This window comes from Streptomyces sp. NPDC029296 (genome assembly GCF_055569255.1).
The window spans coordinates 126,338-179,556 of the sequence record NZ_JBVHXT010000013.1 but is presented as its reverse complement, the minus strand read 5'-3'; the positions used below and the strand labels follow the sequence as shown (position 1 = coordinate 179,556).

Annotated in this window: 52 protein-coding genes (1 of these 52 cut by a window edge); 19 read left to right on the top strand and 33 right to left on the bottom strand. The window is 75.7% G+C overall.

Annotated elements, in window-relative coordinates:
• Window positions 1-98: 98 nt before the first annotated feature.
• The 4 genes from ACZ4W9_RS14345 to ACZ4W9_RS14330 all read right to left on the bottom strand — a co-directional run bounded on the left by ACZ4W9_RS14345 (window position 99) and on the right by ACZ4W9_RS14330 (window position 4,394).
• Window positions 99-1,529 carry a 3-hydroxybutyrate oligomer hydrolase family protein gene (locus tag ACZ4W9_RS14345; protein WP_467935542.1) on the bottom strand — a complete coding sequence of 477 codons (1,431 nt, stop codon included), beginning with the start codon at window positions 1,527-1,529 and terminating at the stop codon, window positions 99-101.
• Window positions 1,530-1,668: 139 nt separating this feature from the next.
• Window positions 1,669-2,937: an extracellular catalytic domain type 1 short-chain-length polyhydroxyalkanoate depolymerase gene (locus ACZ4W9_RS14340; protein WP_467935541.1), complete on the bottom strand. Its 1,269-nt coding sequence runs from the start codon at window positions 2,935-2,937 to the stop codon at window positions 1,669-1,671.
• Window positions 2,938-3,111: 174 nt separating this feature from the next.
• Complete coding sequence (locus ACZ4W9_RS14335) at window positions 3,112-4,035, bottom strand: universal stress protein (RefSeq protein WP_467935540.1); 924 nt, start codon at window positions 4,033-4,035, stop codon at window positions 3,112-3,114.
• A gap of 116 nt (window positions 4,036-4,151) precedes the next feature.
• The gene (locus ACZ4W9_RS14330; protein WP_030783943.1) at window positions 4,152-4,394 is read right to left on the bottom strand and encodes a DUF397 domain-containing protein; all 243 of its coding nucleotides are present in this window, start codon (window positions 4,392-4,394) and stop codon (window positions 4,152-4,154) included.
• Window positions 4,395-4,917: 523 nt separating this feature from the next.
• On the opposite strand from ACZ4W9_RS14330, the gene paaK reads away from it, so the two are divergent.
• Entirely contained in the window at window positions 4,918-6,222 is a 1,305-nt protein-coding gene (paaK, locus tag ACZ4W9_RS14325) for a phenylacetate--CoA ligase PaaK (protein ID WP_467935538.1), read from the top strand.
• A gap of 37 nt (window positions 6,223-6,259) precedes the next feature.
• Here paaK and ACZ4W9_RS14320 read toward each other — a convergent pair whose 3' ends face one another.
• A complete protein-coding gene (locus ACZ4W9_RS14320; RefSeq protein WP_467935537.1) occupies window positions 6,260-7,492 on the bottom strand; it encodes an MFS transporter in 1,233 nt (410 codons plus the stop codon).
• Between the two features lie 80 nt (window positions 7,493-7,572).
• On the opposite strand from ACZ4W9_RS14320, the gene ACZ4W9_RS14315 reads away from it, so the two are divergent.
• Window positions 7,573-8,136: a CGNR zinc finger domain-containing protein gene (locus tag ACZ4W9_RS14315; protein ID WP_467935536.1), complete on the top strand. Its 564-nt coding sequence runs from the start codon at window positions 7,573-7,575 to the stop codon at window positions 8,134-8,136.
• Window positions 8,137-8,191: 55 nt separating this feature from the next.
• Window positions 8,192-8,524, top strand: a complete 333-nt coding sequence (locus ACZ4W9_RS14310; protein ID WP_467935534.1) for an ArsR/SmtB family transcription factor — start codon at window positions 8,192-8,194, stop codon at window positions 8,522-8,524.
• Window positions 8,525-8,550: 26 nt separating this feature from the next.
• On the opposite strand, the gene ACZ4W9_RS14305 is transcribed toward ACZ4W9_RS14310, so the two are convergent.
• Window positions 8,551-10,047, bottom strand: coding sequence for an acyl-CoA synthetase (locus ACZ4W9_RS14305; protein WP_467935533.1), 1,497 nt, complete (start codon window positions 10,045-10,047; stop codon window positions 8,551-8,553).
• A gap of 241 nt (window positions 10,048-10,288) precedes the next feature.
• On the opposite strand from ACZ4W9_RS14305, the gene ACZ4W9_RS14300 reads away from it, so the two are divergent.
• Window positions 10,289-12,079: a serine hydrolase domain-containing protein gene (locus ACZ4W9_RS14300; protein ID WP_467935532.1), complete on the top strand. Its 1,791-nt coding sequence runs from the start codon at window positions 10,289-10,291 to the stop codon at window positions 12,077-12,079.
• On the opposite strand, the gene ACZ4W9_RS14295 is transcribed toward ACZ4W9_RS14300, so the two are convergent.
• The 3 genes from ACZ4W9_RS14295 to ACZ4W9_RS14285 all read right to left on the bottom strand — a co-directional run bounded on the left by ACZ4W9_RS14295 (window position 12,045) and on the right by ACZ4W9_RS14285 (window position 15,161).
• On the bottom strand, window positions 12,045-13,661 hold the full coding sequence (locus ACZ4W9_RS14295) for a phytoene desaturase family protein (RefSeq protein ID WP_467935530.1): 1,617 nt from the start codon (window positions 13,659-13,661) through the stop codon (window positions 12,045-12,047). The genes ACZ4W9_RS14300 and ACZ4W9_RS14295 overlap by 35 nt on opposite strands.
• 67 nt (window positions 13,662-13,728) lie before the next feature.
• Window positions 13,729-14,574: an oxygenase MpaB family protein gene (locus tag ACZ4W9_RS14290; protein WP_467935529.1), complete on the bottom strand. Its 846-nt coding sequence runs from the start codon at window positions 14,572-14,574 to the stop codon at window positions 13,729-13,731.
• A 215-nt stretch (window positions 14,575-14,789) separates the two neighbouring features.
• The gene (locus ACZ4W9_RS14285) at window positions 14,790-15,161 is read right to left on the bottom strand and encodes a four-helix bundle copper-binding protein (protein ID WP_467935528.1); all 372 of its coding nucleotides are present in this window, start codon (window positions 15,159-15,161) and stop codon (window positions 14,790-14,792) included.
• Between the two features lie 152 nt (window positions 15,162-15,313).
• Here ACZ4W9_RS14285 and ACZ4W9_RS14280 point away from each other — a divergent pair, with 152 nt between their 5' ends.
• Window positions 15,314-15,679 (top strand): DUF6479 family protein, encoded by a 366-nt coding sequence (locus tag ACZ4W9_RS14280; protein WP_467935526.1) that lies wholly within the window; start codon window positions 15,314-15,316, stop codon window positions 15,677-15,679.
• Between the two features lie 145 nt (window positions 15,680-15,824).
• Here ACZ4W9_RS14280 and ACZ4W9_RS14275 read toward each other — a convergent pair whose 3' ends face one another.
• From ACZ4W9_RS14275 to ACZ4W9_RS14210, 14 genes are all read right to left on the bottom strand, one after another.
• Window positions 15,825-16,016 carry a hypothetical protein gene (locus tag ACZ4W9_RS14275; RefSeq protein WP_467935525.1) on the bottom strand — a complete coding sequence of 64 codons (192 nt, stop codon included), beginning with the start codon at window positions 16,014-16,016 and terminating at the stop codon, window positions 15,825-15,827.
• 84 nt (window positions 16,017-16,100) lie between these two features.
• Window positions 16,101-17,351 carry an ANTAR domain-containing protein gene (locus ACZ4W9_RS14270; protein ID WP_467935524.1) on the bottom strand — a complete coding sequence of 417 codons (1,251 nt, stop codon included), beginning with the start codon at window positions 17,349-17,351 and terminating at the stop codon, window positions 16,101-16,103.
• A 244-nt stretch (window positions 17,352-17,595) separates the two neighbouring features.
• On the bottom strand, window positions 17,596-18,507 hold the full coding sequence (locus ACZ4W9_RS14265) for a glycosyltransferase family 2 protein (protein ID WP_467935523.1): 912 nt from the start codon (window positions 18,505-18,507) through the stop codon (window positions 17,596-17,598).
• Window positions 18,504-19,445: a glycosyltransferase family 2 protein gene (locus ACZ4W9_RS14260; protein WP_467935521.1), complete on the bottom strand. Its 942-nt coding sequence runs from the start codon at window positions 19,443-19,445 to the stop codon at window positions 18,504-18,506. The genes ACZ4W9_RS14265 and ACZ4W9_RS14260 overlap by 4 nt, the downstream gene beginning before the upstream one ends.
• A complete protein-coding gene (locus tag ACZ4W9_RS14255) occupies window positions 19,435-20,424 on the bottom strand; it encodes a glycosyltransferase family 9 protein (protein ID WP_467935520.1) in 990 nt (329 codons plus the stop codon). The genes ACZ4W9_RS14260 and ACZ4W9_RS14255 overlap by 11 nt, the downstream gene beginning before the upstream one ends.
• A gap of 202 nt (window positions 20,425-20,626) precedes the next feature.
• Window positions 20,627-22,054: a PfkB family carbohydrate kinase gene (locus tag ACZ4W9_RS14250; protein ID WP_467935519.1), complete on the bottom strand. Its 1,428-nt coding sequence runs from the start codon at window positions 22,052-22,054 to the stop codon at window positions 20,627-20,629.
• The gene (locus ACZ4W9_RS14245) at window positions 22,051-22,767 is read right to left on the bottom strand and encodes a D-sedoheptulose-7-phosphate isomerase (protein WP_467935518.1); all 717 of its coding nucleotides are present in this window, start codon (window positions 22,765-22,767) and stop codon (window positions 22,051-22,053) included. Before ACZ4W9_RS14245 ends, ACZ4W9_RS14250 begins: the two co-directional genes overlap by 4 nt.
• Window positions 22,764-23,996 carry a glycosyltransferase gene (locus tag ACZ4W9_RS14240; RefSeq protein WP_467935516.1) on the bottom strand — a complete coding sequence of 411 codons (1,233 nt, stop codon included), beginning with the start codon at window positions 23,994-23,996 and terminating at the stop codon, window positions 22,764-22,766. The genes ACZ4W9_RS14245 and ACZ4W9_RS14240 overlap by 4 nt, the downstream gene beginning before the upstream one ends.
• The gene (locus tag ACZ4W9_RS14235; RefSeq protein ID WP_467935515.1) at window positions 23,993-24,955 is read right to left on the bottom strand and encodes a glycosyltransferase; all 963 of its coding nucleotides are present in this window, start codon (window positions 24,953-24,955) and stop codon (window positions 23,993-23,995) included. The genes ACZ4W9_RS14240 and ACZ4W9_RS14235 overlap by 4 nt, the downstream gene beginning before the upstream one ends.
• Window positions 24,952-25,962: a glycosyltransferase family 9 protein gene (locus ACZ4W9_RS14230; RefSeq protein ID WP_467935514.1), complete on the bottom strand. Its 1,011-nt coding sequence runs from the start codon at window positions 25,960-25,962 to the stop codon at window positions 24,952-24,954. The genes ACZ4W9_RS14235 and ACZ4W9_RS14230 overlap by 4 nt, the downstream gene beginning before the upstream one ends.
• Entirely contained in the window at window positions 25,959-26,501 is a 543-nt protein-coding gene (locus ACZ4W9_RS14225; RefSeq protein WP_467935513.1) for a D-glycero-alpha-D-manno-heptose-1,7-bisphosphate 7-phosphatase, read from the bottom strand. The genes ACZ4W9_RS14230 and ACZ4W9_RS14225 overlap by 4 nt, the downstream gene beginning before the upstream one ends.
• The gene (locus tag ACZ4W9_RS14220) at window positions 26,498-27,496 is read right to left on the bottom strand and encodes a glycosyltransferase family 2 protein (protein WP_467935511.1); all 999 of its coding nucleotides are present in this window, start codon (window positions 27,494-27,496) and stop codon (window positions 26,498-26,500) included. Before ACZ4W9_RS14220 ends, ACZ4W9_RS14225 begins: the two co-directional genes overlap by 4 nt.
• Window positions 27,493-29,127, bottom strand: a complete 1,635-nt coding sequence (locus ACZ4W9_RS14215; protein ID WP_467935510.1) for a carbamoyltransferase family protein — start codon at window positions 29,125-29,127, stop codon at window positions 27,493-27,495. The genes ACZ4W9_RS14220 and ACZ4W9_RS14215 overlap by 4 nt, the downstream gene beginning before the upstream one ends.
• Before the next feature lie 29 nt (window positions 29,128-29,156).
• Window positions 29,157-30,164, bottom strand: a complete 1,008-nt coding sequence (locus ACZ4W9_RS14210) for an NAD-dependent epimerase/dehydratase family protein (RefSeq protein ID WP_467935508.1) — start codon at window positions 30,162-30,164, stop codon at window positions 29,157-29,159.
• A 351-nt stretch (window positions 30,165-30,515) separates the two neighbouring features.
• Between ACZ4W9_RS14210 and ACZ4W9_RS14205 the strand changes: the two genes are divergently transcribed.
• Together ACZ4W9_RS14205 and ACZ4W9_RS14200 are read left to right on the top strand one after the other, a co-directional pair.
• Window positions 30,516-31,430 (top strand): polysaccharide pyruvyl transferase family protein, encoded by a 915-nt coding sequence (locus tag ACZ4W9_RS14205; protein WP_467935507.1) that lies wholly within the window; start codon window positions 30,516-30,518, stop codon window positions 31,428-31,430.
• 78 nt (window positions 31,431-31,508) lie between these two features.
• Window positions 31,509-32,072 (top strand): hemerythrin domain-containing protein, encoded by a 564-nt coding sequence (locus ACZ4W9_RS14200; protein WP_467935506.1) that lies wholly within the window; start codon window positions 31,509-31,511, stop codon window positions 32,070-32,072.
• A gap of 66 nt (window positions 32,073-32,138) precedes the next feature.
• Here ACZ4W9_RS14200 and ACZ4W9_RS14195 read toward each other — a convergent pair whose 3' ends face one another.
• Both ACZ4W9_RS14195 and ACZ4W9_RS14190 read right to left on the bottom strand, forming a co-directional pair.
• The gene (locus ACZ4W9_RS14195) at window positions 32,139-32,483 is read right to left on the bottom strand and encodes a DUF3040 domain-containing protein (RefSeq protein WP_467935504.1); all 345 of its coding nucleotides are present in this window, start codon (window positions 32,481-32,483) and stop codon (window positions 32,139-32,141) included.
• A gap of 324 nt (window positions 32,484-32,807) precedes the next feature.
• Window positions 32,808-33,260: a phospholipase gene (locus ACZ4W9_RS14190; protein WP_467935503.1), complete on the bottom strand. Its 453-nt coding sequence runs from the start codon at window positions 33,258-33,260 to the stop codon at window positions 32,808-32,810.
• A 325-nt stretch (window positions 33,261-33,585) separates the two neighbouring features.
• On the opposite strand from ACZ4W9_RS14190, the gene dhaK reads away from it, so the two are divergent.
• The 3 genes from dhaK to ACZ4W9_RS14175 all read left to right on the top strand — a co-directional run bounded on the left by dhaK (window position 33,586) and on the right by ACZ4W9_RS14175 (window position 35,657).
• A complete protein-coding gene (gene dhaK / locus ACZ4W9_RS14185; RefSeq protein WP_467935502.1) occupies window positions 33,586-34,578 on the top strand; it encodes a dihydroxyacetone kinase subunit DhaK in 993 nt (330 codons plus the stop codon).
• 67 nt (window positions 34,579-34,645) lie between these two features.
• Window positions 34,646-35,254 (top strand): dihydroxyacetone kinase subunit DhaL, encoded by a 609-nt coding sequence (dhaL, locus tag ACZ4W9_RS14180; protein WP_467935500.1) that lies wholly within the window; start codon window positions 34,646-34,648, stop codon window positions 35,252-35,254.
• Window positions 35,247-35,657, top strand: a complete 411-nt coding sequence (locus ACZ4W9_RS14175) for a PTS-dependent dihydroxyacetone kinase phosphotransferase subunit DhaM (protein WP_467935499.1) — start codon at window positions 35,247-35,249, stop codon at window positions 35,655-35,657. Before dhaL ends, ACZ4W9_RS14175 begins: the two co-directional genes overlap by 8 nt.
• Before the next feature lie 253 nt (window positions 35,658-35,910).
• On the opposite strand, the gene ACZ4W9_RS14170 is transcribed toward ACZ4W9_RS14175, so the two are convergent.
• Window positions 35,911-36,789: a glycoside hydrolase family 75 protein gene (locus ACZ4W9_RS14170; RefSeq protein ID WP_467935498.1), complete on the bottom strand. Its 879-nt coding sequence runs from the start codon at window positions 36,787-36,789 to the stop codon at window positions 35,911-35,913.
• A gap of 456 nt (window positions 36,790-37,245) precedes the next feature.
• On the opposite strand from ACZ4W9_RS14170, the gene ACZ4W9_RS14165 reads away from it, so the two are divergent.
• A complete protein-coding gene (locus tag ACZ4W9_RS14165; RefSeq protein ID WP_467935497.1) occupies window positions 37,246-38,217 on the top strand; it encodes a fibronectin type III domain-containing protein in 972 nt (323 codons plus the stop codon).
• Between the two features lie 230 nt (window positions 38,218-38,447).
• On the top strand, window positions 38,448-39,020 hold the full coding sequence (locus ACZ4W9_RS14160; protein WP_467935495.1) for a hypothetical protein: 573 nt from the start codon (window positions 38,448-38,450) through the stop codon (window positions 39,018-39,020).
• 335 nt (window positions 39,021-39,355) lie between these two features.
• Here the strand turns inward: ACZ4W9_RS14160 and ACZ4W9_RS14155 are convergent, their stop codons facing one another.
• Window positions 39,356-39,934 (bottom strand): PadR family transcriptional regulator, encoded by a 579-nt coding sequence (locus ACZ4W9_RS14155; RefSeq protein WP_467935494.1) that lies wholly within the window; start codon window positions 39,932-39,934, stop codon window positions 39,356-39,358.
• 31 nt (window positions 39,935-39,965) lie between these two features.
• On the bottom strand, window positions 39,966-41,981 hold the full coding sequence (locus tag ACZ4W9_RS14150) for an oxidoreductase (RefSeq protein ID WP_467935493.1): 2,016 nt from the start codon (window positions 41,979-41,981) through the stop codon (window positions 39,966-39,968).
• Window positions 41,982-42,127: 146 nt separating this feature from the next.
• Between ACZ4W9_RS14150 and ACZ4W9_RS14145 the strand changes: the two genes are divergently transcribed.
• Entirely contained in the window at window positions 42,128-42,544 is a 417-nt protein-coding gene (locus ACZ4W9_RS14145; protein ID WP_467935491.1) for a tautomerase family protein, read from the top strand.
• A 1-nt stretch (window position 42,545) separates the two neighbouring features.
• On the opposite strand, the gene ACZ4W9_RS14140 is transcribed toward ACZ4W9_RS14145, so the two are convergent.
• Window positions 42,546-42,917, bottom strand: a complete 372-nt coding sequence (locus tag ACZ4W9_RS14140) for a hypothetical protein (RefSeq protein WP_467935490.1) — start codon at window positions 42,915-42,917, stop codon at window positions 42,546-42,548.
• 120 nt (window positions 42,918-43,037) lie between these two features.
• A complete protein-coding gene (locus ACZ4W9_RS14135; RefSeq protein ID WP_467935489.1) occupies window positions 43,038-43,919 on the bottom strand; it encodes a hypothetical protein in 882 nt (293 codons plus the stop codon).
• A gap of 320 nt (window positions 43,920-44,239) precedes the next feature.
• On the opposite strand from ACZ4W9_RS14135, the gene ACZ4W9_RS14130 reads away from it, so the two are divergent.
• Window positions 44,240-46,318 (top strand): SpoIIE family protein phosphatase, encoded by a 2,079-nt coding sequence (locus ACZ4W9_RS14130; RefSeq protein ID WP_467935487.1) that lies wholly within the window; start codon window positions 44,240-44,242, stop codon window positions 46,316-46,318.
• A gap of 42 nt (window positions 46,319-46,360) precedes the next feature.
• Here the strand turns inward: ACZ4W9_RS14130 and ACZ4W9_RS14125 are convergent, their stop codons facing one another.
• On the bottom strand, window positions 46,361-47,197 hold the full coding sequence (locus tag ACZ4W9_RS14125) for a putative protein N(5)-glutamine methyltransferase (RefSeq protein ID WP_467935486.1): 837 nt from the start codon (window positions 47,195-47,197) through the stop codon (window positions 46,361-46,363).
• A 210-nt stretch (window positions 47,198-47,407) separates the two neighbouring features.
• A complete protein-coding gene (locus ACZ4W9_RS14120; RefSeq protein ID WP_467935485.1) occupies window positions 47,408-48,526 on the bottom strand; it encodes an ABC-2 transporter permease in 1,119 nt (372 codons plus the stop codon).
• 126 nt (window positions 48,527-48,652) lie between these two features.
• Between ACZ4W9_RS14120 and ACZ4W9_RS14115 the strand changes: the two genes are divergently transcribed.
• Window positions 48,653-49,051, top strand: coding sequence for a MarR family winged helix-turn-helix transcriptional regulator (locus tag ACZ4W9_RS14115; protein WP_245172695.1), 399 nt, complete (start codon window positions 48,653-48,655; stop codon window positions 49,049-49,051).
• Window positions 49,052-49,252: 201 nt separating this feature from the next.
• Here ACZ4W9_RS14115 and ACZ4W9_RS14110 read toward each other — a convergent pair whose 3' ends face one another.
• A complete protein-coding gene (locus ACZ4W9_RS14110) occupies window positions 49,253-50,017 on the bottom strand; it encodes a GNAT family N-acetyltransferase (protein ID WP_467935483.1) in 765 nt (254 codons plus the stop codon).
• Between the two features lie 226 nt (window positions 50,018-50,243).
• On the opposite strand from ACZ4W9_RS14110, the gene ACZ4W9_RS14105 reads away from it, so the two are divergent.
• From ACZ4W9_RS14105 to ACZ4W9_RS14090, 4 genes are all read left to right on the top strand, one after another.
• Window positions 50,244-50,849 carry a sulfite oxidase-like oxidoreductase gene (locus ACZ4W9_RS14105; RefSeq protein ID WP_467935482.1) on the top strand — a complete coding sequence of 202 codons (606 nt, stop codon included), beginning with the start codon at window positions 50,244-50,246 and terminating at the stop codon, window positions 50,847-50,849.
• On the top strand, window positions 50,842-51,597 hold the full coding sequence (locus ACZ4W9_RS14100) for a ferredoxin reductase (RefSeq protein WP_467935481.1): 756 nt from the start codon (window positions 50,842-50,844) through the stop codon (window positions 51,595-51,597). The genes ACZ4W9_RS14105 and ACZ4W9_RS14100 overlap by 8 nt, the downstream gene beginning before the upstream one ends.
• A 291-nt stretch (window positions 51,598-51,888) precedes the next feature.
• On the top strand, window positions 51,889-52,473 hold the full coding sequence (locus ACZ4W9_RS14095; protein ID WP_467935480.1) for an Rv1733c family protein: 585 nt from the start codon (window positions 51,889-51,891) through the stop codon (window positions 52,471-52,473).
• Window positions 52,474-52,665: 192 nt separating this feature from the next.
• Window positions 52,666-53,219: the 5' portion of an acetylxylan esterase gene (locus tag ACZ4W9_RS14090; RefSeq protein WP_467935479.1), read on the top strand. It continues 415 nt past the right edge of the window; the window shows 554 of its 969 coding nt (coding positions 1-554); its start codon is at window positions 52,666-52,668; the stop codon falls past the right edge of the window.

The following is a 53,219-nucleotide window of genomic DNA, read 5'->3' as shown; positions in this document are numbered from 1 at the left end:
ACGTCGCAATCCACACCGAACCCGGAAGGCCCTCACCCGTTCAAGACCTCTCAGCCGAGACCTGGCTCACCTGTCCACAACCTCCCCGGACAGAACAGCTAGCGCAGGGGGCAGTTGCCGAGCAGGGTGGCGGGGTCCGCTCCGGCCGGGCGGGCGACCGTGCGGCCGGCGGGCGGGCGGCCCGTTCCGGCGAGCCAGCGTTCCAGGGCGGTGAAGGCGGCGCGGTGGCAGGGCACCATCGGGCGGAGCCGGCCGGGGAAGGCGTCGACGAGGGAGTCGGTGTGGGTGCCGCCCTCGATGCGGTAGTAGCGCAGCAGCGCGCCGCGGCCGGCCTCGTGGACCATGCGGGCGTAGACGTCGGAGTCCTGGCTGATCGGCAGCAGGACGTCGAGGGTGCCCTGGAGGGTGATCAGGGGCTTGCCGATGCGGCCGGTGAGGGCGATGCGGCCGACCGCGCGGTGGACGGCGGCGGGCCGGCCGGCGTAGTCGTAGTCGGCGTCGCAGGCGGGGGCGCCGGAGGCGCAGTAGGGGGTGCCCGCCTCGGTGGCGCCGTCGTAGCCGGGGTCGAGTTCCTCGCGGTAGAGGCGCTGGGTGAGGTCCCAGTAGACCTGGTGGTGGTACGGCCACAGGAACTCGGAGCCGGCCGGGAACCCGGCCCGGTGCAGGGCGGCCGTGGCCTCGGCGGCCCGGGGACCGCCGGCGGCGACGTCGGGGTAGTGGCGCAGGGCGGCCGGCAGGAAGGTGAGCGGATGGGGGCCGTCGGCGCGCCAGAGGGTGCCTTCCCAGTCGACGCCGCCGTCGTACAGCTCCGGGTGGTTCTCCAGCTGCCAGCGCACCAGGTAGCCGCCGTTGGACAGGCCGGTGGCGAGGGTGCGGGCGGGGGACCGGTGGTAGCGCTGGGTGACGACGGCGCGGGCGGCGCGGGTGAGCTGGGTGAGGCGGGTGTTCCATTCGGCGACGGCGTCGCCGGGCCGGCGGCCGTCGCGGAAGAAGGCCGTGCCGGTGTTGCCCTTGTCGGTGGCGGCGTAGGCGTAGCCGCGGGCGAGGACCCAGTCGGCGACGGCCCGGTCGTTCGCGTACTGCTCGCGGTTGCCGGGGGTGCCCGCGACGACCAGGCCGCCGTTCCAGTGGTCGGGCAGCCGGATCACGAACTGGGAGTCGTGGTGCCAGCCGTGGTTGGTGTTGGTGGTGGAGGTGTCCGGGAAGTAGCCGTCGGTCTGGAGGCCGGGGACGCCGGTGGGCGTGGGCAGGTCCTTGGGGGTGAGGCCGGCGTAGTCGGCGGGGTCGGTGTGGCCGGAGGCGACGGTCCCGGCGGTGGTCAGCTCGTCCAGGCAGTCGGTCCGCTGGCGGGCGGCGCCGGGGACGTGCACCAGGGCGCCTCCGGCGCAGTGGGCGTTCGGGCTGCCGGGACGGGCGGGCGCCGCGCCGGCCGGGGTCACCGGGCCGGCCAGGAGCGCGCAGACGGCGGCGAGCGACAGGGCGCCGAGCGGCACGCGCCGGGCGCGGTGTGGTGTTCGGTGCGGAAGCATACGGCTCCTCCGGCGGGTTGGGGACGCGCTGGAGGCTAGGGGCGGTGTGGGCGCCGCGACATGTGTGGGACCGCCATGATGACGGCCCGTTCGCCGGTGCCGGCCACCATGGCGGTGGGGGGCGGACGCTGACGTGTGGTCAGGGGCAGCCGGTGTCGGCGAGGGTGAAGTAGCCCGCGGGTGATTCCTTCAGGGTGTGGGTGACGAACGTGTTGTACAGGCCCATGTTCTGGCCGGAGCCGACGGCGTGGGTGTAGCCGCCGGAGGTGGTGGCCCGTCCCGCCTGGACGTGGGCGTAGTTGCTCGCCGTCCAGCAGGCGGCGGTGCCGGGGTCGCCCGGGTCCGGGTCGCCGGGATCGGGGTCGCCCGGTTCGGTGGTGTCCAGACCGAAGAAGCGGGCGATCCAGCGGCTGGAGCAGATGGAGTCGAGGAAGTAGGGGGCGCCGGTGCCGCCGCACTGCTCGCCGCCGGTGCCGGGGTCGACCGGGGTGCCGTGGCCGATGCCGGGGACCCGGTCGACCTCGACGGCCACGGTGCCGTCAGCGGCCAGGTACTGGTCCTGCCGGGTGGCGTCCGGTCCGATGGCCGTGGTCCGGGTGGGCGTCTGGGGCAGTCCGTGCAGGGCCGTCCACTGGTCACGCAGCTCGGTGGCGTTGCGCGGTACGACGGTGGTGTCCCGGTCGCCGTACCAGATGGCCGTGCGCGGCCAGGGCCCGGTGTGGGAGGGGTGGGCGTCGCGCACCCGCTGGGCCCAGTCGGCGGGGCTCCGGTCGACGCCGGGGTTCATGCAGGTGTAGGGGCTGCTGTCCTTGGCGCAGTCGTAGGGCAGGCCGGCGACGATCGCGCCCGCGGCGAAGACGTCGGGGTAGGCGGCGAGCATGACGGCGGTCATGGCGCCGCCGGCGGACAGGCCGGTGACGTGGACGCGGCCCGGGTCGGCGCCGTAGGCGGTGACGGCGTGGCTCACCATCTGCCGGACGGACAGCGCCTCGCCCTGGCCGCGCCGGTTGTCGCCGGACTGGAACCAGTTGAAGCACTTGTTCACGTTGTTGGCGGTGCCGGTCTCGGCGAGCACCAGCAGGAAGCCGTCCTGGTCGGCGAGGCGGGGCAGTCCGGAGTTGTCGGCGTAGACCTGGGCGTTCTGGGTGCAGCCGTGCAGGGCCACCACCACGGGCGGGTGGGCCGGCAGGGTGGCGGGCCGGTACACGTACATGGTGAGGGCGCCGGGGTTGGAGCCGAAGTCGCCCACCCTGGTGAGCGTGGCGGCGGCGCCGGCCCGGGGCGCGGGGGCGGCGAGCACGGTGCCGAGGACGACGGCGAGGACGGCGAGCAGGCGGGGCAGGAAGCGGGGCAGCAGACGGGCGCGGGGGCGCGCCGCGGGGGGCCCGGGCTGCGGGGGCAGGGGCATGGCGGCTCCTTCGGTGGACACACGCCCCGGCCGGTCCCGGGCGCGGGTCGCGCCGGGAGCGGCGGGGGTGGCGGAACCCTAGGTGCGGGTGTGTCCGGGCACCATGGCGTCGCGCCCCACAGCCGGCGGGGCCGCAGTCCGCACCGGGGGGATTGCCGAGCGCGGTGCGCTCTGCTAAGGCGCCGTTTCCCGGTCTTCCTCCGGGCGCGGGGCCGGTGGGACGACCGCGACGGGGCTGGCCGCGTGCAGGAGCACGGCCTGGGTGACCGAGCCCATCATGCGGGCCGGGGCGAGCAGCCGCCGGCGGTGCCGGCCGACGACGACCAGTTCGGCGTCCTTGGAGGCGGCGACCAGGTGGCCGGCCGCGTCGCCGGGCAACGCCTCGGCGTCGGCGCGGACTTCGGGGTGCCGTTCGCGGTGCGGGGCGAGGAAGCCGTCGGCGAGGGCGAGGGTCTCGTGCGCCACGGCCGCCTCGTCGACCAGGGGCGGCACCGGCTGGCCGGGCGCGGACCAGGTCTGCACGGGCCACGGGTAGGCGGCGATCGCCTGGAGCCGGGCGCCGCGCAGGGCGGCCTCGGCGAAGGCGAAGGCGAGGATGCGGTCGTCGGGACTGTCGGCGTGCAGTCCGACGACCACCCGGGGCCCGGGTTCGGCGGGTCCCTGGCCGTGCACCTCGCGGCCGGGTGGGGGCACGACGACCACGGGGCACCGGGCGTCGCGGGCGGCGGCGAGCCCGTTGGAGCCGAGCAGCAGGCTGGCGAAGCCGCCGCGCCCCCGGGAGCCGAGCACCAACAGCTGCGCGTCGTCGCCCAGTTCGGGCAGGACGGCGCCGGGTACGCCCTCCAGCGCGACGTACTCCACGGCCGGCTGCCCGGCGTGGTCCCCGAGGCGGGTGCGCACCTCGTCGAGCACCGCGTCGTCCTCGGTGTCGGGCGGCCCGGCGACCAGGACGCCGGCCTGGCCCCAGGCGGCGTACTGCCGTACGTGCACCACGCGCAGCGGTGCCGCGCGGCGGCGGGCCGCGTCCAGGGCCCAGTCCAGGGCACGCAGGCTGTCCTCGGAACCGTCGACCGCGGCGATGACCGGCGCAGCGTTCATCCTTCTCACCTCCGGAACACGATCTTCCCCGTGCAGGGGCCAGCCTGGCTCAGGCCCGGCCCCCGGTGGGGCGCTGCCGGTCGCGTGTCCGGAAATCCGGGCGGAACACCCCCGGTTCAGGTGAGATCGAACTCGCCTTCGCGCGCGCCGGAGACGAAGGCGCCCCATTCGGCGGGGGTGAAGATCAGGGACGGGCTCTCCGGCCGGTCGCTGTTGCGCATCGCGATGAAGCCCTCGACGAAGGCGATCTGGACATCGCCCAGCCCTCGGCTGCTGGACTGCCACTCGGCCTTGCTGAGGTCCAGCTCCGGCTTGTCCCAGCCCGCGAGCGGCTTGTGCTGGGTGGTGCTCTCGGCCACGTCCGTGCTCCTCCCGGTTCGTCGTCCGCGGGTCAGCCTAGCGACCGGTCGCCACGGCGGACAGGGCACACGGGGGCGATCTTCGCGGCGGCCCGGCGGGGACGTACCCGGCCGGGCCGTCGGGAGGCGGGGGGTCTGCGCCCGCGAGCCACATGGTGACCGAGCGCCGGGAGAACGGCCTCGGCGGAGCGGAGTGCCGCAGGCGCCGCTGGGGCCGGCGCGGGGCACGCGGCCGGACATGTGGTTCGCCGGGCCCCCCACACCGCGTCGGCCTCGGTCTGGTTTTCGAAGGCGAGGGTGCGGACCGTGCGGTGGACACGGGCGGAGACGACCGCGGCGGAGCCTGCGGTGCGCACCGGCAACACGCCCGGGGCGGGCCGCCCCGTGTCCGTGGTCCGTTCGGGGCCGGGAAAATTCCGCGGGCCTCTTGCCCGGAGCCCAGGTGGCCTGAATTACTTGCCGCAGCAGTAACGACCGAATGATCGGTCGTCCGGAATATGTGGCTGGCTAGGGAGACGTCCCCATGACGGATGTGACGGATCTGCTGGACGCGGGCGAACGGCTCGGGGCCGAGGAGCTGCGGGCCCTCCAGTTGGAGCGGCTGCGTGCCTCGCTGCGGCACGCGTACGAGCACGTGCCGTTCCACCGCGAGTCCTTCGACCGGGCCGGTGTCCATCCGGAGGACTGCCGTACGCTCGCCGACCTGGCCCGTTTCCCCTTCACGACCAAGGCCGACCTGCGGGCGAACCATCCGTACGGCATGTTCGCCGTCCCCCGGGACAGGATCCGCCGCCTGCACGCCTCCAGCGGCACCACGGGCCTGCCCACGGTGGTCGGCTACACGGACGGCGACCTTTCCCTGTGGGCCGACCTGGTGGCCCGTTCGATCCGGGCGGCCGGCGGCCGGCCCGGCGACGTCGTCCACGTGGCGTACGGCTACGGACTGTTCACCGGGGGTCTGGGCGCCCACTACGGCGCCGAGCGCCTCGGCTGTACGGTCGTCCCCGCGTCCGGCGGCATGACGGCCCGGCAGGTGCGGCTGATCCTGGACCTGGAACCGTCCGTCATCATGGTGACCCCGTCCTACATGCTCACCCTGCTGGACGAGTTCGAACGGCAGGGCGTGGACCCGCGGAGCACGTCGCTGCGGGTGGGCGTCTTCGGGGCCGAGCCCTGGACCGAGCGGATGCGGCGGGAGATCGAGGAGCGGTGCGCGATCGACGCCGTCGACATCTACGGGCTGTCCGAGGTGATCGGCCCGGGCGTCGCGCAGGAGTGCGCGGAGACCAAGGACGGCCTCCACGTGTGGGAGGACCACTTCTACCCGGAGATCGTGGACCCGGTCACGGGCGAGGTGCTGCCGGAGGGCGAGCGGGGCGAGCTGGTGTTCACCTCGCTGACCAAGGAGGCCATGCCGGTCGTCCGGTACCGGACGCGGGACCTGACCCGGCTGCTGCCGGGCACGGCCCGGGTGTTCCGGCGGATGGAGCGGGTCACCGGGCGCAGCGACGACATGGTGATCCTGCGCGGGGTGAACCTCTTCCCGACCCAGATCGAGGAGATCGTGCTGCGTACGCCCGGGGTGGCGCCGCACTTCCAGCTGCGCCTGACCCGTCGGGGCCGCCTCGACGCCCTGACGGTCCGGGCCGAGGCCCGCCCGGACGCGTCGGCGCGGGTGCGGGAGGCGGCGGCCCGGGCCATCGTCGCGGCGGTCAGGGACGGCATCGGGGTGTCGGTGGACGTGGAGATCGTGGAGCCGGAGTCGCTGGAGCGGTCGGTGGGCAAGATCCGCCGGATCGTGGACCTGCGTCCGCGGGGCGAGGAGTAGGGCGGGAACGGCGGGGGCGGTCCTCCCGGACCCCGCCTCACCGCACCTCGCCCGGCACCACCGCGCCCTCGGCCTGCCCGGCCGCCACTCGGGACCTGGTCAGGTGCCGGGTCAGCGCGAGCGCGGCCAGCAGGGCCACCAGTGCCGTCACCGCCGGCCAGCCCAGCCCGTCGTACGCCCGCACTCCGAGCCAGGACCCGGCGCTGCCGCCGAGGAAGGCGCACGTCATGTAGGCGGTGTTGATCCGGGCCCGGGCGTCCGGGCGGAGGGCGAAGTTGCGGGCCTGGTTGGCGACCTGGCCGCCCTGCACGGCCACGTCGAGGAGCAGCATGCCGCCGGCCAGCGCCACCAGCCCGGCGGTGCCGCCCGTGCCGCCGAGGACCAGCACCCCCGCCGAGCCGATCGCCCCGAGCAGACACCACAGGCTCACCGCGTCCGGTCCCCGGCGGTCCGCCGCGCGCCCGGCGATGGGGGTGCAGAACATGCTCGCGGCACCCACGAGTCCGAGCACGCCCACGGTCTGGGCACCCATGCCGTAGGCCGGTCCGGTCACCAGGAGGGTGAGCGCGGTCCAGGCGGCGCTGAAGCCGGCGAAGACGGTCGCCTGGTAGAGGCAGGAGCGCCGCAGGTCGCCTTCCTCGCGCAGCAGGCGCAGCGGGGCGGATATCAGCGCGGGATACGGCTGCCGGGACGTGGGCGCGGTGTCCGGTACCACCCGGGCGAGGAACAGCGCGAGGGTGAGGATGAGGGCGGCGGCGACGAGGTAGGGGGCGCGCCAGCCCAGCCACTCGCCGAGGGTGCCGCCGAAGGTGCGGGCCAGCAGTATGCCGCCGATGAGCCCGCTGAGCAGGGTCCCGGTGACGGCACCGCGCCGTTCGGCGGGCACGAGCCCGGCGGTCATCGGGATGATGATCTGCGGGACGACCGTGGTGATGCCGGTGGCGGCGCTCGCGACGACGAGGACGGGCAGGGCCGGCGCGGCGGCGGCGGCGAGCAGCCCCGCCGCGGTCAGCGCGAGCAGGGTGACGATCAGCCGGCGGTGCGGCAGCCGGTCGCCGAGCGGGACCAGCAGGAAGATGCCGGCCGCGTAGCCGAACTGGGCCGCGGTCACGACGAGGGCCGCCTCGCCCGCCGAGACGTGCAGGTCGGCGGCGATCAGCGCGCTGATGGCCTGGGGGAAGTAGATGGTGGCGACGCTCACTCCGCAGGCGAGCGCCAGCGCGAGGATCACCCGGCGGGGCGGGGCGGACGGTGCGGGGGACGCGGACACGCGGACACCTCTCCAGGAACCGGTTTGAACGGTTCCCGCACGGTACCAGTCAAACCGGTTCACCTGTGTAGGGTGAAGGGGTGCCGACGACCATCCGCTTCCGCCAGGGTTCGGGACGCCTGTGTCTGGACTTCGCCCGGACCCTGCGCTTCAGGGGTACGGCCGAGGCCGTGGAGGAGTTGCCCGACGCCGGGGCGCTGGCGGCCTGGGTGCGGCAGTGCGGCCCCTGCCCCGCCGAGGCCGGCGACGCGACGCCCGCCCTGGTGCGCACGGCCCAGGAACTGCGCGAGGCGGTCCACCGGCTGGTCGGTGCCGCCCGTACCGGCGGGATGCCGGACGCGGACACGCGCGGCCTCGTCAACGAGGCCGCCGCCCACCCCGTGCCCGTCCCCGCGCTCACCGCCTCGGGCGGGCTGGCCTGGCACGCCGGGGACCCGGTGCGCGCCACGCTCGCCCTCGTCGCCCGGGACGCGCTGGACCTGGTCGCCTCCCCGGCCGTGGACCGGGTGCGCGACTGCGCGGGGGCCGCCTGCGGGGCGCTGTTCCTCGACACCTCGCGGCCGGGCACCCGGCGCTGGTGCTCGATGGACACCTGCGGCAACCGGGCGAAGAAGGCGGCGCTGCGCCGCCGGTCCGGCGGCTGACCAGGGTCTCGGCGGCGCACCCCGGTCAGCCGGACGCGCCCTATACTCCGACATCATGACGGACACCGCCGCCACCCCGGACCCCGATCTGGTCACCGCGCTGCGGGCGCTGTCCAACCCGATGCGGCTGCAGATGCTGCGCTGGCTGCGCGACCCCGAGCGGCACTTCCCGAGGGACGCGGCCCTCGCCGGCCCGGGCCGGGCCGGTGTGTCCGTGAGTCACATACAGGCGAAGGCGGGCCTGGCCCAGTCCACCGTGTCCGCCTATATGGCCGAACTCCAGCGCGCGGGCCTGGTCCGGGCGACCCGCGTGGGCAAGTGGACCCACTACCAGCGCGACGAGCACCACATCGCCGCCCTCGTCGCGAAGCTGGGGCAGAGCCTGTAAGGGCTTTGGACCGGCCGTCGGAGCGGTCAGTCCGCGAAGCGGTAGCGGAGTTCGCGCTTGAGGATCTTTCCGCTGGCGTTGCGCGGCAGCTCCGGGACGAACAGCACCCGCTTGGGGGCCTTGAACGGGGCGATCCTGTCCTTCACATGGGCGATCAGCTGATCCTCCGTCACCTCGGCGCGCGGGACGACGACCGCGGTGACGGCCTCGATCCACCGGTCGTCGGGCAGGCCGATCACGGCGGCCTCGGCGACGGCCTCGTGGGAGTAGAGCGCGTCCTCCACCTGGCGCGAGGCCACCAGTACGCCACCGGAGTTGATGACGTCCTTCACCCGGTCCACGATGGTCAGGTAGCCCTCCGCGTCCCGCACCGCGAGGTCGCCGGAGTGGAACCAGCCGCCGCGGAACGCCTCGGCGGTCTCCTCGGGCCGCTCCCAGTAGCCCTCGCACAACTGCGGGGAGCGGTAGACGATCTCGCCGGGGACCCCGGCGGGGACGTCGGCGCCGTCGGCGTCGACCACCCGGGCCTCGACGAACAGGACGGGACGTCCGCAGGAGTCCGGCCGCGCGTCGTGCTCGTCCGGGCCGAGGACCGTGGCCAGCGGGCCGATCTCGCTCTGGCCGAAGCAGTTGTAGAAGGCGAGCCCGGGCAGGCGCTCGCGCAGGCGGCGCAGCACCGGCACCGGCATGACCGACGCGCCATAGTAGGCCTTGCGCAGCCCGGACAGGTCACGGGTAGCGAAGTCCGGGCGGCCCGCCAGGGCGATCCAGACGGTCGGCGGGGCGAACAGACTGTCCACGCGGCCGGTCTCGACCAGGTCGAACAGGAGGTCCCCGGCGGGCGCGTCGAGGATGAGGTTCGTCGCGCCGACCGCCAGGTACGGCAGCAGGAACACGTGCGTCTGCGCCGAGTGGTACAGCGGCAGCGCGTGCGCCGGCCGGTCGCCGGCACGGAGGTCGAGGGCGGTGACGGCGCTCAGGTAGGCGTGCACCAGGGCCCGGTGGGTCATCATCGCGCCCTTGGGCAGGGCGGTCGTCCCGGAGGTGTACAGCAGCTGCGCCAGGTCCTCCGAGCCGGGTTCGGGGCCGTCGTACGGCGGGGTCCCGGACAGCCGGGCGAGCAGCGAGTCGCCGGTGTCGCGCAGCGGCAGCGTCCGCGTCCCGGCCGGCAGCCGCCCGGCGAGGCCGGGGTCGGCGAGGACGAGGGCGCTGCCGGACTGGCCGAGGAGGTAGGCCAGGTCGTCGCCGGTGAGGTGGTGGTTGACCGGCACATGGACCAGGCCGGCGCGGGCGCAGGCGAGGAAGGCGATCAGATAGGCGTCGGAGTTGTGGCCGTAGGCGGCGATCCGGTCGCCGGGGGTGGTGCCCTCGGCGAGCAGCAGCGAGGCCGCGCGGGAGACGGCGTCGTCCAGTTCCCCGTACGTCCACGCCCGGTCGCCGTACTCGACGGCGACCCGTGCCGGGGTGCGCCGGGCGCTGCGCCGCAGCATCCCGTCCACGGTGCCGCCCTGTCCCTGCGTCATGCCTCAGGATCCTCGGCATGTCACCCGGGGCGGGTCAAGTGTCCGGACGCGTGGCCCGGGGGCGGCTTGGCCACGGACTCGGCCTCGAGGAGGACGGATGCCCCTTTCCGAACCTTTTCTGATGAGTCATCAGAATTTTGGGAGGCTGCCGCGCCCCGTTGACACGCCCCCGGCCCGACAGGAAGGTTTCACGGTGCGGGGCGGGTCCGGAAAGATTCTTTCAGGCGGGAGGCCGCGGGCGATGACGGACGACCTGGCAGGCGGAGCACCGGGCGGGCCGAGCCGGCGGCGGCTGGTCGCGGGCTCCCTGGCGGCGGGCGGCGCGCTGGCCCTCGGCGCGTTCCCGGCGGGGCCGGCCGCCGCCGCGCCCGCCTCCCCCGGCCGCCGCGCCACCCTGCGGCACGGTTCCGCCGAACGCGCCGGGCTGCTCCCCGCGCACCTGCGGCGGCTCGTCGCGGACGCCGAGGCGTTCCTCGGCCCCTCCCCCCGCCGGCCCTGGTACGCGGGTGCCGTCCTGCTCGCCGGGCGCGGCACCACGGTGGCCCTGCACGAGCCGATCGGCATGGCGGTGCGCTACTCGGGCTACGACGAGAAGACCGACACGGGCGTCGAGTTGCCGCCCGGCCGGCAGCTGCCGACGACCCGGGACACGGTGTTCGACCTGGCCTCGCTCTCCAAGCTGTTCACCTCGCTCCTCGCCGTGCAGCAGATCGAGCGGGGCACCCTGCGCCTGGAGGGCACGGTCGCCTCGTACCTGCCGGACTTCGGCCGCGCGGGCAAGGCGGAGGTGACGGTCCGTCAGCTCCTGACGCACACCTCCGGTCTGCGGGCGTGGCTGCCGCTGTACACGGCGCCGACGCGCGAGGCGAAGCTCCGGCTCCTCTGGGACGAGGCCCCCGTCAGCCCGCCCGGCGCCGCCTACCTGTACTCGGACCTGAACCTGATCACGCTGGGCCTCGTCCTGGAGACGGTCACCGGCCGCCCGCTGGACGCGCTGCTGCGCGAGGAGATCACCGGCCCGCTCGGCATGGACGGCACCCGCTACCGCCCGCCCGCCTCCTGGAAGCCGCGGATCGCGGCCACCGAGGACGCCCGTACGCCCTGGTCGGGGCTGGACCGCGGGCTGGTGTGGGGCGAGGTGCACGACGAGAACGCGTACAGCCTGGGCGGTGTCGCCGGTCACGCCGGGGTGTTCTCCCGCGCCTGGGACCTCGCGGTGCTCGGCCGGACACTGCTCGACGGCGGACGCTACGGCCGGACGCGGATCCTGCGGCCGGAGTCGGTGGACCTGATGTTCACCGACTTCAACACGGCCTTCCCCGGCAACGCGCACGGCCTCGGCTTCGAGCTGTACCAGCACTGGTACATGGGGGCGACGGCCACCCCGCGCACGGCCGGCCACACCGGCTTCACCGGCACCTCGCTGGTGCTCGACCCCTCGACCGACTCGTTCCTCGTCGTGCTCGGCAACTCCGTGCACCCCGTGCGCACCTGGCGCTCCGGTTCCGCTCCCCGGGTGGCGGCCGGCGACCGGCTCGCCCGCGCGGTGCCGGTCCGCCCGGCGCGGGGCCGTTCGGCCTGGTTCGCGGGCATGGCGAACGCCACGGCCGCGACGCTCACCCTCCCGGCACTGGACACCTCCCCGGGCGCGGCCCGGCTGCGCTGCGCCCTGTGGTGGGACACCGAGCCTGGCGCCGATCAGCTGGTGCTGGAGTCCACCACGGACGGCGGCGCCACCTGGCGGCCGGTGCCCTTCACCACCGTCCGGCCCGGCGCCGGCCCCGAGGACCACCCGGCGGGCGCGGTGTCCGGCTGGTCGGGCCGGGTCTGGCACCGGGTGGCCGCCGAGCTGCCGGCCGGCCCGCGCCTGGTGCTGCGCTGGCGGTACACCACCGGCCCGCGGTACGTCGGCCGGGGCGCGTACGTGGACGCGCTGCGCGTGGAGGCGGGCGGGGCGGTGCTGTTCGAGGGGGCGCGCCCGGCGGACGCGGCGCGGCTCACGGCGGTGGGCTGGCGGGAGTCGGCCGACTGACCGGGCCGGGGCGCGGGGACGGGTCCGCTTCCAGTACCGCCATCGCCGCGTTGTGGCCCGGCACCCCGCTCACCCCGCCGCCGCGCACCGCTCCCGCCCCGCACAGCAGGACGTTCGCGTGCCGGGTCTCCACTCCCCAACGGCCCTGCCCCGGTTCGGCGCAGGGCCAGGACAGGGGCCGGTGGAAGATGTGGCCGCCGGGCAGCCGCAGGTCCCGTTCCAGGTCGAGCGGGGTCTTCGCCTCGATGCAGGGGCGGCCGTCGGCGTCGGTGGCCAGGCAGTCGGCGAGCGGCTCGGCGAGGTGGGCGTCGAGCTGGGCGAGGGTGGCGGTGAGCAGTTCCTCGCGGGTGGCGTCGTTGTCCCGGTCGAAGAGCCGGGCGGGGGTGTGCAGGCCGAACAGGGTGAGCGTGTGGTGGCCGCGTTCGGCGGGGCCGGGGCCGAGGATGGTGGGGTCGGTCAGGGAGTGGCAGTAGATCTCCGAGGGCGGGGCGGCGGGGAGCCGGCCGGCGGCGGCCTCGGCGTGGGCGGTGGCCAGTTGCCGGTAGCCCTCGGCGATGTGGAAGGTGCCGGCGAACGCCTCGCGGGGGTCGGTGCCGGGGTCGCGCAGCCGGGGCAGCCGGGTGAGCAGCATGTTCACCTTGAGCTGGGCGCCCTCGGCGGGCTCGGGCGCAGGGTCGCCGGTGAGGGCGGCCAGTTCGTGCGGGGAGGCGCCCACCAGGACGTGCCGGGCGGCGGCGGTGCCGACGCCGTCGGCCGTGCGGTAGGCGACCTCGGCGGTGTGTCCGTCGGTGTCGATCCGGACCGCCTCGTGTCCGGTGGCGATGCGCGCGCCCGCCGAGCGGGCCGCCGCGGCCAGCGCGTCGGTCAGCGCGCCCATCCCGCCGACGGGCACCCCCCAGGCGCCGGTGCCGCCGCCGATGACGTGGTAGAGGAAGCAGCGGTTCTGGACCAGGGTGGGGTCGTGGGCGTCGGCGAAGGTGCCGATGAGCGCGTCGGTGAGGACGATGCCGCGCACCAGGTCGTCGGCGAACGTCTCCTCGATGGCGACGCCGACCGGCTCCTCGAACAGGGCCCGCCAGGCGGCCTCGTCGTCGATGCGGCGGCGCAGGTCGTCGCGGGCGGGCAGCGGTTCGGTGAGGGTGGGGAAGACACGCCGGGCGACGTGGCCCGTCATGCCGTAGAAGCGCCGCCAGGCCGTGTACTCGCGCTCGCCGCCGGTCAGCCGGGCGAACGCCTCCCGGGTACGCCGCTCGCCCCCGCCGACCAGGAGTCCCGTGGGCCGGCCGGCCCTCTCCACCGGGGTGTACGAGGAGATGGTGCGCGGGCGCACGCGGAAGTCCAGCCCGAGGTCGCGCACGATCTTCCCGGGCAGCAGGCCGACCAGGTAGGAGTAGCGGGACAGGCGCGCGTCGACGCCGGTGAACGGGCGGGTGGAGACGGCGGCGCCGCCGGTGTGGTCCAGCCGTTCCAGCACCAGCACGGAGCGGCCGGCGCGGGCCAGGTAGGCGGCGGCGACCAGGCCGTTGTGGCCACCGCCGACGATCACGGCGTCGTACGCGCGGGTCGGCTCGTTCGCGGACATGGTCCTTCGTAGCACGCGCTGATCCACGGCGGCCAGAGCCGGGGGCGGCCCGGCAGCCGGGAGCGGATCACGGCCGGATCCTCCGCGGTGCCGGACGCGCGCCGGGACCGAGGCGGGCCGTGGCGCGCAGGATGTGCTTCGGCGGGAGCTGCCAGCGCACCCGCGCGGGGATCGCGCGCAGGACGGCGCCCGTGGCGCGCAGTCGCCGGGTGACGTGTGCGGGCGCGGGCGCCGGTCTGCCGTACAGCTCGTGGGCGTACGCGGGCAGGGAGGCGTACGCCAGGCCCGCCACCCACCGCCAGAGCACCTCGCGCGCCGGTACGAGCAGCGGGTGGACCGGCGGGCGGCGCAGGAAGTCGTCCACCTCGCGGGCCTCGGGGCCGGCGGCGAGCCGCGGCCGCACCGTCTCGAAGTAGGCGGCCAGCTCGGCGCGGCTCGCCGGCACGGTGTCCGGGTCGAGCCCCACCAGCCGGGCGCCGGCCCGGTGTTCCGCCACGTACCGGTCGGCCTGGGCGTCGGTGAGCGGGAAGCCCGAGCGGCGCAGGACGTGCAGATAGGAGTCGATCTCCGCGCAGTGCACCCACAGCAGCAGCGCGGGCTCGTCGAGGCCGTAGCGTTCGCCGGTGTCCGGGTCGGCCGCCGTCAGCCGGGCGTGGATGCCGCGCACCCGCGCCCCGGCCCGTTCGGCGGCCTCGGTGGTGCCGTACGTCGTCGTGCCCACGAAGTCCGCGGTCCGCCGCAGTCGGCCCCAGGCGTCCCGCCGGAAGTCGGAGTTCTGCGTCACCCCCCGCACCGCCCGCGGATGCAGCGCCTGGAGGTACAGCGCCCGCACCCCCGCGATCCACATCATGGGATCACCGTGCGCCTGCCAGGTCACCGAGTCGGGCGTGAAGAGCCCGGGGTCCGCCGCCATGCCCGAAGGCTAACCCCGCGCCCTTCGGCATCCCCGGGCCGGGCCGGGGGGTCATCGCGCGTGGGATCCCGTGGTGGGCGCCGCCGAGGGCCGAGACGACCGCCGAGCGGTAGCCGCGTTCCGGTTCGCCGTGCAGGACGCCGGGACGCGTTCCGGGAAGGGTGAGCCCCGGGCGCGGCCGGGTTCCCGTCCGGCCCGGCCGGCGGGGTGCGTGCTCAGGCCAGCAGTTCCAGGAAGTGCGCGCATGCCTCGGCACAGGCCCGGCAGGTGGCCGCGGCCGACTCGGCGCCGGGATGCTCGTCGAAGGCACGGGCGCACTCCAGGCAGACCGAGCGGCACCAGTCCACCCGGGCCCGGATGCCCTCCTCGTCCTGCTGGTTCTCCTCGCCCAGCACCCTGCACGTGGCGTCGCACGCCTCGGCGCACATGATGCCCAGCCGGCGCACGCGCTCCTGGTGCTCGGTGCCGTCCGGGTCGACCAGGCTCGCCCGCACCGCACACGCCCGGGCGCACTCCGTGCACGCCTGGGCACAGGTGAAACGGTCCTCCAGGAACCGGTAGAGCTGCTGAGAAGTCGGCGTTGTCACACCGGGCGGGTAGCCGGGGCGGGCGGCCGCAAACCACCGCCCCCGGCGTGCGCGGGAGACGTCCGGATACACCTCCCGCGCCGCCCTCACCCTCCACCCCTCTGCCTTCAATGTCCGGATTCGTATGCCTATGGGAGGGGTATTCCTGTTCTATGAACACCGCATCGATGCAGCTGGCCGCGGCGAGCGGCCTGATGAGCCTCGTACTGTTCCTGGTGGCCGTGGCGGTCCTCGCACTGCTCGGCGGCGGCTTCTGGATGACCTCCCGCGTCCGCTACCGCGAGTCCCCGCGCCCGAGCCCGGAGGAGCAGCCCAAGATGCCGCCGGGCGGGCCGGTGCACGAGGTCCGGCAGAACCGGGAGTCCGCGGAGATACCGCGGATCGCGAAGGGCGAACGCCCGCTCACGCCGTACGACCTGACCAACATGGACAGCCGGCCGAGCGCGTCGAAGGACCGGCCGCGCTGGAGCAAGGGCTCCAGCGGCTCCTTCGGCGGGGGTGGGCTCGGCGCCCACTGAGCGAGGCCCCGCCCACCACGCCCCCCGTCGGCATCGGCCCGCGCCGGACCACCCGGCGCGGGCCGTGTCATGCATGCCCGAGCCCTGTCGAACGGCCCTCGGCGGGCCGTTCGACAGGGCTCGGAGCGAAGCGGCAGGGGTGCGGTCAGGGGTGGTCCGGCTGCTGCGCCGGAGGCACCCCGCCGCCCTCTCCCCCGCCCTTGCCGCCCTTGTCCGAGCCGTGCGGGCGGGCGCCGCCGGGCTCGCCCCGCTGGCGGGCCTTCAGCTCGCCGCTGTCCTGCGGGGTGCCGCCCCCCTTGTCACTGCGCCGCTGTTCGGGCTGCTGCGGATTGGACATGCGCCGGACTCCCTCCGGATGGTGCGGGTGCGTGCGGGCCCCGGGTTCCCAGCACCGCGCGGGTGACGCACACGGCGGCCCGGTTCACGGCGTGCCGTGCGTCAGTGCCCGGTGGAGGTGTTCCAGCGCGTCCAGGAGGACCGAGCGGTGGTACCAGCTCAGCCAGGCCGAGGTGTCGGCGGCCAGCAGGGCGAGCGCCTCGGCCTGCGCGGCGGTGGGCCGGTGGCCGGCGTCCGCCCAGTGCAGGCCGATCACGCCGGTGCAGGAACCGGCCGAGGAGAGCACCGGGACGCTGTGCAGCGCCCGGGCGCCGCCGGCCAGCAGGGCGCACCGGCAGTCCTCGGAGAGCAGCGCGTCCGCCGCGACGTCGGGGACGCTCACCTGGCGGCCCCGGGTGCGGGCCGCCGCGTCGGCGGTGCCCTCGCCCCGGCCGCGCGCCAGGTGGTCGAGGACCGGCTCCGCGCAGCCGTGGTGGGTCTCCGGCGCCAGGGCGTTCACCGCCGGGTCCACCAGCTGCACGTGTCCGGCGGGCGCGCGGGCGATGGCCAGCGCCTCGTACAGGACGGCGTCGATCATCTGCCGGCGGTAGCGGGGGTCCCGGCCGCCGCGGGCCAGCATCCGCAGCTGCGGCACGGGCAGGGGGCGGCGGCCGGGGAACCACACCTCGCCGTTCGGGGCGCGGGCCACCACCACGGCGGACACCAGGACCCGCAGCGGCACGTTGAAACGCTGCGAGGCCTCCCGCAGCGCCCGGAAGGCGGCGCCGGAGTCCGGCAGGCCGTAGCGGACCATGAGCACGCCCTGCGCCATGCCGATCACCGGGGCGGTGCGCACCCGGGCGCGCAGCGCGCGGACCTCCCGGTGCAGGTCCTCGTACGAGGGCCGGACCGGGTCGGCCAGCTGCGACCGCCAGGCGGGCGGTTCCTCCACCCGGGCGGCGGCGCGGGCCAGCTCGCGCAGCGCCTCGTCCAGGGTGGCGTAGAGCCGCACGCCGGTCAGCCGGGCCAGGTGCACCGCCTCGCGCACCCCGGGGCGGGCACGGACGATGATCAGGTCCGGCCGGCCGGTGCGGGTCCGGGTGGTCTCGCTCAGCGTGCGCAGCACGGCGGCGCCGCCGAGCTGGACGTGGGCCATGTCCAGGACGGGGCGCAGTCCGGCACGGTCGGCCTGTTCCAGATGGCCGCGCAGTTCCTCCGACCAGACCTCGGCGCCGTGCGCGTCCAGGCTGCCCGACATGCGCAGCAGCAGGGCGCCCTCGGCGGGGAGCCCCTCGACGACGGAGGACTCGATGACGAGGGGGGCCGGTGCGGCCGGCCGGCCGGAGGAAGGTTTCATCGCATCACCCAGACAGGACGTCACAGAGGTCTCGCCCGGCCTCTTCCCGGCCCCGGCATCACTTCGCACGGTAGGCCCCGGCGACCGGGCCCGCCATCCACCGCGCCGGGCGGGGGACGCGTGCCGCACGGCCGCCGGCCGAGGCCGCCGGGGCCTTGGCGTGCGGCCTCCGGGCCGCGCCGGGCGCCGTGGAAGCCGCGCGCACGGCCGCGGCCGGGGTTTCCCGGAGGCGGCCCGGGGCCGGTCAGCCGACGTACCGCCGTGCGGGTGAGTCCCGGCGGGCGCGTTCGAGCGTGGCGATCCGGTGCTCCAGGTCCGGCGGAACGGGGTCGCGCTGGCGCAGCACCCATGGCAGCCCGGCGGTGGCGTGGGCGAAGGCGCGGACGGAGGCGGCGTCCCGGGGCACGGTGCGGATCAGGTGGCCGGTGCGGCGCAGCGCCGGCAGCAGGGGGCGGCGCAGCCAGGTGAACCACAGGGTGTTGCGCAGGCCGAGGACGCGGCGGGCCGTGCTGTCGCGCAGCGTGGAGGCGTGGTGGTGGACGGTGAGTTCCCCGGCGTAGGCCAGCCACCAGCCGCGGCGCTGGAGGTCGCAGGCGAGCAGCTCCTCCTCGCCGCCGAGCCACAGGCCGGGGTGGAAGCCGCCGGCGGCCCGGAACGCCTCGGTGCGCAGCACGGTGGCGGCGGCGAGGAAGGAGCCGAGCGCGGGGCCGGGCAGCCAGTCGGGGCCGGGCAGCGGGGAGTCGCGCAGTTCGGGTACGACCGGGTCCTCGGTGCCGCCGGGCTCGACGAGGATCCGGGCGGTGACGGCGGCCAGCCGCGGCCGGGGGTCCAGCAGGTCCGCGGCCCGGCGCAGGCTGCCGGGCTCCCACCAGGTGTCGTCGTCGCAGAAGGCGACGTAGGGCGTGCGCACGCGCCGGACGGCCAGGTTGCGGCCGATGGCGCCGAGGTTGCGGCCGGGGCGCAGCAGCGTCATTTCGGGGAAGTCGCGGGCGACCGCTTCGGCGGTGCCGTCGGTGGAGGCGTTGTCGGTGACGATCACGGGCGGCCGTTCGGGCAGCCGGCGCAGCAGTCCGAGGGTGCGCAGCAGTTCCTCGCGACGGTTGTGGGTGATCACGACGACGGTCGTACGGCCGTCGGGGCCGGTCCGGGCGGTCATGGCGCGCCGCCTTCGCCGGGGGGTCCGGCCGCTTCCCGGTCGAGCAGGCGGGCGGCGTGCTCGACGTGCGGGGGCAGGGGCCGGCGGCGGGCGAGCGCGGCCGGGAACCGGGCGACGGCCTCCTTCAGGGCGCGGGGGGCGCCGGGCCGGCCGGTCGCGGCGGCCAGGGCGAGGCCGGTGCCGGCGCGCAGGGCGACGGGCCAGGGGCGGCGCAGGCAGGCGGTGAGGACGTGGTTGCGGCGGACGAGGGCGGAGCGACCGGCGCGGGTGTGGTCGCCGGGGTGGTGGCGGGCGCGCAGGGCGGGTTCGTAGGCGATGCCCCAGCCGGCGGCGGCCAGGTCGTAGGCGAGCAGGGTCTCCTCGCCGCCGAAGAAGAGCAGCGGGTGGTAGCCGCCGACGCCAAGGAAAGCCTCCTTGCGGACGACGCAGGCGCAGCCGAGGAAGCCGAGCACCGGGCGGCCGGGCAGGTCCGGTTCGGACGGCAGGGGGGAGGCGGCGAGGACGGCGTTGAGGGGGTCCTCGGCGGCCTCGTCGCCGACGAGGGTGCGGGCGGCCAGCAGGCCGAGCCGCGGGTGCCGGTCGAGGAGGTCGGCGGCGCGGGCCAGGCTGCCGGGCTCCCACCAGGAGTCGTCGTCGCTGAAGGCGACGTAGGGGGTGCGGGCGTGGCGTGCGGCCAGGTTGCGGCCGAGGGCGCCGGTGTTGCCGGCCGGGCGCAGCAGGCGGGCGATGGCCGGGTGGCCGGCGACGGCCCGGCGGGTGGTGTCGTCACGGGAGTTGTCGACGACCACGACGGGCGGCCGTTCGGGCAGCGCGGCCAGGACGTCGAGGGTGCGCAGCAGGCTGGCGGCGCGGTCGCGGGTGATGACGGCGACGGTGATCCGCGGGTCGCCGGGGGCGGTGGGCGGCCGGGGGCGGGCGGGGGCGTGCTCAGTGGGCATGTGCCACCTCCGGTCCGGTGGGCCGGCGCCGGCCGCGGGCGTCCCGCAGGAGGGTCAGGCAGGCCGCGGCGACCTCGCCGGTGCCGATGCGCAGCAGGCGGGCGTCGGGGGCGTGGCCGTGCGGGTCGCCGGGCGGGCCGGGTTTCCACAGGGCCAGGTGGTCCGGGCCCGGGGGCGGCCCCCACAGGCGGGGGGAGACGGGGCCGAACAGGGTGACGGAGCGGGTGCCGTGGGCGACCGCGAGGTGGGCCAGGCCGGTGTCGCCGCTGAGCAGCAGGGACGCCCCGGCGACGAGGGCGGACAGCCGGGCGGGCGGCAGGCCGCCGGTGAGCACGTCGGTGCCGGGCCGGCCGCTGCGTTCGGCGATCTCGCGGACCAGGGATTCCTCGCCGGGGCCGCCGGTGAGGACCACGCGGTGGCCGGCGGCGCGCAGGCACCGTACGACGGCGGCGAAGCGCTCCGGCGGCCAGCGGCGGGAGCCGGAGGCCGCGCCGGGGTGCACGACGACCGCGCCGGGGGCCGGGGAGGGGGTGGCGGGCCGGGGCAGCCGCAGGTCGCGGGGGTCGGCGGGGATGCCGTAGCCGCGCAGGAAGGCGCACCAGCGGTCGCGTTCGTTGACGTGGGCGGGCCAGGGCGGGCCGTCCGGGCAGGCGTGAGCGAGCAGCCGGCGCGGGCGCAGGGCGGCCAGGGCGTCGCGGCTCTCGGGTCCGCTGCCGTGCAGGTCCACGGCCACCTCGGGGGGCGGTCCCGGCCAGTGGCCGAGGTCGGGCACCGCCCGGCCGGGCGCCTCGGCGGGGAACACGGTGTCGACCGCCCCGGTGGCCAGGGCGAGTTCGGTGAGGCCCGGTGGCTGGGCGAGGACGACCTGGTGCCCGGGGAAGGCCCGCCGGATCCCGCGCAACGCGGGCACGCCGGCCAGCAGGTCGCCCAGTCCCAGCGCACGCAGGACCAGGACACGCGGGGTCTGCTCAGTGGTCACCGGGTGGGTCCTCCGGGGTGGGTGGGGATGTCGGGGGCGGGGCCGGGCGGCGGGGGCCGGGCCGGCTCGTACACATCCGGATAACCGGGAAGCCGGGACCGCATGCGCCGGGTGGCCCGGGAGCGGTTCGGCCGCCGCGGGGGCACGGGGCGTGCGGGGCGGCCGTGGGCCCGTGGCGGGGCCGAGGGCGGTGGTGCGGGGGTCATGTGCCCTCTCCCGTCGTGGGGGTCAGGGCCGCCCGGCGGGCGAGGACGGTGGTGGAGCGGCCGTCGAGGTAGGGCAGCAGCAGGACCTGCCCGCCCCAGCTCTCCACCAGGGGCTGTTCGGGCAGCCGGGTCCGCGCGTAGTCGCCGCCCTTGGCCCAGATGTGCGGGCGCAGCTCGCCGAGGATGCGTTCGGGGGTGTCCTCGTCGAAGACGGCGACGGCGTCCACGCACTCCAGGGCGCGCAGCACCCGTACCCGGTCGGCGGCCGGCACGAGGGGGCGGCCGTCGCCCTTGCGCCGGCGGACGGAGTCGTCGGAGTTGAGGCAGACGATCAGGCAGTCGCCGGCCCGGCGGGCGGCCTGGAGCAGGGCGACGTGCCCGGCGTGCAGCAGGTCGAAGCAGCCGCCCGCGGCGACGACGGTGCCGCCCGCGGCGCGGACCCGGGCGGCGGTGCGCACGGCGTCGGCGGTGGTGTCGCCGTCGGCCGGGGTCTCCCGCGTGTCCGCCTCCGCCCGGTCCGGGGTGGCGACCGCGCGGGCGCCGCCCTCGGCGACGTAGCGGGTGGCGGCGTGGACGGCCGCCTGGACGGCGGCCTCGGTGAGGGCGCCGTCGGCGAGCAGGCCGGCCGCGGCGGCGGCGAACCGGTCGCCGGCGCCGCAGGGGTCGCCGGTGGCGGCGGCCGGGGTCGGCACCAGCAGCGGGGTCTCGCCGTGGGAGAGCAGGGCGCCGCGCTCCCCGAGGGTCACCGCGACGGCCTGGGCCCGCCAGGCCCGGACCAGGACGCGGGCGTCCCCGGCGGCGGTGCGCAGCCCCGCCGCCTCGCCGGCCGCCGCCTCGTCGTCCCCGGCGGCCCGCCGGGCGAAGGCGCGGGCCTCCTGGGCGGAGGGGGTGGCGAGGCGGACGCCGGGCACGGGGGGCCGGCCGCGCACGTGGGGGTCCCAGACGAGGGGGGCCGCGGTGTGGGCGAGCGCGTCCCGCAGGACGTCGGCGGTGCCGCGGCCGTAGTCGGCGACGAGGACTCCCCCGGCCTCCGCGACCGCCGTCACCGCCTGCCCGGTGGCCTCGCGGGCGCGGCCCTCGCCGTCGTCCAGGCGCAGCAGCGGCCGGTCCCCGGCCAGGACGCGGGTCTTGCTGGCGAGGGTGCCGTCCAGGGGCACCTCGACCAGGCGGACCCGGCCCTTCAGCAGTTCGCGCAGGGTGTCGCTGGCGGGGTCGGTGCCGAGCGCGGTGACCAGCGTGACGGGGCGGCCGTCGGCCGCCGCGAGGCAGGCGGCGAGGGCCGCGCCGCCGGGACGGGAGTTGCGCCGGGTGCCGTGCACGACGGGCACCGGGGCGTCCGGGGCCAGCCGTTCGGCCCGGCCGCACAGGTCGTGGTCGAGCAGGGCGTCGCCGACGACGACCAGGGGGGTGCGCGGGTCGCTCATGCCTGCCCCTTCCGCGGGGCGACGGGCGTGCCGGGCGGGGTCCGGCCGACGGTACGGGCCCGGCCGACGAGCCGCCCCACGACCCCCGGTCTGCCGTCGGCGCCCGGTCTGCCGTCGGCGCCCGTGTCCGCGCGCCCGGACTCCCCGCGCTCGACCGCCCGGTCGAAGGTCTCGCAGAGCATGTGCACCGCGACCAGGTGGAGTTCCTGGACGGTGGCGGTGCACGGGGCGTCGACGCACAGGGCGTCGTCCGCGCCGAGTCGCAGCGGGTTGGGAGACCGTCCGGTCAGCGCCCACACGGTCATGCCGAGCCGGTGCGCGCGGTCGGCGGCGGACAGCAGGTTGGCGCTGGCGCCGCTGGTGGACAGCAGCAGGAGCACGTCGCCGGGGCGGCCGTGGGCGGCTGTCTGGCGGGCGAACACCTCCTGGACGCCGTAGTCGTTGGCGATCGCCGTGGTGGAGGAGGTGTCGGCGTGCAGGGCGAGGGCGGAGAACGGCGGGCGGTCCTCGCGGTAGCGGCCGACGAGTTCGGCGGTGAGGTGCTGGGCCTGGGCGGCGCTGCCGCCGTTGCCGGCGACGAGCAGCCGGGCCCCGGAGCCGAGCCGCCGGGCGAGTTCGGTGCCCCAGCGCTCCAGGAGCGGGGCGTGGTCGCGGAACGCCTCCAGGGCCTTGGCGAGGTCGTCGCAGTGCGTGGTGCCGGTGGCGGTGTTCATCGGACGACTCCCGAGAGCGAGCGGGTCGGGGACACGGCTCCGTACACCTGGGCCACGCCGTCGGCCACCCGGTCCCAGGTGTAGTGGGCGAGGACCCGGGCGCGGCCGGCGGTGCCGTACCGGGCGAGCCGGCCGGGGTCGGCGAGCAGGGCGCGCAGGGCCGCGCCGAGGTCGTGGTCGTCGTCGGCCGGGACCAGCAGGCCGGTGGTGCCGTCCACGACCGTGTCGAGCTGGCCGCCGACGGCGGTGGCGACGACGGGTGTGGCGCAGGCCATGGCCTCCAGCGGGACGATGCCGAAGGGCTCGTAGCGCGGCAGGGACAGCACCAGGTCGGCGCTGGACATCAGCCGGGGCATGCGGGCCCGGCCGACGCCGCCGAGCAGGGTGACGCGGTCCAGGACGCCGTATTCGCGGGCGATGCCGTACAGGCGGGCGGCCTCGGGGTCGGTGCGCAGCAGGTCGGCCTCTGGGCCGCCGGCGATGAGGAGTTCGGCGTCGGGGACGCCGGCCAGGGCGCGGATGGCGCGGTCGAAGCCCTTGCGGGGCACGAGCCGGCCGACGGCCAGCAGCCGCTTGCGGGCGCCGGGCGGGCGGGTGCGCGCGAGCGGGGTGAACTGTTCGGGGTCGACGCCGCAGGGCACGACGCTGATCCGGTCCTCGGGCAGGCCCATGGCCTTCAGTTCGGCCACCTCGTCGCTGCACGTGGCGATGATCCGGGCGCACTCGTGGCCGATGGCCTCCTCGACGGCGAGGCGCTGCGGGGGGCTGGTGTCGGCGGTGCCCTGGTAGCGCTTCTTGACCGTGCCCAGGGCGTGGTAGGTCTGCACGACCGGGATGTCCAGGTCGCGGGTGCCGGCCAGGGCGGCCAGGCCGGACATCCAGAAGTGCGCGTGCACCACCTGGGGCGGCCGCTGCGCCCACTGCCGGGCCAGGAAGTTCCCGAACTCGCTCATGTGGGGCAGGAGTTCGTCCTTGGGGACGGGTGCGGGCGGCCCGGCGGGCACGTGCACCACCTGGACGCCGTCGATGAGGGTCACCCGGTCCGGCAGGCCCGCCGAGTCCCGCCGGGTGTACACCGTGACCCGGTATCCCTTCCTGGCGAGCTGCCGGGCGACCTGCGCCACGTACACGTTCTGGCCGCCCGCGTCCGGTCCGCCGAGCGCGGCCAGGGGGCTGGCGTGCTCGGAGACCATGGCGACGCGCCCGGCCGAGTGCGGAATGCGGCTCATCGGGTGACCTCCTTGATCAGGCGCTCCCAGTCGTCCAGGAAGCGCCGCTCTCCGTAGCGGGCGCGGGCGGCGGTCCGGGCCGCCGCGCCGGTCGCGCGGGCGCGCTCGGGGTCGGCGAGGAAGACCCGTACGGCGTCCTCCAGCACGTCGAGCCGGTTCGAGACCACCCCGGCGCCCTCGGGTACGGCCTCGCGGACCTCGGTGGTGTCGAGGGCGACCACGGGCATGCCGAGGAACATGGCCTCCAGCAGGGACAGGCCGAGCGAGGTCCAGCGCACGGGGTGCAGGTACAGGCGGCACCGGGCCATCTCCCGGTGCAGCTCGTGCTGCGGCAGGTCCCGGGTGCGGCAGCGTCCGGGCGGCAGGCCGAGGTGGCCGGCGAGTCCGGCGGTGCGCATGCCGAAGACGTCCAGGGGGGCCGAGCGGGCGAACCGGGGCAGCAGGTCGGTGCCGGTGGTGCGGCCCCTGCGGACGGGCTCGTTGACGACGACGGCCGCGCGCCGCTCGGTGCCGGTCCACAGCGGGCCGGGGTCGACGATGCCGTGTTCCACGACCTCGGTGGGGGCCCGGCCGCTGTCCCACATCAGCCGGTTGAAGTGGGTGACGTGCACGAGGGGGATCGCCGACTGCCCGGCGAGCGGGTGGAGCTGGCGTTCGGGTGAGGCGTCGGGGCTGTTGTGCTCGACGTAGACGGCGGGGACGTCCGGGCCGGGCCGGCGGCCGGTCCAGCGCCGGGCGAGGCCGGGCTCGTGCGGGCGTTGCAGCACCATCAGGTCGATGTCGGCGTCCCGCAGCGCGGTGGGGGTGACTTCCCGGACGGACGGGGGCCAGTCCCAGGTCACCGCCCGGCCGAGGCCGTCGGGTCCGCGGTCCTCGGTGACCGGGACCAGGTAGGTGTGCGGGCCCTGCACGAAGGTGGTGAGCCAGGATCCGTGCACATGCCAGACGAGGATGTTCATGAGGGCCGCTCCTGGGTGAGTTTGTGCACCGCGCGCACCACGTCCTGGCCGGTGACCTCGTCCAGGCAGGGGTGGCCGGGCACCGGGCAGGTCAGGGCCCGGGTGTCCGCGCACGGCGCCGACTGGTCGCCGAGCAGGATGACGGGGACGCCGTAGGGCGCCCAGCGTTCGGCCGGCACGACGGGCGCGAACAGGGAGACGACCGGGGTGCCGACGGCGGCGGCGAGGTGGGCGGGTCCGGTGTTGGCGCTGATCACGACGTCGGCCATGCGCAGCACCCCGGCCAGGGTGCGCGGGGAGGTCCGGCCGCCCAGGTCCACGCCCGCGTCGCCGCTGACCCGCCGGGTGAGGTCCCGCTCGCCGGGGCCGCCGGTGACGACGACCCGGTGCCCGGCGTCGGCGAGCAGGGTGACCGCCTCGGCGCAGCGGTGCGGGCTCCAGGCGCGGGCGGGGGCGCTGGCGCCGGGGTGCAGGACGACGTAGGGGCCGTTGCCGGTCAGGCCGCCGGTGTCCGGGGGCGGCAGGACGCGCAGCCGCCCGTCGTCGCCCGGGGGCGGGGTGAAGCCCATGGCGGCGGCGGTGTCGAGGGCGGCCTCGGCCTCGTGCCGGCCGGGCCGCCGGCGGTGGCGCACGTCGAGGAGCCGGCCGGGGTGGTCGGTGCTGTCGGCGCCGATCCGGCCGATGCCGGCGAGGCGCAGCAGCAGGGCGGTGGGCAGCGGGCTCTGGTGGAAGGAGGTGAGGACGAGCGCGCTGTCGTGGGTGCCGGCGCGCAGCCGTCCGAGGAGGGCGTCGATGCCGGCCGGGCGGACCGGGGGCGGGTCGAAGCCCTCCCAGGGCGCCTCCCAGACCAGGACGTCGTCCACGCCGGGCAGCAGCCGGGCGGCGTCCGCGCCGCGCGGGCCGCACAGCAGGGTGACACGGGTGCTGTGGGCGGCGACGGCACGGACGGCGGGCCCGGCGAGGAGCACGTCACCGAAGCTGTCGAGGCGGACGACGAGGGACCTCATGCCGGTGCCCTCCCCGCGGCGACGCCGAGGGCGCCGCGTACGGCGGTGAGCACGTCGGGGGCGCTGTGCCCGGCGAACCGCCGCTTCTCCCCGGCTGCGGTGGCCGCGTTGGGCACGAGCACGCCCCGGGCGCCGGCGGCGCGGGCGGCCAGCACGTCGGCGGCGATGTCGCCGACGACCAGGCAGGCGGCGGGCGGGACGCCCAGCCGGACGGCGGCGGCGCGGACCAGGCCGGGCCGGGGCTTGCGGCAGGGGCAGCCGTCCTCGGGGGTGTGCGGACAGAACAGCCACAGGTCCAGCCCGCCCAGCAGCGCGTCGGCGCGTTCGTTGACCCGCCGGACCTGCCCGGTGGTGAGCAGGCCGCGGCCGATGCCGGACTGGTTGCTGACCACGCCGGTGGCCAGGCCGTGGGACCGGGCGAGCGCGACGGCCTCCCGGGCACCGGGCAGCGGCCGGACCCGCTCCGGGTCGCCGTTGTACGGCACGTCCGCGACGAGGGTGCCGTCGCGGTCGAACAGGATCGCGGACACGGTCGTCATCCGGCGCCTCCCAGCGGGCGGGCGTTGCGGTGCCGGACGACGCCGCGCACCCAGTGCCGCACGGCGAGCGGGGGGATGAGCACGCTGGTGCCGAGCATCCCGGCGATCTCCCGGGCGTCGCGCGGGCCGGGCAGGATGCGGGCGAGGGCGAACTCGGCCGTGCCGAGGGTCCACAGCGCCGCGCAGGCGGTCGCGGTGCGGCGCCGCCCGGCCAGCGCGTACGCGGCGGCGGCGAGAGCCGCGCCGGTGACCACCAGGTGGCGGGGCAGCCGGCCGCGGGGCGCCTGGGCGCGGTCCCACCAGTCGCGGCCGTGCAGCCGGTTCATCAGGGCGTCGTCGGCGTTGCCGCGCTGGGCGGGCAGCGAGGCCCACCAGTGGGCGGGGCGGACCGGGTGCCGGGTGACGCGGGTGCCCCGGGCGAGGCCCCAGCCGGCCCGCTCGACGCGCAGGGCGAGGTCGGCGTCCTCGCGGAAGGCGCGCGGGAAGCGTTCGTCGAAGCCGCCGGTCCGCTTGAGGGCCTCGGTGCGGTAGGCCATGTCGGCGGTGGCCCAGGCGGCGTTCTCCAGGCCCTTGGTGGTGCGCTCCCAGTCGGTGGGCCGGCGGTCCGGGGGCAGCGGGACGTGCAGCCGTCCCTGGACGCCGCCGATGTCGGGGCCGGCCGCGCGCAGGTCCTCGGCGAGGTGCCGGGACCAGTCCGGCAGCACCTGGACGTCGTCGTCCAGGAAGACCGTCCAGGGGGTGCGGACGGTGCGCCAGCCGGCGTTGCGGGCGGCGGCCGGGCCCTTGCCGCCGGTGCGCAGGGTGCGTACCCGGTCCAGGAGCTGTCCGGCGGTCCCGACCGGCAGGTCGCCCTCGGGCGCCGGCCGGTCGTCGACGACGACCACCTCGTGCGGGCTGTGCTCGACGGTGCCCTGGGCGAGCGTGCGCAGGCACTCGGCGAGGCAGGGCCGGCCGATCGTGGGGACGACGACGGTGTAGGCGGGCGCGTCGCTCATGCGAACGCCTTTCCCCGGCGGATCGCGAACGGGCCGAGGACCAGCAGGTCCACGGGGGCCGAGCCGAAGCACTCCAGGGCGTCCCGGGGGTCGTCCACCATGGGCCGGCCGGCGGTGTTGAGGCTGGTGTTGACCACCACCGGCAGTCCGGTGCGCCGTTCGAAGCCGTCGATCATCCGGGCCACCAGGGGTTCCCGGGCGCGGTCGACGGTCTGGATGCGGGCGGTGCCGTCGACGTGCACCACGGCCGGGATGCGGGCCTTCCAGTCGGCGGCCACGTCGTGCACGAACAGCATGTGCGGGCTGGGCAGCGGCCCGTCGAAGATCTCGGCGGCGCGTTCGGCGAGCACCATCGGCGCGACGGGCCGGAACTCCTCGCGTCCCTTGACCGCGTTGAGCCGCTCCAGGTTCTCCGGCCTGCCGGGGTGGGCGAGCAGGGAGCGGTGTCCGAGGGCGCGCGGCCCGTACTCGCTGCGCCCCTGGAACCAGGCCACGATCCCGTCGGCGGCCAGTGCCTCGGCGGCGGTCTCGGCGATGTCGGCGGGCTCCTCGTACGGTACGGCGGCCCGTTCGAGCCAGGCCCGCAGTTCGGCGTCGCTCCAGCCGCGGCCCAGGGCGGCCGTCTCCATCGGCTCCAGGGTGTCCTTCTGCCCGGCGATGTGCGCGGCGGCGCCGAGCGCGGTGCCGGCGTCGCCCGCGGCGGGCTGCACCCATACGTGGGTGAAGCCGCTCTCGCGCCACAGCCGGGTGTTGGCGACGCAGTTCAGGGCGACGCCGCCGGCCAGGGTGAGGGCGTCCTCGCCGGTGCGTTCGCGCAGGTGGCGGGCGAGCGCCAGCGTGACCTCCTCCAGGCAGAGCTGGGCGCTGGCGGCGAGGTCGGCGTGGTCCTGGTGCCAGGCGCCGCCGGCCGGGCGGGGCGGGACGAGGCCGGCCCAGGGCACCGGGCGGGCGAGGAAGCCGCCCTGGTCGTCGGCGCGGACGTACTCGCGCAGCCGGGCGGCGAAGCGGGGGGCGCCGTAGGAGGCGAGCGCCATGACCTTGAACTCGTCGCTGCTGCGCAGGAATCCGAGGTGCTGGGTGAGGTCCTCGTAGAACAGGCCGAGGGAGTGGGGCAGTTGCTGGGTGGCGAGGACGGTCAGCTCGCGGTTGGTGTACCGGCCGGCCAGGTGGGAGCCGCACTCGCCGCGGCCGTCCAGGACGAGCACGGCGCAGTCGGGGTACGGGGAGACGGGCCCGGCGGAGGCGGCGTGCGCCACGTGGTGCGGGACGAACCGCACCTTGGCCGGGTCGAGTCCGGGCAGCGCCTCGGCGAGGAAGCCGGGGGCCTGCCGGGCGTACTCCTGGCGCAGGTGGTCCCAGGGGTCGTGCAGGCCCATCTCCTCGGCGGGGCGGGCGAGGACGGGGTCGTAGGAGTAGGCGACGGCGTCCAGATCGGAGGGGGTGAGGCCGGCCTGCTCCAGGCACCAGCGGGCCGAGCGCTCGGGCAGCTCCCAGGCGGAGAAGGGGAGGGGCCGCTTGCCGTGCTTGCGGCGGGAGAACCGCTCCTCCTCCGCCGCCGCCACGACGTGGCCGTCGGTGATCAGGGCGGCGGCGGGGTCGTGGAAGAGTGCGTTGATTCCGAGGACGTGCATGCGCTGTCTCCAGGGCCGGGGGGCGGGGGTCAGGACTGCGGGGCCGGGTCCTGCCCGCGCGGCACCGGTTGCGGGGGCAGGGCGGCGAAGTAGGCGATGGTCTGCTTCAATCCCTCCTCCCAGGGGACCTGCGGCGACCAGCCGAGCAGTTCGCGCGCGAGGGTGGTGTCGGGGCGGCGCCGGCCGGGATCGTCCACGGGCCGGTCGACGAACGCGATCGGGGAGCGGGAGCCGGTGAGGGCGACCACCCGGCGGGCCAGGTCGGCGACGGTGATCTCGTCGCTGCCGCCGATGTTCACCGGCCGCAGGGACCTGCTCGCGGCGACCCGCAGGATGCCGTCCACGGTGTCGTCGACGTAAGCCAGCGAGCGGGTCTGGCTGCCGTCGCCGGTCACGGTGAGCGGTTCGCCGGCCAGGGCCTGGCAGATGAAGGTGGGCACGGCCCGCCCGTCGTGGGCGCGCATCCGCGGCCCGTAGGTGTTGAACAGCCGCACGATGCCCGCGTCGGTGCCCCGGGTGCCGGCGTGCGCGGTGACCAGTGCCTCGCCGAACCGTTTGGCCTCGTCGTACACGCTGCGCGGCCCGACCGGGTTGACGTTGCCCCAGTAGCCCTCGTGCTGCGGGTGGACCTGGGGGTCGCCGTACACCTCGGAGGTGGAGGCGAGCAGGAAACGGGCGCCGTCGCGTTCGGCGATCGTCAGCGCGTTGCGGGTGCCGGTGCTGCCGGCCTCCAGGGTCTCGAGCGGCAGGCGCAGGTAGTCGGCGGGCGAGGCGGGACAGGCGAAGTGCAGGACCAGGTCGTAGGGGCCCTGGAGGCGGGCGGCGCAGTCGGCCGCACAGACGTCGCAGCGCACGTACCGGAAGCCGGGCCGGGCCTCGAGGTGGGCGATGTTCTCGCGCCGTCCGCAGACCAGGTTGTCGGCGCAGTCGACTTCGACGCCTGAATCCAGCAGCCGCTCGCACAGGTGGGAGCCGAGGAAGCCGGCGCCGCCGGTCACGAGGGCGCGCCGCCAGGAGAAGGGTGTGTCACCAGTCATGGGAGCTACTCCTTCGTCGTCCTTCGTCCACGTCGTCCGCGCCCTCGAGCGGCGCTGTGGAACGCGCCGCCGCGTGCTGGGGGGGAGGTGAGCGGGGATTTCGGCGTGCGCCGGGTCACCGGCTCGGCGTCACCGGCCCGTCGGGGAGGCGTCACCGGCCCGTCGGGGAGGAAGAGGACAGGGCCCGGGTCCCGGAAGACGTCCGGGACCGCCCTGGTCGGCCGCCGCTTGCTGGACGGCACTGGCAGCTGGGTTCCCCCGCCAGTTGGGTTCACACGTTGGATTCTTATTCTCCGGAATCACGGGTACTCGCGCGACTCAGGCGGCTCGGTCACCCCGCTGGAGACCCCCATGCACGACGATGTCCCCACAGCCGTGCTGCGCACCCTGCGCAGGCCCGGCGGCCCTCGGGGCAGACTGCTGCTCACCGGCTGGTTCAGCTTCCGCGACGGGGAGGCGACGGCCGGGGACGTGCTCGCCCAGCGGCACATGTCGGCGGCGCTGACCGGGGCCGGAATCCCGCACGACACGGCGTGGAGCCCGGGGTTCCGCCCCGGAGCGCTGTCCCTGGAGGCGGCCGACCCCCATGCCTACGGCACGCTGCTGTTCGTGTGCGGTCCGGTGTACGGTCCGCAAGTCGCCGCCCTGCATGACAGGTTCGGTTCCTGCACACGACTGGCGGCCGGGGTCTCGGTGGTCGACCCGGCGCATCCCGCGGCCACCGGTTTCCACGCGATCGTCGCCCGGGACGGCACCTCGGCGCCGGCCCGCCGGGACCTCGCGGCCGACGCCCCGCTGGGCCCGCGGCCGCCGGTGGTGGGGGTGGTGCTCTCCGCGGGACAGGGCGAGTACGGGGCGCGCCGGCGGCACGCGGCGGTGAACGAGGCGATCACCGGCTGGCTGGCCGGCAAGGACTGCGCGCGGGTGCCGGCCGAGACCCGGCTCGCCGTGGACGACTGGCGGCTGTGCGCCACCGCCGAGCAGTTCTGCGCGCTCGTCGCCCGCTGCGACCTGGTCGTCACCACCCGGCTGCACGGTCTGGTGCTGGCGCTGCGCACCGGCACCCCGGCGCTCGTGGTCGATCCGGTGGCGGGCGGCGCCAAGGTCACCGCGCAGGCGTGCGCGATGGGCTGGCCGGCGCTGGTCGCGGCGGACGCGCCGACCCCCGGAGTGCTGGACCACTGGTGGGACTGGGCGCTGTCCGGAGCGGGCCGGACGGCCGCCGCCCGCCACTCGACGCGCCGACGGCCGTGGCGGGCCGTGTGACGCGCGGTGGCCGGGGCACCCGGCACGGCGACGGCCGGCCCTCCCGGGCCGCCGCGTCGCACGCAGGAGGTAACGACCATGGGGCACGGCGGAAACGTCATCCAGGAGCTGACCACCGACCACCGTGAGGTCGAGGAGATCTTCGGCCGCTTCGAGGCGCTGCCGCCCGGCTCGCCGCAGCGCAAGGAACTCTGCGACCAGGCCACCATCGAGCTGGTCCGGCACTCGGTCGCCGAGGAGGCCTACCTCTATCCGGCGGTGCGCGAGCACGTGGCGGGCGGTGACGCGCTGGCCGACAAGGAGCTGGAGGACCACGCCGAGGCCGAGCGGATCATGAAGGACCTGGAGGGCTGCCAGGCGGACGATCCGCGCCTCGACACGCTGATGGCGCGGTTGATGAGCGAGATCCGGTCACACGTGACCGACGAGGAACAGAACCTGTTCCCGCGACTGGAGCAGGCCTGTCCCCCCGACGCGCTGATGGAACTGGGCGACAAGGTCCGCCGGGCCAAGCGGACGGCGCCGACCCGCCCGCACCCGTCGGCACCGGACACTCCCCCGGCCAACAAGCTGCTGGCCCCGGGTGCCGGCCTGGTCGACCGGCTGCGGGACGCGCTGTCGGGACGGGGCAAGGAGAGCTGACGGGCGCCTTCGGGTTTCCCCGGCAGAGCGGAGGGCCGGGCCGGCGGGCCCGGCCCTCCGCGGCGTTCACGGCCAAGGGGTGGCCCGGGCGCGGGTGCGGCGGCGGGGACGGGGCCGGGACGCCCGGCACAGCAGCCGGAACGCCTGGACGAGGGTGAGCGGCCACAGCAGCGCGAAGCACCACAGCAGCGCGGGGTCCGAGGTGCGGATGCCCATGACGGCGACGAACACCGACGCGACCGCCAGCAGCCCCACCGCCACCGGCAGCGACGTCCCGTGCCCCGCCTCGCCCATACGACGCGCGAACCGCCGGTCCTGCCGCAGGCCCGCCTCGATCCGCAGCAGCGTGATCCGCTCGCGCGGTGTCAGCCGTATCCCCTCGTGCATGTCCCACTTCTCCCAGTCGTCCACGGCAACGGCACCTCCTCCGCCGGTCGGCGGCTCCGGGCCCCGCGCTACCGGGTTCCCCGCCGAGGCCCGCCCGATGCGGGACCGGCCGGGGAACGGCGAGCACGGGGCGGGCGGACGCACGGGGCGTGGGAACGGGACGGGGCTGCGTCCCGGAGCGGCGGCCCGCGCCCGGTCGCACCCGGCGGGAGCACCGCCGGGGACGGCCCCGCCGTACGCGACCGGCAGGGCCGGGGAGGGGCACACCGGGGGCAGGCGGCGCGGTCGGGCCCTGCGCCGTCGTTCGGGCGCGGGCCTCCGGGGGGGCCGACGTGTCCTCCGCGCGGCTCAGCCGAGCGCCTTCACCGCCTGGTAGTAGGTCCATGCCGTGCTGTCGCACGCGGTCTTCGTGGCGCCGGAGTAGTTGACGCAGACGCGCTTGAGATCCTCGTAGAGGGCGCTGTCGAGCCGCGACTTGTTGGCGCTGAAGGTGCCGGCGGCCTTGTAGTTGCGGTAGCCGAAGTCATGGCGGGCGCAGGACGTGGCGAAGGGGAAGCCGAACGGGTTGTCCGGCGAGGAGGAACAGTAGTCGGTCGACCAGTCGAACCCGTACGCGGACCACGCGGCCTGGTTGGCCCGGGCGGCCACCCAGAGGTTGTAGCTCGACGCGCTGGTCTGGGTCCAGCTCGCGAGGACCTGGGACTTGTCGGCGGGAGCGGCGTCGGCGGCGGTGGCACCGCCGATGGTGGTGATCACGGCGAGAGCCGAGGCGGACAGGCCGACGGACAGTCTTCGGTGCATCCCACACCTCCATGAGACTGCGACCCACCCTGGACCGCAGGTACATGACAAAGAAGTTGACGCCTGAACACTACGGGGACGCAACGGAGTTGACCTGAACCGTTGAATCTTGGCTGAATTCGCATGGTCGGCCGACACCGGCCGCCTCACCACGCCGTACGCGAGAAAGCACGCGGCGCGCACCTTCAGTGAGCGGGCCGCCACGTGCCGTGAAGCCGTACGGTCGCACGTGACCTGCACCACCGCAAGGTCGATACTTCCAACAGGCAGGACAGGCGACTGGCCTCGCCACCGCACGACCACAGAAGCTCGCGAGGAGACACCCATGAGGATGCTCATCAACGTACCGGAAACGGTCGTGGCGGACGCGCTGCGGGGCCTGGCCGCCGCGCACCCCGATCTGAACGTGGACGTGGAGAAGCGGGTCATCGTCCGCCGGGACGCTCCCGTGGCCGGGCAGGTCGCCCTGGTGTCGGGCGGCGGCTCCGGGCACGAGCCGCTGCACGGCGGCTTCGTCGGCCCGGGAATGCTCTCCGCCGCCTGCCCCGGAGAGGTCTTCACGTCGCCGGTGCCGGACCAGATGGCACGCGCCGCCGCGGCCGTGGACAGTGGCGCGGGCGTCCTGTTCATCGTGAAGAACTACACCGGTGACGTGCTGAACTTCGACATGGCGGCCGAACTGGCCGAGGACGAGGGCATCCAGGTCGCCAAGGTGCTCGTCGACGACGACGTGGCGGTCACCGACAGCCTCTACACGGCCGGCCGGCGGGGTACGGGCGCGACGCTGTTCGTGGAGAAGATAGCGGGCGCCGCCGCGGCCGAGGGGCAGCCGCTGGAGCGCGTGGAGTCCATCGGCCGCCGGGTCAACGACAACTCCCGCAGCTTCGGCGTGGCCCTCAGCGCCTGCACGACCCCGGCGAAGGGCAGCCCCACCTTCGATCTGCCGGACGGCGAGCTGGAGTTGGGCATCGGCATCCACGGCGAGCCGGGCCGGGAGCGGCGGCCGATGATGACCTCCGGGGAGATCGCCGACTTCGCGGTCGACGCCGTCCTGACGGACCTGCCGCCGCGCGGGCCCGTCCTGGTGCTGGTCAACGGCATGGGCGCGACCCCACTGCTGGAACTGTACGGATTCAACGCCGAGGTGCAGCGGGTGCTGCGCGAGCGCGGGGTCGCCGTGGCCCGCACCCTCGTCGGCAACTACGTCACCTCCCTGGACATGGCGGGCGCCTCGGTGACGCTGTGTCAGGTGGACGAGGAACTGCTGCGGTTGTGGGACGCACCGGTGAAGACCCCGGCCCTGCGCTGGGGCATGTGAGAGCGTGGTGCGCCCGCACCAATGCCCCGGCCGCACGGCCAACGGCCCTGCCACCCAAGGAGTTACAGTGCTCGACGCCGATTTCTTCCGCCGTTGGATGACGACGGTGGCCGCGTCCGTCGGCCGGGAGGCCGAGCGGCTCACCGCCCTCGACTCGGCCATCGGGGACGCCGACCACGGCAGCAATCTGCAACGCGGGTTCGCGGCCGTGGCGACGGCCCTGGAGAAGGAGACACCGGACACCCCGGGCGGCGTCCTGATACTCGCCGGAGGGCAGTTGATCTCGACGGTCGGGGGTGCGTCCGGTCCGCTGTACGGCACCCTGCTGCGCCGGACCGGCAAGGCGCTCGGCGATGCCGCCGAGGTCGGCGAGGCCCAGCTGGCGCAGGCGCTGCGCGCCGGCGTGGAGGGGGTGAGGGCGCTCGGCGGGGCGGCACCCGGCGACAAGACCATGATCGACGCCCTGGTGCCTGCCGTGGACGCGCTCGGGACGGGCTTCGCCGCCGCGCGGGCCGCCGCGGAGGAGGGCGCGGCGGCCACCATACCGTTGCGGGCCCGCAAGGGCCGGGCGAGTTACCTGGGCGAGCGCAGCGTCGGCCACCAGGACCCGGGGGCGACCTCGTCGGCGCTGCTGATCGCCGCGCTGGCCGAGACGGCGGAGGCGGACGGTGAGTGAGGGCAATCCGGTCGGGATCGTGCTGGTGTCGCACAGCGCCCAGGTGGCCGCGTCCGTCGCCGAGCTGGCGAAGGGCCTGGCGGGCGGGGCGTCCGGGGTGCCGGTGGCGGCGGCGGGCGGCACCGAGGGCGGCGGGCTCGGCACCAGCGCCGGGCTGATCTCCGCCGCGGCGGCCTCGGTGGACCGGGGGGCCGGTGTGGCGGTGCTGACCGACCTGGGCAGCGCGGTGCTCACGGTGAAGGCGCTGCTCGCCGAGGGGGACGAACTGCCGGACGGCACCCGCCTGGTGGACGCGCCGTTCGTCGAGGGCGCGGTGGCCGCGGTGGTCACCGCCGCCGCGGGCGCCGACCTGGACGCGGTGGAGGCCGCGGCGGAGGAGGCGTACGACTACCGCAAGGTGTGACCGCCACCGGGAGAGGTGACGGAACCGTGAGGGACCGGCAACCGGACGATGGTGACGGCCGTCGCAAGGACTGCCGAGAGCCGGCACGTGTGACGAGGACCGGCACGTGTGACGAGGACCGGCGGGTGTGACGAGGACCGGCGGGTGTGACGAGGACTGGCGGGTGTGACGAGGACCGGAGCGCGTGACGGCGGCCGGCGGGTGTGACCGGGGCCGGCCCGGCAGGGAGGGCGGCGGCTTCCGTCCGGGCCCGTCAGCGGCGGGCCAGGAAGCGTCTGGCCAGCCGCTCCCCCTCCGCCACCGCCGCCGCGCGGTCCTCCGCGGCGCCGATCCGGGAGTCCCGGAAGACGATGTAGGTCACCCCGGAGGACACCCCGCCGGAGCGCGGGTCGGGCCGGATGCCGAGGGCGCGCGCGGTGGCGTAGGAGGCCTCGCCGATGAGGTCGCGCGGCCCGGTGTCGCCGACGACGGCGTAGCGCACCCGGTCCCGGTAGACGACGGCGGCGACCGAGCCGCCGCGCACGCCGGACCCGCGGTGGTCCCAGCGGCGGCTGGGCGCCGGGACGACGATGTAGGGCAGGGTCTCGGCGTTCAGCCGTCGGCCGTCGGACCCCAGGACCGCGGTGGCGGGGGCGAACACCGGGTCGGTGCGGCGGTTGCAGCGGGCGGTGGGCCGGCCGTCGCAGTCGACGTCCAGGTCGGCCTTCCAGAAGACGGCGTCCCGGGTGCCGCAGACGGGGACGGTCGCGGGGCGGCCCGCGTCGGTGCGGTACCGGCCCCGGGACACCCGGGCGCACGCGTCGGTCCGGGCCAGCAGACGGGCGGCGGTCACCTCGTCCTCGTCGCGGGTCGCCTTCCGGTCGCGGGCCGCGCTTCCGTCGGGGGCCGGACCGTGGTGACGGGCCACCACGTCGTCACGGACCACACCGCCGCCGCGGGTCGCACGGCCGGCACGGTCCGTGTCCCGGCCGGCGGCCGTGGCCGCGGCGGTGGCCGTGGCCGCGCCGGGGGCCGCGCCCTCGTCACGGGCCGCGGGCCGCCCGGCGGGCGGGACGGCGGTGGCCGGGGCGGGCAGCGCCGGGGCGAGCAGGGCGGCGCCGGCCGCGGCCAGCGTCAGCGACGGGACACGCACGATGGGGGAACCTTTCGCGGGGGACACAAAGGCGCGTCCGGCCCACTGTCCGCGGCCCTGGACGCCGACCCCACTGTGATGTGATCTTGGGCCCTCGGCCACGGGGTGCGCCGTGAAGGGGCCGGATGGAGCACGCGGCTGACACCCTGCGAGGGGACGGGCGGGCGGTATCGGCCGGGAGTGCGGGAGGGACAACAGGGGCCGGGGATCCGGACCGGGCGGACGTTCCGGATCCCCCGGCCACCCGCGCCGGCGCGGGATCGGCGACGACAGCGTGTCCGCGCCACAGGCGTGAACTTCCCTGCCAACGCGGGCAGTTCAGCCGTAGGGAGCTTCAGCATACGTAATCCGGGCGGAGGGTCACCAACGCGGCCCCCTTGCTGCGGTCACACCGGCCGGGCCACTATTGGTCCGGACCTTTACGTGATGCCGAGGCCGTCCGGGGAGGGCAGTGCCGTGCGACGCGTTCCCTTTCCGCTTGCGGTCGTCTGCGGGGCCGTGCTGCTGGTCGCGTCCTGCGGCTGGAACCGGGCGGACGACGGCGACGGCCGGATACCGGGCGCTCCCGTCGGGGTCACCGCCACGGCGGGCAGCGCCACGAGCGTGCACGTGATGTGGAACGCGGCCCCCGCCAGTGCCGGGGTCCGCACCTACGAGGTATATCGGGGCACCACGAAGGTGGCCGAAGTACCGGGCGCACAGCACATGGTGGACGTCACCAGGCTCAGGCCGTCCACCATGTACGCCTTCACCGTGCGGGCCCGGGACACCGGGGGCCGCCTCGGTCCGCCGAGCCAATCGGTGCGGGCACGGACTCCGGCCGTGACGGCCGCGGACCGCTCGGCTCCGACCCGGCCGGGGACGACCACCGGCCGGGCCGTGGGCAGCCGGGCCGTCCAGCTGTCCTGGGGCGCTTCCCGGGACGACCGGGGCGTGTCGTCGTACGAGGTCTACCAGGGCGGTGTGAAGATCCACAGCGTCGGCGGGAACCAGACCGCCGCCGTCGTCACGGGCCTGCGGCCCGGCACCGCCTACGTCTTCACGGTGCGGGCCCGGGACACCGCCGACAACCTCTCCCCCGCCGGCCCGCCGGCCCGCCTGACCACACCGGGCGACGACGACGGCCGGGACACCGCGCCCACCGCCTTCACCGCCGCGACCCACCGCGCGGACGGCGCCTACTACATCGACCTCGCCTGGGACCCGCCGCGCGCGGACGGGGTGATCACCGAGTACCAGATCCGGCTGGACGGCACCGCGGCCACCTCGCTGGTCTGGGGCGGCACCCCGCCGCGCGGCCGGGCGCACCACGGCTTCTACGTCGGCACCGCCGCCGGGGAGGAACACCGGGTACGGCTGCGGGCCCGGCTGCCCGACGGCACCTGGGGCGGCTGGTCACCGGAGCGGACGGTGACCACGGGCGCCTGACGAGCCCCCGGACCGGCACCTCCAGCCGACACCCACGCCCCTCAGCCACCCTCGGTGCCCCCGGTGCCCCCCGGGGCTCCGCGACGGCCATCCGGCCGTCACCTGATCGGGCCGCCCCGGGTGCGGGCGTGCCCGGCGGGGCGTTGGCTGCGGTTGAGGCAGCACGGGCGCTTCCCGACCCCCGGCGGCGCATGGGACGTACCGCCGACCGTGCCGCCGGAGGCCCGTCCATGGACATCTCGCGACTCCTGCTCCGCTCCGGCCCGACCCTGGCGGCCGCCGCCGCGCTCCCGGCCGCGCTCGCCGGGCCGACCGCCGCGGCCTCGGGCATCTCGGTCAGCACCACCGGCTCCACGGTCTCGGTGGTCACCAGCGCGTGCACCCAGATCAACGGCAGCTGGGGCACCGCGGCCCTGCTCACCAGCCGCCAGGCGAACTTCTCCCAGGGCCGGCAGGTGGCCCTGTCCGGCACGTCCGTCAGCCAGTCCGCGGCCTGGACGGGTGTCAGCCCCGGGACCTACACCGTGGTCGTGCTCTGCTCCAGCGGCGCCACCGCGGGCAGCCAGTCGGTGATCGTCTCCGCGGCGGCCGTCCCGACCCGGCCCGCGCCGGCCGTCCCGGCCCGGCCGACGATCTCGGCGACCACCAGCCCGGCGCCGTCCCGGGGCGTGATGGGCGGCCTCGGCGGCGCCGCCCGCGACTACGGCCCGCTGACCCTCGGCATCGGCGCGGCCCTGGTCGGCGCCGGGGTCGTCGCCACCGGCTGGGTCCTGCGCCGCCGCTCGGGGCCGTACCGGCTCTGAGGGGGCGGCGCCGGGCGGCGTTCCCGCACCGCCGTACCTCCCGCACCGCGGCCGGCGTCGCCCCGGCGCGGCCCGCGGCCGGGGCGGCCCGCGGTCCGGGCACGCCCCGCCCCACGGCCGCCTCCGGCACCGCCACTGGCACGGGCACCCACCGGGCCGGTGCCGGTGCCGGGGAGCACGGAAAGCGGCCGTGACGGCGGGCCGGACCGACCGGAGGCGGTAGGCGCGAGGTACGGCCAGGGGCCCCGAAGGGCCGCCGTACCGCCCGCAGCTCCGCACCTCCGTACCGCTCCACCGGCCGTCCGGGCAGCCGCGCCCGGCGCCGCGCGGAGCCGTCACCGCGCCCCGTCGGCTCCCCCGGCCCGCTCCCGCCCCTCCCCCGGCAGTTCGGCGAACTCCGCCAGCGCGTGGGTGAGCCACCGGGTCCAGAAGGTCTCCAGGTCGATCCCGGCCCGCAGGACCAGATGGCGCAGCCGGTCCTGGGGGGCGTCCCGGCCCGGCGGGAAGTCGCGCTCCTCGATCTCCCGGTACTCCTCCAGCTGCCGCCGGTGCAGCTCCAGGTGGCGGCGCAGATCGGCCTCCAGGCCCGCGGTACCGACCACGGCCGCCGCGCGCAGCCGCAGCAGCAGCACGTCCCGCTGCGGCTTGGGGTCCTGCGCGGCGGAGGTCCAGCGGGCCAGTTCGGACCGGCCCGCGGGCAGCACCTCGTAGCGCTTCTTCTGCCCGCGGGCCGGCTGCTCGGCCGGCAGTGCGCGGATGAGCCCCTCGGCCTCCAGTTTTCCCAGCTCGCGATAGATCTGCTGGTGCGTCGCGGACCAGAAGTAGCCGATCGACTTGTCGAACCGGCGGGTCAGGTCCAGTCCCGACGACGGCTTTTCCAGCAGGGCGGTGAGAATCGCGTGCGGGAGTGACATGGGCTCATCCTAGGGAGGGACGCCCCGGCCCCTACAGGGCCGCCGCCAGCTCCGTGCCCTGCTTGATCGCCCGCTTGGCGTCCAGCTCGGCGGCCACGTCGGCGCCGCCGATCAGATGCGCGCTGCGACCGGCGGCGAGCAGCGCCTCGTACAGGTCGCGGCGCGGCTCCTGGCCGGTGCACAGCACCACCGTGTCGACCTCCAGGACCGTGCTCTCCTCGCCGACGGTGAGGTGCAGGCCGGCGTCGTCGATCCGGTCGTAGCGCACGCCCGGCACCATGGTCACGCCCCGGTGCTTCAGCTCGGTGCGGTGGATCCAGCCGGTGGTCTTGCCGAGGCCGGCGCCGACCTTGGTGGTCTTGCGCTGGAGCAGGTGGACCTGGCGGGGCGGGGCGGGCCGCTCGGGGGCGGCGAGGCCGCCGGGCTCCTGGTAGTCCGTGTCGACGCCCCAGTGCCGGAAGTAGGTCTCCGGGTCCTCGCTCGCCTTGTCGCCGCCGTCGGTGAGGTACTCGGCGACGTCGAAGCCGATGCCGCCGGCGCCGAGGACGGCGACGCGGTCGCCGACGGGGGCGTCGTCGCGGAGCACGTCGAGGTAGCCGAGGACGCGGGGGTGGTCGACGCCGGGGATGTCCGGGGTGCGCGGGGTGACGCCGGTGGCGACGACGACCTCGTCGAAGCCGTCCAGGTCGGCGGCCTCGACCCAGGTGTCCAGGCGGACGTCGACGCCGTGCGCGTCGAGCTGGTGGCGGAAGTAACGCAGCGTCTCGTCGAACTCCTGCTTGCCCGGGACCTTGCGGGCGACGTTGAGCTGTCCGCCGATCTCGCCGGCCGCGTCGAACAGGGTGACGTGGTGGCCGCGTTCGGCGGCGGAGACCGCGCAGGCGAGGCCGGCCGGACCGGCGCCGACGACGGCCACGCGCTTCTTCAGCCGGGTCGGCGCGAGGACCAGCTCGGTCTCGTGGCAGGCGCGCGGGTTGACCAGGCAGGAGGTGATCTGCCCGCTGAAGGTGTGGTCGAGGCAGGCCTGGTTGCAGCCGATGCAGGTGTTGATGGCCTCCGGGGTGCCGGCGGCGGCCTTGGCGACGAAGTCGGGGTCGGCGAGCATCGGGCGGGCCATGGAGACCATGTCCGCGCAGCCGCCGGCCAGCAGTTCCTCGGCGAGTTCCGGGGTGTTGATGCGGTTGGTGGTCACCAGGGGCACGGAGACCTCGCCCATGAGCTTCTTGGTGACCCAGGTGTAGGCGCCGCGCGGCACGGAGGTGGCGATGGTGGGGATGCGGGCCTCGTGCCAGCCGATGCCGGTGTTGATGATCGTCGCCCCGGCCGCCTCGACGGCCTTGCCGAGGGTGATCACCTCCTCCAGGGAGGAGCCGCCCGGGACCAGGTCCAGCATGGACAGGCGGTAGATGACGATGAAGTCCTCGCCGACGGCCTCGCGGACCCGCTTGACGATCTCGACGGGGAAGCGCGTCCGGTTCTCGTAGGAGCCGCCCCAGCGGTCGGTGCGCCGGTTGGTCCGCGCGGCGATGAACTCGTTGACGAGGTAGCCCTCGGAGCCCATGATCTCGACGCCGTCGTAGCCGGCCCGCCGGGCGAGGCGGGCGGCGCGGGCGTAGTCGTCGATGGTGCGCTCGATGTCGGCGTCGGTCAGCTCGCGCGGCGGGAAGGGGCTGATCGGCGCCTGGAGGGGGCTGGGTGCGACGAGGTCGCGGTGGTAGGCGTACCGGCCGAAGTGCAGGATCTGCATCGCGATCCGGCCGCCCTCGCGGTGCACGGCCTCGGTGACCACCCGGTGCCGCTCGGCCTCCTCCTCGGTGGTCAGCTTGGCCCCGCCCTCGTACGGCCGCCCCTCCTCGTTGGGCGCGATGCCGCCGGTGACGATGAGCCCCACGCCACCGCGCGCCCGGGCCGCGTAGAACGCCGCCATCCGCTCGAAGCCGCCCTCGGCCTCCTCCAGGCCGACGTGCATGGAGCCCATCAGCACGCGGTTGGGCAGGGTGGTGAAGCCCAGGTCGAGCGGGGTCAGCAGATGCGGGTAACGGCTCATCGGGCCCTCCGTACGCGGTGTCGTCGCCTCTTGTTGTAGAGGAAGCCGGAGGCTTTGTGCAACTAGTTGCACAACCGCTCGCTCGTGTACCTACTAGTCTGTACACACAGGTGTGACCGATCCGCCGCCCGAAAGGACGCCCCGCCATGCCCTTCGTCCGCATCGACACGCTCGGCACCGACCCCGCCCGCCTCGACGCGCTCGGCCAGGCCGTCCAGGACGCCCTGGTGGAGACGCTCGGGGTGCCGCCGGAGGACCGCTTCCAGGTGCTGTGCGGCCACGACGGGGTCGCCGGCACCCTGCGCCACGGCGACTACCCGGGCGTCCCGCGGGACGACTCGGCCGTCTTCGTCGCGATCACCCTGCGGGCCGGCCGGGACGCGGACCGCAAGCGCGCGGTGTACCGGCGGATCGCCGAGCTGGTGCACGAGCGCACCGGCACCGAGCCGCGCAACGTGCTGATCTCCCTGACCGAGAACGGCGACGCCGACTGGTCCTTCGGATACGGCCTGGCGCAGTACGCCCCGGCCGGGGAAGGACCGGCCGGGGCGTCGCCGCGCTGACTCAGCGGCTCTCCAGGCGCAGGTGCAGGTCCCGCTCCTGGTCGCCGGAGGCCGTGCAGGTCTCCTGCACGGTGAACATCGCGTCGAGGGTGGTGCGGAACCGGTCGACGGCCCAGTAGCCGCCCTGGACGTCCGCCTGGACGGGCTGCCCGAGCCGGACCGGCGGGCAACCGCCGCTCCGGGCCTCCGTGACGTCGTAGGTGCCGAGCCACACCATCGGCCGGGTCTCGTGGAGCTGCTGGGGCTCCTCGTCCTCCCCCCGGTCCGAGGCGAAGCAGGACCTGAGCGCGTCGAATACGAGGCGGGCGTCCTCCTTGGATCCGCTGAGTTCCACCGTGACGGTTTCGGAATGCGACCGCTCCGTGTCTGCCATGAGCGCTCCTTTCGTGGCCGTGCCGCGATGGAACGGGGTACCCCGCCAAACCGCGTCCATCCCCAGGAAAGCACCGCGGACCGTCGCGCACACCTCGGCCGGGGGGAGGGAACGCCCGCGTCAGCCGCGGGTGAACTTGTACGTCTTGCTGTCCGTAAGCACGCAGAAGCCGGGCGAGACGACGATCACGCGCAGGACGCCGCCGCGACGGTCGTAGTCGATGCCCTCCGCCTCGAAGGAGCCCTGGCAGGAGCTGCGCAGCGGCAGCTGCCGCTCCGCCGTGACATGCCCGGTGACGTCGGCGGTCCCGTTCGGCGGGGCGGAGAGGTCGATCCGCAGCAGCGGCTTGGTGAGACCGAACAGGCTGCCCTCGGGGTCGTCGGAGGAGCACAGCAGGGTGGTCGGGCCGGCGAAGTCGCAGCCCTGGACGTCACGGACGGCGTGGTCCAGGCGGACGGCGGAGACCTGCGGGAGGTCCGCGGCGGGCGAGGTGGCCGGGTTGACGCCCGGCGTCGGGAAGACCAGCAGGCGGGTCATCGTGCCCCACTCGCCGGACAGCATCCACCGCCCGTCGGGCGAGACGGCGGCCCAGGAGTTGTTCAGCGCCTCGCCCGGGCCCAGCGTGTGCACGTACTCCGACCAGGCGCCGCCGGGCGCCTGCACCCGGAACATCTTCGAGTTGCCGGTGTCCCGCTGGTAGGGCTCGATGTAGAAGCCGTCGTACGAGGCGTCGGGGTCGCCGACGTGGTTCCAGCCGCGTCCGGCGACGTCGAGCGGGACGGTGCCGACGCCGGTGTAGCGGTTCGGGCTGTTCGCCGGGACCTCGACCGAGGTCAGGCCCTGGCTCTCGGTCAGCGGGTCGGCGCGGTCGGAGCCGGTCTCGATCCAGCCGCCGGCCGCGGCGGCGGGCCCGGGCGCGGCGAGGGACACGACGGCGGCGGTGGCGAGGGTGACGAGTCCGGCGAGGACTGCGTGACAGCGTTGCCGGGCGGACGCGGGCATTTCCGGCTCCTCGGGCGGGCGACGGGGGCACTCGGTCGGCGGACAGTCTGGCGTGGCGTGTAAGTCATGTACAGACCAACAACGGAACATGAGCGTGAACTCTCACGGCCCGCCGGGACCGCGCGGTACGGTCCCGGCGGGAGTTCCGCGTTGCGCGCACCACCGGCGCGACGGCTCAGGCGGACGTCCGCCGCCGTGTTGAGGGATGGTGGAGGGAGTAACGGCATCGGCGGCGGAGAGTCGGGTGTGAGCGCGGTAGAACGAGGGCAGTCGGCACGGGGCACGGCGGGCCGTGCGGACGGGCGAAGGCGGTGCGTGGCATGAGTGCAGCCGAGGCTCCGGTGACGCGAAGCGGCGAGCCCGCGCGCGGGCCGGTCCCGCCGGGCGGCCTGCTGGACGTCCTGGGCGTGGCGTCGGTGGTGCTGGACACCGACGGCCGGATCGTGCTGTGGAGCCCGCAGGCGGCGGAGCTGTTCGGGTACACCGCCGAGGAGGCCCTCGGCCAGTACGCCGCCCGGCTGATGGTCCACGAACAGCACAGGCGGCTGGTCGGCCAGTTGTTCGCCGACGTGATGCGCACCGGGCAGAGCTGGGCGGGCGGTTTCCCGGTCCGGCACAAGGACGGCAGCACCCGTCTGGTGGAGTTCCGCAACATGCGGCTGCTGGACGACCGCGGGGACGTCTACGCGCTCGGGCTGGCCGCCGACCAGTCGACCGTACGGCGGCTGGAGCAGGACGTGGCGCTGTCCGAGCGGATGGTGAAGCAGTCCCCGATCGGTTACGCCGTGCTGGACACCGACCTGCGGTTCGTCTCCGTCAACCCGGCCCTGGAGCGGATCAACGGGATGCCGGCCGCCGAGCACGTGGGCCGGACGCTGCCGGAGGTGCTGCCGCTGCTGAACGCCCGCGAGCTGGAGGCCGTGGCCCGGCGGGTGCTGGAGACGGGTGTGCCGCTGATCGACGACACGCTGGTCGGCCGCACCCCGGCCGACCCGGACGAGGACCACACCTGGTCGCACTCGCTGTACCGGCTGGAGGACACCCTGGGGCATGTGCTCGGGGTGGCCGTCTCGCTGGTCGACATCACCGAGCAGCACCGCGCCGAGGCGGAGGCGGAGACCGCGCGGCGCCGGCTCGCGGTCATCGCCGACGCCTCCGCCCGGATCGGCACCACGCTGGAGCTGGAGCGCACCGCCTGCGAGCTGGCCGAGGTCGCGGTGCCGGAGCTGGCGGACGTGGCGGCGGTGGACCTGCTGGACGCGGTGGTCGAGGGCCGGCCCAGCGCCCTGGGGCCCTCGGAGTCCGCGGTGATCCGGGCGCTGGCCGTGCGTCCCGCGGAGGGCAGCGACGCGGTCCGGGCCGCCGACCCGCCCGGCCAGATCGCCCGGTACGGGCCGGACCGGCTGGTCACCGAGTGCGTGCGCACCGGCGAGGCGGTGCTGGTGCCGCGGGTGAAGGACGAGGACCTGCCGCTGATCGCCCGCTCCGCCGAGGCGGCCGTGCTGCTCGGCCGGGCGGGCCTGCACTCGTACCTCGCCGTGCCGCTGATCGCGCGCGGCGAGGTGCTGGGCGCGCTGGACCTCAAGCGGACCCGCAATCCGGCGCCGTTCGACGAGGACGACGTCCTGCTGGCACGGGAGCTGGCGGCCCGCGCGGCCGTGCAGATCGACAACGCCCGCTGGTACCAGAACGCCCGCAACACCGCGCTCACCCTCCAGCGCAGCCTGCTGCCCAGCCATCCGCCGGTCACCACCGCCCTGGAGGTGGCCTCCCGCTATCAGCCGGCCGGCGCCACCAGCGAGGTGGGCGGCGACTGGTTCGACGTCATCCCGCTGGAGGGCGGCAAGACCGCGCTGGTCGTCGGCGATGTGATGGGCAGCGGGGTCAGCGCCGCCGCCACGATGGGCCGGCTGCGCACCGCGACCACCACCCTGGCCGCGCTCGACCTCGACCCGGCCCGGCTGCTGGAGCACCTGGACAAGACGACGTCGGCACTGGACCACTCCATCGCGACCTGTGTCTACGCCGTCCACGACCCGCGGCTGCGCCAGTGCCGGATCGCCAACGCCGGCCATCTGCCGCCGGCCCGGATCCGGCCCGGCCGCCCGCCGGAGCTGCTCGACCTGCCGACCGGGGTGCCGCTCGGGGTGGGCGGGGTCGGCTTCTCCACCGTCACGGTCGATTTCGAGCCCGGCGACGAGCTGGTGTTCTACACCGACGGGCTGGTGGAGACCCGCTCCCACTCGCTGGACGAACGGCTCGCCCTGCTGCTGACCCTGCTCGACGACCCCGCCCGCCCGCTGGAGGAGACCTGCGACCACCTCCTGCGCGCCCTCCGCCACCCGGACAACCACGACGACGTGGCCCTGCTCATCGCCCGGGCGCAGGAGCTGCCGTAGCGGGGGGTGCGGGACGCGGCTGCGCGGGCGGGGGCGCGCTGGCTAGGCCCCGCGGGGCATTCCCGTGGCGTCCCGGGCGGCCTCGGGACCCCGTGTGCCGGTGACCACGTGCGCGTACCGGTCCTCGTCGACCGCCAGACGGGCGGTCAGGCCCGCGTCGGCGAGGACCCGTACGGCGGCCGGTGCCTGCCGTTCGCTGGTCTCGGTCAGCAGGCAGCCGTCGGGGGCCAGCCATGCGGACGCCCCGGCGACCACCCGGCGCAGCACGTCGAGTCCGTCGGTTCCGCCGTCCAGGGCGGCCAGCGGTTCGTGGTCGCGGGCCTCCGCGGGGAGCAGGGCCACCTCGGAGGTGGGGACGTAGGGCACGTTGGCCGTCAGCAGGTCCACCCGGCCGCGCAGGCCGGCGGGCAGGGCGTCGTAGAGGTCGCCCTGATGGGCCCGGCCGCCGAAGGGGGCGAGGTTGCGGCGGGCGCAGCGCACGGCGGCCGGGTCGATGTCGGCGGCGTGCACCTCCGCCCCGTCCAGGGCCCGGGCGAGGGCGGCGCCGAGCGCGCCGGAACCACAGCACAGGTCCACGACGACGGTCGCGTCCGGCGCGGCGGCCAGGGCCTGGTCGGCCAGGAACTCGGTACGGCGGCGGGGCACGAACACCCCCGGCTCCACGGCGATGCGCAATCCGTGGAACCCGGCCCAGCCGAGGACCTGTTCGAGCGGCAGCCCGGTGGCGCGCCTGTCCACCATGCGGGCCGCCTCCTCCGGGGTGCGGGCGGTGGCGAGGATCAACTCGGCCTCGTCCTCGGCGAAGACGCAGCCGGCGGCGCGCAGCGCGGCGGCGACGGCGGACGGGGTGAAGGGGGCGAACGGGGTGGGGACGGGCATGGAAGCCGAAAGCCTTTCGGGAGCGCGAGACTTCGGGGCGCTCCCGCGGTCACCGCTACCGGTGTACCGCGCCGTCACGAGGAGAGAGCACCCCAGCCGACACAGCGGTAATGGGTCTCACCTCCTCGCCCTCGGGGCCGCGGGTCTCCGCGGCCGGACGGCCACCTTACCCCAACAGCCCACGACGGCCCCCGGCCTACGGGGAGTTCGTCAGACGCCGACCGACTCCTCGGTCTCTTCCTCGGCTTCCCGCCCGGCTTCCCGCCCGGCCTCGTCCTTGGCGTGCCGCAGGCCCGTGCGGCCGGACTCGGACCCGGCGTGCGCGGCACCGGCCTCGCCCTCGGTCCCGGGCCCGCCGGCTTCCCGGCGGGCCCGGACGGAGCGCTCGTACAGGGCGGCGAGCGCGGTCACCGCGATGCCGGCCAGCAGCCAGAGCACCAGGGTCCACACGTTCCTGGCGAGGCCGTCGTTCCCGAAGTACAGCAGGCCGCGGACGCCCTCGACGAAGCCGGCGCCGTTCCAGAAGGCGTGCAGGGTGCCGAAGAAGCCGTTCTGCAGCTCGGGCCGGAACAGCCCGCCGGAGCTGGTGAAGTTCAGCATCACGAACAGCACCATCATGGCCAGCGTGGTCCACCGCTTGAGAAACGTGTGCAGGCCGACGCCGATGAGCAGGATGCCCGCCGAGTACACCCAGGCCAAGCCCCACACGCCCGCGAGGTCGTGGTGGGCGAGGTGGAACACCGGCCCGGCGAGCAGCGCGCCGATGCCGCTGACCACCGCCGAGACGCCGAGGGCGAGCAGGGCGCGGACGCGCATGGCGAGGGCGGCGCCCGCGGCACCGAGTGCGGCGACCGAGGCGTAGGAGCCGATGCTGACCGCGATCAGCAGGAAGAACAGGCCCTGCCCGGTGGGGTCGTCGGCGACCGGCCGGGCCACGTCGGTGACCTTCAGCGGCAGGCCCTGCCGGGCGGCGACCGGGGTGAAGACCTTCTCCACGGCCGTGGCGCCCATGTCGGAGGCGGCGCTCGCCACCAGCAGCTCGGGGGCCTTGGCACTCGGCACGTAGGCGCCGGTCACGTCGCGGGACTTCAGCAGGCCGACGGCGGCGGCGCGGGTGGCGACCGTGCGCACGTCGAGCTTCTCCCCGGAGGTGTCCTCGACCGTCTGCGCGAAGACCTTGGCCTGTGGGGTGGTGCCGACGACGGCGACCGGCAGGTGGTGCGGTTCGGGGGTGACGAACGCCCCCATGTAGGCGAGCCCCATGCCTATGCACATCAGCAGCGGGGTGATCAGGTGCGTGAGCACGTGGCGCAGTGCCGGTGACCTCATCGCGCGCGACCCTCCAAAGGTTGGCTTATACAACTTCCACTTCAAGTTGTACTATACAACTAGAACCCTGGAGGAGGTATTTCCGTGAGCGCAGCGGAGTCGGCCGTCGAGACGATCCAGCACGAGATGACCATCTTCGCCCGCCGGGCCCGCGCCTCGGCGGGCCGCATGCACCCCGAGCTGTCCCTGGTGTCGTACACCCTGCTCGGGCACCTGGAGGAACGCGACGGCTGCCGGGCGACGGACCTGGCGGCCCACTACGCGCTGGACAAGTCCACGGTGAGCCGGCAGGTGGCGGCGCTGGAGCGGGCCGCGCTGATCGAGCGCCGGCTGGACCCGGAGGACCACCGGGTCCAGGTGCTGCATCTGACGGAGGCCGGCCGGGAGATCCTGGCCCAGGTCACCCGCAGCCGCCGGGCGGCCTTCCGGGAACGCCTCGCCGAGTGGCCGGAGGAGGACCTGGTGCGGTTCGCGGCGTACCTGGAGCGCTACAACGCGGGGCCGGCCGGCGCCGACGCGGAGTGAGCGGGGCCCGGACGCCGCGCGGGGCACGCCCTGGCGCCGGGCGCGGAGCAGCCCGGCACCGGCCGGCACCCCGACGCCCGCCGGGGAACGCCGGGCCGTACCGGGGAGGCGGGCGCCGGGCCGTCCCCTCGGCGGTCCGGCGCCCCCCCGGCCGGGACGGCGCGGCGTCGGCCGCGTGGGCGTCCCGGCCGTGCACGGAGCCTAGGGAACCGGCACCGGCTCGCGGTCGTCGTCTGTCTGGCGCTGCGGCGCCCGTGCCTCCAGGAACGTCGTGCGGCGGCGCAACCGGAAGCCGAGGGACTCGTACAGCCGGATGGCGCCCGTGTTGCCGGCGCCGGTGTGCAGGAACGGTGTCTCGCCGCGCTCCCGGATGCCGTGCGCCACCGCGAGGACCAGGCGGGTGGCCAGGCCCTGGCCGCGGAAGGCGGGGTCGGTGCAGACCGCGCTGATCTCGGTCCAGCCGGGCGGGTGCAGCCGCTCCCCCGCCATGGCGACCAGCGCGCCGCCGCGGCGGATGCCGAGGTAGGTGCCGAGTTCCACGGTGCGCGGCAGGAACGGCCCGGGCCGGGTGCGCGCCACCAGGTCCAGCATCTCGGGCACGTCGGCCGGCCCGAGGCGCACCGCCTCCGGATCCGGCGCGGCGGCCAGCCCGTCGTCCACCAGCTGCACGCCCTCGACCCGGAAGGTGATCTCCCACCCCGCCGGGACCCGGCCGCCGAAGCCGGGCAGCGGGACCTCGGCGCCGGGGCCGGCCAGCGCGGCGAGGTCCGCCCAGTCCCGCTCGTCGGGGTCGTCCGGCAGCGCCAGCCACGGCGAGACGTCGACGGGGTAGCGCAGCACCCGGCCGCGCCGCTCGGCGAAGCGCGCGTGCGGCCCGGTCAGGGAGGCGAGGGCCGGGTTGTCGAGGACGTGCGGGACGCCGGCGGCGCTCCGGCCGGGGCCGCCCGGGCCGCTCACGACGCTCATGCGGCCCCCTCGGTCGCGGTCCTGGTCACATAGGCCTGGGGCATCCTCGTTTCCTCGCTTCTCTCGGCGGTCTCTCGCTGTGCCGCCGGCCCACCGGGGCCGGCACCGATCGGCAAGGAGTGGCGCCGGGGCGGTATTCCCGCCTCCCGGCAGTGTTCATACGGCCGCAACGATGGGGGCGCCGGCCAGGCACGGAGCACCCGGAACGACAGCGTACGGTTGAACCATGAACGTCACGCGAGGCTTCACGGGCCGCCCGCGCGCGGAGAGCCCGGGGCTGCCGCCCGGGCAGTACGACGCGCGCGAGGACTGGCCCGTCCTGTCCGCCGAGGTCACTCCCGACCTCTCGCCCGCCGACTGGTCCTTCCGCGTCGACGGCCTGGCCGAGCGCCCGCACACCTGGGACTGGGACGCGGCGCACGCGTTGCCGGCGTCGGCGTACGAGGGCGACATCCACTGCGTGACCGGCTGGTCGAAGTTCGGTGTGCGATTCGGCGGCGTCTCGCTGGACGCCTTCCTCGGTGTGGTGCGGCCACATGGGTCCGCCACACATGCTCTCGCCTACTCCCACACCGGTTACACCGCCAACCTGCCGCTCGCCGACCTCACCGGCGGGCGGGCCTGGATCGTCTGGGAGTACGGCGGGGCGCCGCTGGCGCCCGAGCACGGCGGCCCGGCGCGGCTGGTGGTGCCGCACCTGTACTTCTGGAAGAGCGTCAAGTGGGTCGCGGGCATCACCCTCCTCGACCACGACGAGCCGGGCTTCTGGGAGCGCAACGGCTACCACGCGCGCGGCAATCCGTGGGAGGAGCAGCGGTACTCCGGTGACTGAGACGACGACTGCCCCGACGCGGTTCGCGGTGCCCGGGCGGATCGCCGTGAGCGGACCGACGGCGTCGCGCTGGCAGACCGCCACGCTGACGGAGATCCGCCGCGAGACGCCGCGCGCGGCCACGTTCCGGCTGGCGGTGCCGGCCTGGGCGGGGCATCTGCCGGGCCAGCACCTCATGCTGCGGCTGACCGCGGCGGACGGCTATGTGGCACAGCGCCACTATTCGATCGCGTCGGCGCCGGACGCGTCGGGGCACATCGAGCTGACCTTGGACCGGGTGCCGGACGGCGAGGTCTCCGGCTGGTTCCACACGGTGGCCCGCCCCGGCGACACGGTGGAGGTGCGCGGCCCGCTCAGCGGGTTCTTCGCCTGGCCGGGCGACCGGCCCGCGCTGCTGCTCGGGGCCGGTTCCGGGGTCGTGCCGCTGATGTCGATGGTGCGGCACCACCGGGCGCGCGGCCTGACCGTCCCGCTGCGGATGCTCGTGTCGGCGCGCGGCCCCGAGGACCTGATCTACGCGGCCGAGCTGGGCGCGGAGACGACCCCCGTGTTCACCCGCAGCGCGCCGCCCGGTGTGCCGGTGGGGCGTATGACGGCCGCACATGTGGCGCCCCTCCTGGCCGAGCAGCCCAACGGTGGGTGGGAAGCCTATGTGTGTGGCTCCAATGCCTTCGCCGAGCACGCTTCCCGGCTGCTGGTCGCGGCGGGCCAGCCGGTGGAACGCATCCGCATCGAGCGCTTCGGCTGACCGCGGGGGCCCGCCGCCACCCCGTCGGACCGTACCCGGTGCGCCCCGCCTCCGCCCCGGTGCCCTGCCCCGGCGCCCGGGTCGCGCGACGGCGCCCGGCGCGCGATCGTGGGGCGCGTGGTGTCCGCCGTGCGCCATTTGGGCCGGAACTCGCGGTTCGCGGCATGCGCGAGGTGCGCCGAACGGGGTACGAGACGGGTGTGGACGTTCACGCGCGTGAGCGGCGGAGGCGGCGGGACGGCGGTCAGGCTCCGCCCGTCCACCGGCTCCGGCGGTGGCGAGGAGGTGGACATGCGTACCCGGGTGCGTGGCTGGCGCTGGCGGCGCAATCCGCTGCGGCGCCGGTCGGACGTCGTGGAGGCGTGGACGGTGCTGGCGGTCGCCGTCCTGCTGTGCGTGGCCGCCCCCCTGGTGGGGGTGTTCACCGGGCTGCGCGCCCATGACCAGGCCCGGGTACTGGCCGCGGCGCAGCGGGCCGAGCGCCACGAGGTGCGCGCCGTCGTGGTGAGCGACCCGGCCGAGCGGCCGTCCGCGGCCCAGGGCGAGCGCCGGCAGCCCTACCGCGCCCAGGTCAGGTGGACCGAGCCGGGCCGGGGTGTGCGGACGGAGTGGGTCCGGGTGCCCGCCGGGGCCCGCCCCGGGGAGCCGGTCTCGGTGTGGCTCGACTCCCGGGGCCGCAATGTGGCGGCGCCGCCGGACGGCATGGCGGTGTGGCAGCACGCGGTGACCGTCGGCCTGTGTACGGCGGGCGGCACGGCGACGGTGGTGCTCCTCGGCCGGGCGATCGGGCGTGGGATCGCCCTGCGGCACCGGCTCGCCGAGTGGGAGCGGGAGTGGGAACGGACCGGGCCGCGGTGGACCCAGCCGCGGACATGACCGGCGGGTGACCCGATCACTGGGCACCCGCCGTCGCTGTGCGTGCCTCCCGGGAGCAAACGCTTGCTCAAGCGCGGACCTGGGGCGTTGAATCTCCGGTGGGATGGCGGGACCCGTTATGTCCCTGGCGAGTGATCCGACCACCCACGTACGGTGAGACCGCACAGTCTCCCTTCGCAAAGGCGGTTGTTGATGGCCCTGTTCGATCTGCCCCTGGACGAACTCCGCGCGTACCGCAGCGAGTCCGCCGAACCGGAGGACTTCGACGCCTTCTGGGACAAGACGCTCCGGCAGGCCCGTGAACACGACCTGGACGCCCGGTTCGAGCCGGTGGAGACCGGTCTGGCCACGGTCGAGGTCTACGACGTGACGTTCGCCGGGTTCGGCGGCCATCCCGTCAAGGGCTGGCTGCGGCTGCCCGCCGGGTCCACCGGACCGCTGCCCCTGGTGGTGGAGTTCCTCGGCTACGGCGGCGGGCGTGGCCTGCCGCACGAGAGCCTGCTGTGGGCGTCGACGGGCCGCGCGCACTTCCTGATGGACACCCGCGGGCAGGGCAGCGCCTGGGGCGGCGGGGGCGCCACCCCGGATCCGGTCGGCGCGGCCCCGGCCTACCCCGGGTACATGACGCGGGGCATCGAGGCCCCCGAGAACTACTACTACCGCCGGGTGATCACGGACGCGGTGCGCGCGGTGGAGGCGGCCCGCTCGCACCCGCTGACCGACGCGGCGCGGACCGTGGTCCTCGG

What these genes read in the sequence shown, in the direction of transcription:
- ACZ4W9_RS14345 (WP_467935542.1), bottom strand. Translation starts at nt 1,529, where the DNA reads ATGCTTCCGCACCGAACACCACACCGCGCCCGGCGCGTGCCGCTCGGC.
- ACZ4W9_RS14340 (WP_467935541.1), bottom strand. Translation starts at nt 2,937, where the DNA reads ATGCCCCTGCCCCCGCAGCCCGGGCCCCCCGCGGCGCGCCCCCGCGCC.
- ACZ4W9_RS14335 (WP_467935540.1), bottom strand. Translation starts at nt 4,035, where the DNA reads ATGAACGCTGCGCCGGTCATCGCCGCGGTCGACGGTTCCGAGGACAGC.
- paaK (WP_467935538.1), top strand. Translation starts at nt 4,918, where the DNA reads ATGACGGATGTGACGGATCTGCTGGACGCGGGCGAACGGCTCGGGGCC.
- ACZ4W9_RS14310 (WP_467935534.1), top strand. Translation starts at nt 8,192, where the DNA reads ATGACGGACACCGCCGCCACCCCGGACCCCGATCTGGTCACCGCGCTG.
- ACZ4W9_RS14305 (WP_467935533.1), bottom strand. Translation starts at nt 10,047, where the DNA reads ATGACGCAGGGACAGGGCGGCACCGTGGACGGGATGCTGCGGCGCAGC.
- ACZ4W9_RS14300 (WP_467935532.1), top strand. Translation starts at nt 10,289, where the DNA reads ATGACGGACGACCTGGCAGGCGGAGCACCGGGCGGGCCGAGCCGGCGG.
- ACZ4W9_RS14295 (WP_467935530.1), bottom strand. Translation starts at nt 13,661, where the DNA reads ATGTCCGCGAACGAGCCGACCCGCGCGTACGACGCCGTGATCGTCGGC.
- ACZ4W9_RS14290 (WP_467935529.1), bottom strand. Translation starts at nt 14,574, where the DNA reads ATGGCGGCGGACCCCGGGCTCTTCACGCCCGACTCGGTGACCTGGCAG.
- ACZ4W9_RS14280 (WP_467935526.1), top strand. Translation starts at nt 15,314, where the DNA reads ATGAACACCGCATCGATGCAGCTGGCCGCGGCGAGCGGCCTGATGAGC.
- ACZ4W9_RS14275 (WP_467935525.1), bottom strand. Translation starts at nt 16,016, where the DNA reads ATGTCCAATCCGCAGCAGCCCGAACAGCGGCGCAGTGACAAGGGGGGC.
- ACZ4W9_RS14270 (WP_467935524.1), bottom strand. Translation starts at nt 17,351, where the DNA reads ATGAAACCTTCCTCCGGCCGGCCGGCCGCACCGGCCCCCCTCGTCATC.
- ACZ4W9_RS14265 (WP_467935523.1), bottom strand. Translation starts at nt 18,507, where the DNA reads ATGACCGCCCGGACCGGCCCCGACGGCCGTACGACCGTCGTCGTGATC.
- ACZ4W9_RS14260 (WP_467935521.1), bottom strand. Translation starts at nt 19,445, where the DNA reads ATGCCCACTGAGCACGCCCCCGCCCGCCCCCGGCCGCCCACCGCCCCC.
- ACZ4W9_RS14250 (WP_467935519.1), bottom strand. Translation starts at nt 22,054, where the DNA reads ATGAGCGACCCGCGCACCCCCCTGGTCGTCGTCGGCGACGCCCTGCTC.
- ACZ4W9_RS14245 (WP_467935518.1), bottom strand. Translation starts at nt 22,767, where the DNA reads ATGAACACCGCCACCGGCACCACGCACTGCGACGACCTCGCCAAGGCC.
- ACZ4W9_RS14240 (WP_467935516.1), bottom strand. Translation starts at nt 23,996, where the DNA reads ATGAGCCGCATTCCGCACTCGGCCGGGCGCGTCGCCATGGTCTCCGAG.
- ACZ4W9_RS14235 (WP_467935515.1), bottom strand. Translation starts at nt 24,955, where the DNA reads ATGAACATCCTCGTCTGGCATGTGCACGGATCCTGGCTCACCACCTTC.
- ACZ4W9_RS14230 (WP_467935514.1), bottom strand. Translation starts at nt 25,962, where the DNA reads ATGAGGTCCCTCGTCGTCCGCCTCGACAGCTTCGGTGACGTGCTCCTC.
- ACZ4W9_RS14225 (WP_467935513.1), bottom strand. Translation starts at nt 26,501, where the DNA reads ATGACGACCGTGTCCGCGATCCTGTTCGACCGCGACGGCACCCTCGTC.
- ACZ4W9_RS14220 (WP_467935511.1), bottom strand. Translation starts at nt 27,496, where the DNA reads ATGAGCGACGCGCCCGCCTACACCGTCGTCGTCCCCACGATCGGCCGG.
- ACZ4W9_RS14215 (WP_467935510.1), bottom strand. Translation starts at nt 29,127, where the DNA reads ATGCACGTCCTCGGAATCAACGCACTCTTCCACGACCCCGCCGCCGCC.
- ACZ4W9_RS14210 (WP_467935508.1), bottom strand. Translation starts at nt 30,164, where the DNA reads ATGACTGGTGACACACCCTTCTCCTGGCGGCGCGCCCTCGTGACCGGC.
- ACZ4W9_RS14205 (WP_467935507.1), top strand. Translation starts at nt 30,516, where the DNA reads ATGCACGACGATGTCCCCACAGCCGTGCTGCGCACCCTGCGCAGGCCC.
- ACZ4W9_RS14200 (WP_467935506.1), top strand. Translation starts at nt 31,509, where the DNA reads ATGGGGCACGGCGGAAACGTCATCCAGGAGCTGACCACCGACCACCGT.
- ACZ4W9_RS14190 (WP_467935503.1), bottom strand. Translation starts at nt 33,260, where the DNA reads ATGCACCGAAGACTGTCCGTCGGCCTGTCCGCCTCGGCTCTCGCCGTG.
- dhaK (WP_467935502.1), top strand. Translation starts at nt 33,586, where the DNA reads ATGAGGATGCTCATCAACGTACCGGAAACGGTCGTGGCGGACGCGCTG.
- ACZ4W9_RS14160 (WP_467935495.1), top strand. Translation starts at nt 38,448, where the DNA reads ATGGACATCTCGCGACTCCTGCTCCGCTCCGGCCCGACCCTGGCGGCC.
- ACZ4W9_RS14155 (WP_467935494.1), bottom strand. Translation starts at nt 39,934, where the DNA reads ATGTCACTCCCGCACGCGATTCTCACCGCCCTGCTGGAAAAGCCGTCG.
- ACZ4W9_RS14150 (WP_467935493.1), bottom strand. Translation starts at nt 41,981, where the DNA reads ATGAGCCGTTACCCGCATCTGCTGACCCCGCTCGACCTGGGCTTCACC.
- ACZ4W9_RS14145 (WP_467935491.1), top strand. Translation starts at nt 42,128, where the DNA reads ATGCCCTTCGTCCGCATCGACACGCTCGGCACCGACCCCGCCCGCCTC.
- ACZ4W9_RS14140 (WP_467935490.1), bottom strand. Translation starts at nt 42,917, where the DNA reads ATGGCAGACACGGAGCGGTCGCATTCCGAAACCGTCACGGTGGAACTC.
- ACZ4W9_RS14135 (WP_467935489.1), bottom strand. Translation starts at nt 43,919, where the DNA reads ATGCCCGCGTCCGCCCGGCAACGCTGTCACGCAGTCCTCGCCGGACTC.
- ACZ4W9_RS14130 (WP_467935487.1), top strand. Translation starts at nt 44,240, where the DNA reads ATGAGTGCAGCCGAGGCTCCGGTGACGCGAAGCGGCGAGCCCGCGCGC.
- ACZ4W9_RS14125 (WP_467935486.1), bottom strand. Translation starts at nt 47,197, where the DNA reads ATGCCCGTCCCCACCCCGTTCGCCCCCTTCACCCCGTCCGCCGTCGCC.
- ACZ4W9_RS14120 (WP_467935485.1), bottom strand. Translation starts at nt 48,526, where the DNA reads ATGAGGTCACCGGCACTGCGCCACGTGCTCACGCACCTGATCACCCCG.
- ACZ4W9_RS14115 (WP_245172695.1), top strand. Translation starts at nt 48,653, where the DNA reads ATGACCATCTTCGCCCGCCGGGCCCGCGCCTCGGCGGGCCGCATGCAC.
- ACZ4W9_RS14110 (WP_467935483.1), bottom strand. Translation starts at nt 50,017, where the DNA reads ATGAGCGTCGTGAGCGGCCCGGGCGGCCCCGGCCGGAGCGCCGCCGGC.
- ACZ4W9_RS14105 (WP_467935482.1), top strand. Translation starts at nt 50,244, where the DNA reads ATGAACGTCACGCGAGGCTTCACGGGCCGCCCGCGCGCGGAGAGCCCG.
- ACZ4W9_RS14095 (WP_467935480.1), top strand. Translation starts at nt 51,889, where the DNA reads ATGCGTACCCGGGTGCGTGGCTGGCGCTGGCGGCGCAATCCGCTGCGG.